Source organism: Trabulsiella guamensis ATCC 49490 (assembly GCF_000734965.1).
GTDB lineage: Bacteria > Pseudomonadota > Gammaproteobacteria > Enterobacterales > Enterobacteriaceae > Trabulsiella > Trabulsiella guamensis.
Genome location: NZ_JMTB01000094.1, coordinates 1 through 57,671 on the forward strand (window position 1 = coordinate 1; position 57,671 = coordinate 57,671).

At 54.7% G+C, this 57,671-nt stretch carries 48 protein-coding genes (1 of these 48 running past the window's edge); 19 read left to right on the forward strand and 29 right to left on the reverse strand.

The window, feature by feature from the left end:
• Positions 1-19: 19 nt before the first annotated feature.
• The 12 genes from trpS to GTGU_RS15275 all read right to left on the reverse strand — a co-directional run bounded on the left by trpS (position 20) and on the right by GTGU_RS15275 (position 9,973).
• Positions 20-1,024 (reverse strand): tryptophan--tRNA ligase, encoded by a 1,005-nt coding sequence (trpS, locus tag GTGU_RS15220; RefSeq protein ID WP_038158727.1) that lies wholly within the window; start codon positions 1,022-1,024, stop codon positions 20-22.
• Positions 1,017-1,778 (reverse strand): phosphoglycolate phosphatase, encoded by a 762-nt coding sequence (gene gph, locus GTGU_RS15225; protein ID WP_038158728.1) that lies wholly within the window; start codon positions 1,776-1,778, stop codon positions 1,017-1,019. The genes trpS and gph overlap by 8 nt, the downstream gene beginning before the upstream one ends.
• Complete coding sequence (gene rpe, locus GTGU_RS15230; protein ID WP_038158731.1) at positions 1,771-2,448, reverse strand: ribulose-phosphate 3-epimerase; 678 nt, start codon at positions 2,446-2,448, stop codon at positions 1,771-1,773. The genes gph and rpe overlap by 8 nt, the downstream gene beginning before the upstream one ends.
• Positions 2,449-2,486: 38 nt before the next feature.
• On the reverse strand, positions 2,487-3,323 hold the full coding sequence (dam, locus tag GTGU_RS15235; RefSeq protein ID WP_038158733.1) for an adenine-specific DNA-methyltransferase: 837 nt from the start codon (positions 3,321-3,323) through the stop codon (positions 2,487-2,489).
• An 82-nt stretch (positions 3,324-3,405) separates the two neighbouring features.
• Positions 3,406-4,668, reverse strand: a complete 1,263-nt coding sequence (gene damX, locus GTGU_RS15240; protein ID WP_038158734.1) for a cell division protein DamX — start codon at positions 4,666-4,668, stop codon at positions 3,406-3,408.
• A 61-nt stretch (positions 4,669-4,729) separates the two neighbouring features.
• Complete coding sequence (aroB, locus tag GTGU_RS15245; RefSeq protein ID WP_038158737.1) at positions 4,730-5,824, reverse strand: 3-dehydroquinate synthase; 1,095 nt, start codon at positions 5,822-5,824, stop codon at positions 4,730-4,732.
• A gap of 54 nt (positions 5,825-5,878) precedes the next feature.
• On the reverse strand, positions 5,879-6,400 hold the full coding sequence (gene aroK / locus GTGU_RS15250) for a shikimate kinase AroK (RefSeq protein ID WP_038158739.1): 522 nt from the start codon (positions 6,398-6,400) through the stop codon (positions 5,879-5,881).
• Positions 6,401-6,692: 292 nt separating this feature from the next.
• Positions 6,693-7,925 carry a DNA uptake porin HofQ gene (hofQ, locus tag GTGU_RS15255; RefSeq protein ID WP_051857366.1) on the reverse strand — a complete coding sequence of 411 codons (1,233 nt, stop codon included), beginning with the start codon at positions 7,923-7,925 and terminating at the stop codon, positions 6,693-6,695.
• Positions 7,843-8,244: a HofP DNA utilization family protein gene (locus GTGU_RS15260; protein ID WP_038158744.1), complete on the reverse strand. Its 402-nt coding sequence runs from the start codon at positions 8,242-8,244 to the stop codon at positions 7,843-7,845. Before GTGU_RS15260 ends, hofQ begins: the two co-directional genes overlap by 83 nt.
• A complete protein-coding gene (locus GTGU_RS15265) occupies positions 8,234-8,671 on the reverse strand; it encodes a HofO family protein (RefSeq protein ID WP_051857367.1) in 438 nt (145 codons plus the stop codon). The genes GTGU_RS15260 and GTGU_RS15265 overlap by 11 nt, the downstream gene beginning before the upstream one ends.
• A complete protein-coding gene (locus tag GTGU_RS15270) occupies positions 8,655-9,191 on the reverse strand; it encodes a PilN domain-containing protein (protein ID WP_051857368.1) in 537 nt (178 codons plus the stop codon). Before GTGU_RS15270 ends, GTGU_RS15265 begins: the two co-directional genes overlap by 17 nt.
• Positions 9,185-9,973: a type IV pilus biogenesis protein PilM gene (locus tag GTGU_RS15275; RefSeq protein WP_038158747.1), complete on the reverse strand. Its 789-nt coding sequence runs from the start codon at positions 9,971-9,973 to the stop codon at positions 9,185-9,187. The genes GTGU_RS15270 and GTGU_RS15275 overlap by 7 nt, the downstream gene beginning before the upstream one ends.
• A 117-nt stretch (positions 9,974-10,090) precedes the next feature.
• On the opposite strand from GTGU_RS15275, the gene mrcA reads away from it, so the two are divergent.
• Positions 10,091-12,643, forward strand: a complete 2,553-nt coding sequence (gene mrcA / locus GTGU_RS15280) for a peptidoglycan glycosyltransferase/peptidoglycan DD-transpeptidase MrcA (RefSeq protein WP_038158750.1) — start codon at positions 10,091-10,093, stop codon at positions 12,641-12,643.
• 39 nt (positions 12,644-12,682) lie between these two features.
• Here mrcA and nudE read toward each other — a convergent pair whose 3' ends face one another.
• Complete coding sequence (gene nudE, locus GTGU_RS15285) at positions 12,683-13,243, reverse strand: ADP compounds hydrolase NudE (protein WP_038158754.1); 561 nt, start codon at positions 13,241-13,243, stop codon at positions 12,683-12,685.
• A gap of 320 nt (positions 13,244-13,563) precedes the next feature.
• Between nudE and GTGU_RS15290 the strand changes: the two genes are divergently transcribed.
• The 5 genes from GTGU_RS15290 to pckA all read left to right on the forward strand — a co-directional run bounded on the left by GTGU_RS15290 (position 13,564) and on the right by pckA (position 19,742).
• Entirely contained in the window at positions 13,564-15,693 is a 2,130-nt protein-coding gene (locus GTGU_RS15290) for an intracellular growth attenuator family protein (RefSeq protein WP_038158758.1), read from the forward strand.
• A 60-nt stretch (positions 15,694-15,753) separates the two neighbouring features.
• Positions 15,754-16,431, forward strand: coding sequence for a GMP/IMP nucleotidase (gene yrfG, locus GTGU_RS15295; protein WP_038158763.1), 678 nt, complete (start codon positions 15,754-15,756; stop codon positions 16,429-16,431).
• Between the two features lie 2 nt (positions 16,432-16,433).
• Positions 16,434-16,835: a ribosome-associated heat shock protein Hsp15 gene (hslR, locus tag GTGU_RS15300; protein WP_038158766.1), complete on the forward strand. Its 402-nt coding sequence runs from the start codon at positions 16,434-16,436 to the stop codon at positions 16,833-16,835.
• 24 nt (positions 16,836-16,859) lie between these two features.
• On the forward strand, positions 16,860-17,738 hold the full coding sequence (hslO, locus tag GTGU_RS15305) for an Hsp33 family molecular chaperone HslO (protein WP_038158768.1): 879 nt from the start codon (positions 16,860-16,862) through the stop codon (positions 17,736-17,738).
• A gap of 384 nt (positions 17,739-18,122) precedes the next feature.
• Positions 18,123-19,742, forward strand: coding sequence for a phosphoenolpyruvate carboxykinase (ATP) (pckA, locus tag GTGU_RS15310; RefSeq protein WP_038158772.1), 1,620 nt, complete (start codon positions 18,123-18,125; stop codon positions 19,740-19,742).
• Between the two features lie 78 nt (positions 19,743-19,820).
• Here pckA and envZ read toward each other — a convergent pair whose 3' ends face one another.
• Both envZ and ompR read right to left on the reverse strand, forming a co-directional pair.
• Complete coding sequence (gene envZ, locus GTGU_RS15315) at positions 19,821-21,173, reverse strand: two-component system sensor histidine kinase EnvZ (protein ID WP_038158775.1); 1,353 nt, start codon at positions 21,171-21,173, stop codon at positions 19,821-19,823.
• Positions 21,170-21,889 (reverse strand): osmolarity response regulator transcription factor OmpR, encoded by a 720-nt coding sequence (gene ompR / locus GTGU_RS15320; protein ID WP_001157751.1) that lies wholly within the window; start codon positions 21,887-21,889, stop codon positions 21,170-21,172. The genes envZ and ompR overlap by 4 nt, the downstream gene beginning before the upstream one ends.
• A gap of 226 nt (positions 21,890-22,115) precedes the next feature.
• On the opposite strand from ompR, the gene greB reads away from it, so the two are divergent.
• The 5 genes from greB (at position 22,116) to feoC (ending at position 28,184) form a co-directional block, all read left to right on the forward strand.
• On the forward strand, positions 22,116-22,589 hold the full coding sequence (greB, locus tag GTGU_RS15325; RefSeq protein WP_038158785.1) for a transcription elongation factor GreB: 474 nt from the start codon (positions 22,116-22,118) through the stop codon (positions 22,587-22,589).
• Positions 22,590-22,676: 87 nt separating this feature from the next.
• Entirely contained in the window at positions 22,677-25,010 is a 2,334-nt protein-coding gene (locus tag GTGU_RS15330) for a Tex family protein (protein WP_038158788.1), read from the forward strand.
• A gap of 352 nt (positions 25,011-25,362) precedes the next feature.
• Positions 25,363-25,590 carry a ferrous iron transporter A gene (gene feoA / locus GTGU_RS15335; RefSeq protein WP_038158791.1) on the forward strand — a complete coding sequence of 76 codons (228 nt, stop codon included), beginning with the start codon at positions 25,363-25,365 and terminating at the stop codon, positions 25,588-25,590.
• Between the two features lie 29 nt (positions 25,591-25,619).
• Positions 25,620-27,938: a Fe(2+) transporter permease subunit FeoB gene (gene feoB / locus GTGU_RS15340; protein ID WP_038158794.1), complete on the forward strand. Its 2,319-nt coding sequence runs from the start codon at positions 25,620-25,622 to the stop codon at positions 27,936-27,938.
• Between the two features lie 9 nt (positions 27,939-27,947).
• A complete protein-coding gene (gene feoC / locus GTGU_RS15345; protein ID WP_038158797.1) occupies positions 27,948-28,184 on the forward strand; it encodes a [Fe-S]-dependent transcriptional repressor FeoC in 237 nt (78 codons plus the stop codon).
• Between the two features lie 35 nt (positions 28,185-28,219).
• Here feoC and GTGU_RS15350 read toward each other — a convergent pair whose 3' ends face one another.
• Positions 28,220-28,501 (reverse strand): YdgH/BhsA/McbA-like domain containing protein, encoded by a 282-nt coding sequence (locus tag GTGU_RS15350; protein ID WP_038158800.1) that lies wholly within the window; start codon positions 28,499-28,501, stop codon positions 28,220-28,222.
• A 135-nt stretch (positions 28,502-28,636) separates the two neighbouring features.
• The gene (bioH, locus tag GTGU_RS15355) at positions 28,637-29,410 is read right to left on the reverse strand and encodes a pimeloyl-ACP methyl ester esterase BioH (RefSeq protein ID WP_038158803.1); all 774 of its coding nucleotides are present in this window, start codon (positions 29,408-29,410) and stop codon (positions 28,637-28,639) included.
• A 37-nt stretch (positions 29,411-29,447) separates the two neighbouring features.
• On the opposite strand from bioH, the gene gntX reads away from it, so the two are divergent.
• The 3 genes from gntX to gntT all read left to right on the forward strand — a co-directional run bounded on the left by gntX (position 29,448) and on the right by gntT (position 32,387).
• Positions 29,448-30,122: a DNA utilization protein GntX gene (gntX, locus tag GTGU_RS15360; RefSeq protein ID WP_072012002.1), complete on the forward strand. Its 675-nt coding sequence runs from the start codon at positions 29,448-29,450 to the stop codon at positions 30,120-30,122.
• A 58-nt stretch (positions 30,123-30,180) separates the two neighbouring features.
• Positions 30,181-30,756, forward strand: coding sequence for a Fe-S biogenesis protein NfuA (gene nfuA / locus GTGU_RS15365; protein WP_038158809.1), 576 nt, complete (start codon positions 30,181-30,183; stop codon positions 30,754-30,756).
• 314 nt (positions 30,757-31,070) lie between these two features.
• The gene (gene gntT, locus GTGU_RS15370) at positions 31,071-32,387 is read left to right on the forward strand and encodes a gluconate transporter (RefSeq protein WP_038158812.1); all 1,317 of its coding nucleotides are present in this window, start codon (positions 31,071-31,073) and stop codon (positions 32,385-32,387) included.
• A 44-nt stretch (positions 32,388-32,431) separates the two neighbouring features.
• Here the strand turns inward: gntT and malQ are convergent, their stop codons facing one another.
• Together malQ and malP are read right to left on the reverse strand one after the other, a co-directional pair.
• On the reverse strand, positions 32,432-34,513 hold the full coding sequence (gene malQ / locus GTGU_RS15375; protein ID WP_038158815.1) for a 4-alpha-glucanotransferase: 2,082 nt from the start codon (positions 34,511-34,513) through the stop codon (positions 32,432-32,434).
• Between the two features lie 10 nt (positions 34,514-34,523).
• Entirely contained in the window at positions 34,524-36,914 is a 2,391-nt protein-coding gene (malP, locus tag GTGU_RS15380) for a maltodextrin phosphorylase (RefSeq protein ID WP_038158817.1), read from the reverse strand.
• A gap of 307 nt (positions 36,915-37,221) precedes the next feature.
• On the opposite strand from malP, the gene GTGU_RS15385 reads away from it, so the two are divergent.
• The 4 genes from GTGU_RS15385 (at position 37,222) to malT (ending at position 42,066) form a co-directional block, all read left to right on the forward strand.
• Positions 37,222-37,701 carry an Hcp family type VI secretion system effector gene (locus tag GTGU_RS15385; protein ID WP_038158819.1) on the forward strand — a complete coding sequence of 160 codons (480 nt, stop codon included), beginning with the start codon at positions 37,222-37,224 and terminating at the stop codon, positions 37,699-37,701.
• Positions 37,702-37,744: 43 nt separating this feature from the next.
• The gene (locus GTGU_RS15390) at positions 37,745-38,563 is read left to right on the forward strand and encodes a hypothetical protein (RefSeq protein ID WP_211252873.1); all 819 of its coding nucleotides are present in this window, start codon (positions 37,745-37,747) and stop codon (positions 38,561-38,563) included.
• Positions 38,564-38,681: 118 nt separating this feature from the next.
• Positions 38,682-38,996: a DUF1240 domain-containing protein gene (locus GTGU_RS27065; RefSeq protein WP_425427477.1), complete on the forward strand. Its 315-nt coding sequence runs from the start codon at positions 38,682-38,684 to the stop codon at positions 38,994-38,996.
• Between the two features lie 364 nt (positions 38,997-39,360).
• On the forward strand, positions 39,361-42,066 hold the full coding sequence (malT, locus tag GTGU_RS15400; RefSeq protein ID WP_038158823.1) for an HTH-type transcriptional regulator MalT: 2,706 nt from the start codon (positions 39,361-39,363) through the stop codon (positions 42,064-42,066).
• A gap of 30 nt (positions 42,067-42,096) precedes the next feature.
• Here the strand turns inward: malT and GTGU_RS25800 are convergent, their stop codons facing one another.
• Genes GTGU_RS25800 through glpE form a run of 3 tightly spaced genes read right to left on the reverse strand, consistent with a single transcriptional unit; the run spans position 42,097 to position 44,075 of the window.
• A complete protein-coding gene (locus GTGU_RS25800; RefSeq protein WP_038158826.1) occupies positions 42,097-42,855 on the reverse strand; it encodes a DeoR/GlpR family transcriptional regulator in 759 nt (252 codons plus the stop codon).
• 18 nt (positions 42,856-42,873) lie between these two features.
• Complete coding sequence (glpG, locus tag GTGU_RS25805) at positions 42,874-43,704, reverse strand: rhomboid family intramembrane serine protease GlpG (RefSeq protein WP_038158890.1); 831 nt, start codon at positions 43,702-43,704, stop codon at positions 42,874-42,876.
• A gap of 44 nt (positions 43,705-43,748) precedes the next feature.
• Complete coding sequence (gene glpE, locus GTGU_RS15415; RefSeq protein ID WP_038158829.1) at positions 43,749-44,075, reverse strand: thiosulfate sulfurtransferase GlpE; 327 nt, start codon at positions 44,073-44,075, stop codon at positions 43,749-43,751.
• A 193-nt stretch (positions 44,076-44,268) separates the two neighbouring features.
• On the opposite strand from glpE, the gene glpD reads away from it, so the two are divergent.
• A complete protein-coding gene (glpD, locus tag GTGU_RS15420; RefSeq protein WP_038158831.1) occupies positions 44,269-45,777 on the forward strand; it encodes a glycerol-3-phosphate dehydrogenase in 1,509 nt (502 codons plus the stop codon).
• A 39-nt stretch (positions 45,778-45,816) separates the two neighbouring features.
• On the opposite strand, the gene glgP is transcribed toward glpD, so the two are convergent.
• From glgP to gntU, 7 genes are all read right to left on the reverse strand, one after another.
• Positions 45,817-48,264: a glycogen phosphorylase gene (gene glgP / locus GTGU_RS15425; protein ID WP_038158834.1), complete on the reverse strand. Its 2,448-nt coding sequence runs from the start codon at positions 48,262-48,264 to the stop codon at positions 45,817-45,819.
• A gap of 17 nt (positions 48,265-48,281) precedes the next feature.
• Positions 48,282-49,715, reverse strand: coding sequence for a glycogen synthase GlgA (glgA, locus tag GTGU_RS15430; protein WP_038158837.1), 1,434 nt, complete (start codon positions 49,713-49,715; stop codon positions 48,282-48,284).
• The gene (glgC, locus tag GTGU_RS15435; RefSeq protein WP_038158840.1) at positions 49,715-51,010 is read right to left on the reverse strand and encodes a glucose-1-phosphate adenylyltransferase; all 1,296 of its coding nucleotides are present in this window, start codon (positions 51,008-51,010) and stop codon (positions 49,715-49,717) included. Before glgC ends, glgA begins: the two co-directional genes overlap by 1 nt.
• Before the next feature lie 81 nt (positions 51,011-51,091).
• Positions 51,092-53,074 (reverse strand): glycogen debranching protein GlgX, encoded by a 1,983-nt coding sequence (glgX, locus tag GTGU_RS15440; RefSeq protein WP_038158843.1) that lies wholly within the window; start codon positions 53,072-53,074, stop codon positions 51,092-51,094.
• The gene (glgB, locus tag GTGU_RS15445; RefSeq protein ID WP_038158846.1) at positions 53,071-55,257 is read right to left on the reverse strand and encodes a 1,4-alpha-glucan branching enzyme; all 2,187 of its coding nucleotides are present in this window, start codon (positions 55,255-55,257) and stop codon (positions 53,071-53,073) included. Before glgB ends, glgX begins: the two co-directional genes overlap by 4 nt.
• Positions 55,258-55,511: 254 nt before the next feature.
• Positions 55,512-56,618, reverse strand: coding sequence for an aspartate-semialdehyde dehydrogenase (gene asd, locus GTGU_RS15450; RefSeq protein WP_038158849.1), 1,107 nt, complete (start codon positions 56,616-56,618; stop codon positions 55,512-55,514).
• 224 nt (positions 56,619-56,842) lie between these two features.
• A protein-coding gene (gene gntU / locus GTGU_RS15455; RefSeq protein ID WP_038158853.1) for a gluconate transporter crosses the window boundary here: on the reverse strand, positions 56,843-57,671 show its 3' portion. 512 nt of this gene lie beyond the right edge of the window; the window shows 829 of its 1,341 coding nt (coding positions 513-1,341); its start codon lies off the right edge, out of view — the gene reads right to left on this strand; it ends in the stop codon at positions 56,843-56,845.

Consider the following 57,671-nt stretch of genomic DNA (forward strand, 5'->3'; position numbering starts at 1 on the left):
TTTATTGTCATATGATGACTTACGGATGCGCAACAAAACCAATCGCGTCGTAGACGGCTTTCAGCGTCACAGACGCCCGCGCGCGCGCTTTTTCCGCTCCCGCTTTCATTACTTGTTGCAGGAAGGCTTCATCGTTACGGTAGCGGTGATAACGCTCCTGCAGCTCGCTCAGCATACCGGCAACGGCATCGGCCACTTCGGTTTTGAGGTGACCATACATTTTGCCTTCGAAATGCTGCTCCAGCTCAGGAATGCTCTTGCCGGTGGCGGCAGAGAGGATATCCAGCAGGTTCGACACCCCGGCTTTGTTTGGCACATCGTAACGCACTACCGGCGGCTCGTCAGAGTCGGTCACCGCGCGTTTGATTTTCTTCACGACAGATTTCGGATCTTCCAGCAGACCGATCACGTTGTTGCGGTTATCGTCTGACTTGGACATCTTTTTAGTCGGTTCCAGCAGCGACATTACACGCGCGCCGGATTTCGGAATAAACGGCTCAGGCACTTTGAAGATATCGCCGTAGATGGCATTAAAGCGCTGGGCAACGTCACGGCTCAATTCCAGATGCTGTTTCTGATCTTCGCCCACCGGCACCTGATTGGTCTGATACAGCAGAATATCTGCCGCCATCAGTACCGGGTAATCAAACAGACCGGCGTTGATGTTCTCAGCGTAACGGGCTGATTTATCCTTAAACTGCGTCATGCGGCTCAGCTCACCGAAATAGGTGTAGCAGTTCAGCGCCCAGCTCAGCTGTGCATGTTCCGGCACATGTGACTGCACGAAAATCGTGCTTTTTTCCGGGTCAATGCCACAGGCCAGATACAGCGCGAGGGTATCCAGCGTCGCTTTACGCAACTGCTGCGGATCCTGACGCACGGTAATGGCGTGCTGGTCAACGATGCAGTAAATACAGTGATAGTCGTCCTGCATGTTCACCCACTGACGCAGCGCACCCATGTAGTTGCCAATGGTCAATTCACCTGAGGGCTGTGCGCCACTAAAAACAACGGGCTTAGTCATTTTTCAATTCCTGAAGTTCACTGTACGGAAGCCCGAATGCGGGCAGTAGTTCATCGAAACGATCGAAAATCACATCGGGTTCGCTGAGTGCGATCGATTCGCCATAGTTGTAGCCGTAGGTCAGTCCGACACAACGGCAACCGGCGGCTTTTGCCGCAAGAATATCATTGCGGGAATCGCCGACAAAAAGCAACGTTTGCGGCGCAAGACCTAAACGTTCAGCGACCAGCAACAGCGGTTCGGGATGTGGTTTCTTGTTCTGCACATCGTCGCCACCAATGATGACGTCAAAGAGATGCGCAATACCCAGCGCGTCGAGGATCGGCGCGACAAACGGCGTCGGCTTATTGGTCACCAGCGCCAGCGGCAGACCGTGGGCATGCAACGCGCCGAGCGTTTCAGCCACCGCAGGGAACAAGAAACTGCCCGCTTCGGCATGCTCGGCATAGTAGCGATCAAACAGCTTACGCAAAATACGAATTTGCTCTTCGGCCGGAATATCGCTGTCATCCACCGACGGTTTACCCATCGCGGCACGCAGCGTCGCGCGCTCCTGACGCGCCCAGGTCAGCGCGCGCTGCATGAGAACGTCCGCACCATTGCCGATCCAGGTGATGACACGTTCTTCGCCTGCGACCGGCAGCTCAAGCGCATACAGCGCGCTGTCAACGGCGGCGGTAAGCCCCGGCGCGCTGTCAACCAGCGTCCCGTCGAGATCAAACGCAACGCCTTTTATCAACTGCATATCAATCATGACGTACCTTTGCCAGTTCACTACGCATGTCGTCGACCACTTTTTTGTAGTCTGGCTGATCGAAAATAGCGGAACCGGCAACAAACATATCAGCGCCTGCCGCCGCGATTTCCGCGATATTGCTTACCTTAACACCGCCGTCCACTTCGAGACGAATATCATAACCTGATTGATCGATGCGACGACGCACTTCACGCAGCTTTTCCAGCGTATGCGGAATGAACGACTGACCGCCGAAGCCCGGGTTGACGGACATCAGCAGTATGACGTCAAGCTTGTCCATAACATGGTCGAGATAGGTCAGCGGCGTAGCCGGGTTAAATACCAGTCCCGCTTTACAACCATTCTCTTTAATCAGTTGCAGGGAGCGATCAACATGCTCGGAGGCTTCCGGATGAAAAGTAATGATATTGGCGCCAGCCGCCGCGAAATCAGGAATGATGCGATCGACCGGTTTTACCATCAGATGCACATCTACTGGCGCGGTGATGCCATATTTACGCAGCGATTTCAGCACCATCGGGCCAATGGTCAGATTCGGAACATAGTGGTTATCCATAACGTCGAAATGGACGACATCCGCACCGGCAGCCAGCGCTTTCGCCGTGTCTTCACCCAGGCGGGCAAAATCAGCCGACAGAATTGAGGGGGCAATCAAATACTGTTTCATCCGCATCTCCTTGGGCGCCGGGCGGACCGGCGCATGCATTATTTTTTAGCGGTCGATACGTTGCCTGGGCGGTACAGCGCCAGCAGTTCGTCCACCTTTTTACGTGTGCCGCCATTACTGCTGATACTGCGTCGCACCTTCACGACGTGCAGTTTGGCCAGCTGATACCATTCGCGCGTCAGCGCCGTATCATGGTTAGAAATCAGCACCGGAATATGATTATTCACCAGTCCTTCGGCGAGCTGCGCCAGATGCGCCTGCTGTTCCAGACTAAAGCTGTTCGTATGATACGCCGTAAAGTTGGCGGTCGCAGAAAGCGGCGCATACGGCGGATCACAATAAACGACGGTTTTGTTGTCGGCGCGCGCCAGGCTGTCAGCGTAGGACTCGCAATAGAAGTACGCATTCTGTGCCTTTTGCGCGAAATGATACAACTCAGCTTCCGGGAAGTAGGGTTTTTTATAACGGCCAAACGGCACGTTGAATTCACCCTTCAGGTTGTAACGGCACAAGCCATTGTAACCATGCCGGTTCAGATACAAAAACAGCACCGCGCGTCGCAGCGGATCCTGGCACTGGTTGAACTCATCACGAAACTGATAGTACACCTCGGAGGTATTGGTCACAGGCGTGAACATTTCACGCGCGGCCGTGACATACGTCTCCGTTTGCGTCTTAACAATGTTATAGAGGCTGATCAGATCGCTGTTGATATCCGCGAGGATATAACGAGAAAAATCAGTGTTGAGAAACACCGATCCGGCGCCAACAAAAGGCTCGATCAGGCACTCACCTTTCGGCAAATGCTTTTTGATATCGTCGAGCAGGGGGTATTTCCCCCCTGCCCATTTCAAAAAAGCGCGATTTTTTTTCATGCTGTCTGGCTACTTACACACATTCTCCGGCTGTGGAGAAGAGCTCCGACAGCATCCTGCGCTCCGGGCTTTTGCCCTTGCATTACTTCAGATCGGCCTGGACCTGGCGCAGCGGTTTTGCCCACGGATTTTTTGCCTGTACATCGGCAGGCAACGTGGCAACCGCGCGTTTCGCGTCATCTTTCGAAGCGTATACCCCGCTGACCAGCACATACCACGGCTGACCATTACGTGTCGTCTCGTAGACAACGTAATTTTTCAGGTTTTCTTTCTTCGCCCAACCATTCAGGTTGTTGTAGTTAGACGAACTGCTGAGCTGCAGCGTGTAATGACTTGACGGGGCTGACTTCAGCGAACCCACATCGCCTGCTGTTTTGCCGCCAGAGGTCGCAGCCGGCGCAGTGGTGGCTGTCGCGGCAGGTTTTGCCTGCGCGGTCGCCGCTGGTGTGCTGGCCGGGGTACTGGTCGGTTTTGGCTGCGCGACCGGTTTCGGCGCGCTGGTGGTGGTTTTCGCGGTCGCCTGCGGTTTCGTTTGCGGCTTCGCTTCAATCACTGCTTGTTTGCGTTCCGGGCGGGCAGGCGTCGTCTGGCGTGGTGCTGTTTCAGTCGTTGCTGTCTGGCGCGGCGTCGTGCCTGTCGTACCCGTAGCACCATTACGCACTGGCGCAACGGTTGCCGGTTCAGTCGGTAACGTGGAACCGACCACCGCGTTGTCAATCTGGCCCTGCTGTTGCGTCAGCGCACTGTTCAAATCGCCCTGGACTTCCACGCGCTGTTGGCCTTCCGGCGCAGTGTTTACCTGACCCTGGGTCGGCGTAGAGGAAATCGGCGGTACGGAGACGTCCTGCGGCGCATTATTTGCCGTCTGGCCACCAGCGGTGTCGCCGGGCGCAGGCTGAGCGCCATTTGCCTGGTCTGTCGCCGTGCTGCCGGAGAGATCGATACTGCGCTCAGTAGACGCGGTTTGTTCATTTGAGGATGGGGTGGATGGCGCCTGCAGCGCAGAGCCGATGCCGATAATAAGCAACAGCAGAACCAGAATCCCCAGACCCATCATGATGTACTGGCGGGAGGCCGGTTTACTGGCAGTGGCTTTTTTACGTTTACGTGGGCGGCGCTCAACCGGAGCGTCCTGCTCTTCATACTCGTCGTCAGATTCATAATACGTTTCTTCCTCTTCACGTGCCCGACGGGCATGCGTCGGACGACGATCATCCGTATCAAAGTCCACATCATCAAAATTGATCTGTGGCTCGTTGTCGCGGTCGGAAGACTGACGAGAACGACCAGCGCGACGATCGCTGGGATCGGGCTTCAGCTCGTCTTCTGGTTTGAATTCATCCATTTAACACCCCACTAAAAGGCGTGTGCCTGAGACTCTTGCACATCACCTGAAACTGACTTTTTTATTTGAGCTCCTGCTGAGTATCAGCAATCGCGTCCAGAACCACTTCGTGCGACACTCCGCCGCGTACTTCACTTTTCCCTATTTCCAGCGGCAGCACTAAACGCAGCTCACCCGCCAGTACTTTCTTATCGCGCATCATGTGAGGCAAATACGCCTGAGCAGACATCTCCCGCGGCCCCGTTACCGGAAGCCCTGCCCGCCTGAGCAACGCAATGATACGCTGCGTATCCTGAGCATTAAACTGCCCAAGACGTTCTGAAGCATGCGCCGCCATCACCATCCCGGCAGCCACGGCTTCGCCATGCAGCCAGTTGCCATACCCCATTTCGGCTTCAATCGCGTGACCAAACGTATGCCCAAGATTCAGTAAAGCACGTAAGCCGGTTTCGCGCTCGTCTGCTGCGACAACTTCGGCTTTCAGCTCACAACAACGGCGGATACAGTACGCCATTGCTTTTTCATCCAGCGCCATCAGCGCATCAATATTTTGTTCCAGCCAGTAAAAAAAGTCGCCATCAAGAATGATGCCGTACTTAATGACTTCAGCAAGCCCGGAGGAGAGTTCGCGCGCTGGCAACGTTTTCAGGCAGTTCAGATCCACCACCACAGAGGCGGGTTGCCAGAAAGCACCAATCATATTTTTGCCGAGCGGATGGTTAACGGCTGTTTTGCCGCCAACGGAGGAATCAACCTGCGACAGCAATGTGGTCGGCACCTGAATAAAGCGCACGCCGCGTTGATAGCTGGCTGCGGCGAAACCGGTAAGATCACCCACCACACCACCACCAAGCGCCACCAGTGTGGTGTCACGACCATGGGGTTTTTGCAGGAGAGCAGTAAAGACCTGATCCAGTACGGTCAGGCTTTTGTACTGCTCGCCATCAGGAAGGATAACGCTGTCGACCTTCACGCCTGCCTTTTCAAGCACCGTGCGGAGCGTATTCAAATAAAGCGGCGCCAGCGTTTCATTGGTGACCAGCATGACCTGGTCGCCGGATTTCAGTGGCAAGAACGATGCTGGTTCATCGAACAAACCAGCCGCGATGGTGATCGGGTAACTACGTTCTCCGAGCGTGACAGTGAGCCTCTCCATAACGCGCATCCACCTTATTTGCTTATTTTTCGCTGGCGTTTTCTTGTGCCAGAATCAGTTACTTTCCAGCATTTGAACGATTTGGTTAGCAACGACTTTCGCGCTCTGATCGTCAGTACGGATCGTCACGTCAGCAATCTCTTCGTACAGAGGATTACGTTCGTCGGCCAGCGCTTCAAGCACCTCACGCGGCGGCGTTTCCACCTGCAGTAAAGGACGTTTTTTGTCGCGTTGTGTACGCGCCAGTTGCTTTTCGATAGTGGTTTCCAGGTAGACGACCACGCCACGCGCGGAGAGACGATTACGGGTTTCGCGGGATTTTACAGAGCCGCCGCCAGTGGCCAGCACAATACCCTGTTTTTCCGTGAGTTCGTTGATGATCTTTTCTTCACGATCGCGGAAACCTTCTTCGCCTTCTACATCGAAGACCCAGCCTACATCTGCACCAGTGCGTTTCTCAATCTCTTGATCAGAATCGTAAAATTCCATGTTGAGTTGTTGAGCTAACTGGCGCCCAATAGTGCTTTTGCCGGCACCCATAGGCCCAACCAGAAAGATATTGCGTTTCTCTGCCATTTTTTCGGTACTACTAAGACTATTCGTTAATGGTAAACCCACGTCGCTTACATCCTGCGCTGTGGGACATGAACTGAAACCTCATATGCGATAGTGCGAGAGTCAGACTAAAAATTATCTCAATACTCCGGCGGGTTTGGCAACAGTTAAAGATCGCCGGGCTACGGGCTGGCCCACTTCAGGGATGGGCTCGCCACTGACGCTCAAAATCGGTACCCCTTGTATGCTAAATCCATCCGTACGTCAAACACCTGAAACGTGTTCAGCGTAAAAAAGCCGTCTGGCTTGCTGCTTAGTGAACAGAAACAATACGCGGGGTGATGAATACCACCAGCTCGCGTCGTTCATTATCTTTTCCGTCGTGACGAAAGAGCTGCCCAAGCCAGGGAATGTCGCCGAGTAGCGGAATACTGTCGCGGGCGGATTTGTTCTTTTGCGAAAATATTCCACCCAATGCCAGCGTTTCGCCACTTTTGACTTCCACTTGCGTTTCAATTTCCTGCTTATCAATCGCCAGTACTTCGCCATCCGCCTGCTGAAGAACCTGACCCGGCATATTTTCGCTAATGCGTAACTTTAGTCGCACACGGTTGTTCTGCAACACTGCTGGCGTGACTTCCATGCCCAGCACCGCCTCTTTGAATTCCACCGACGTGGCACCGCTCTCGCCGCTGGACACCTGATAGGGAATTTCACTGCCTTGTTTAATACTGGCGGGCTGCAGGTGTGAGGCCAGTAAACGCGGGCTGGCGATGATATCCACTTTCTGCTTTTGCTCCAGCGCAGAGAGTTCCAGCTCAAGCAATCGCCCGTTAATATGGCCGATATTGAATCCCACACGCGTGGGCGCGTCAGCAACGGACAGATCACTACCCAGAGTCGTTAACTTTCCATTGCCCACGGCACCTTCGGCTTCTGCCAGACTCCACTTCACACCCAGCTCCTGCAGACTCTTTTCATTGATAGTGACGATATGCGCCGCCAGTTCGACCTGCCCCACGGGCAGATCCATCTCTTTCGCCCAGTCCATTAGTGCACGGGCATGACTTTTGTCGTCGCGGACAACCAACCGGTTCATACGTTTGTCTACCGTCAGATTCCCACGTGGCGAGAGCAGTTTCTCCCCCGCTTTCGCCAGTTCTGTGGCATCAGCATATTCAAGCGGGATACTCTGCCCTACCAGTGGCGTGGCGAGTTGTTGCCTGGCGGTTTCCGCCTCCCGCTGTGCCTGCTTCTCTTTCAGCCACGACTGCGAGTGTACAGAGAGAACGCGCCCCTCCTGCGACAACACCAGACCGGCGCTGTTCACGACCGTTTGCAGTGCCTGCTTCCAGGGAATGTTTATCAGGTGCAGTGAAACCGCCCCGCTGACCTCAGGCCCTACCACCAGATTACGCTGTTCCAGTGCCGCAAGGCTTTGCAGTACCTGAGCGACAGGAACCTCATCCACCACCAGCGAGACGTTCTTTTCGGCCAGAGCTAACGGTGCCAGCAGGCAGAGCCACAGGCTTATCCATGCTTTCATTTTTTTCTCCTTCCTTGATCCAGGTCCAGCGCGCCGGGTCGCACCCTTCGCCAGTATCAATGGTCATATCTGCTTCGGTGATCGCTACCAGATGCCAGCCGGTCACGAACGACATACCCGGCTCCACCCGAAGCCATTTTCCTTCGCTGTCTTTAATCAGACCGATGCGGCGATGCGCATGACTGATGCTGCCCCGGTAATGCCACTGCGCCAGTTGGGACGTATGACAGAGGTCAACTGGCGGCGCGAACGGGTCGCGCATCCCCATTAGCGCAGGCAGCAGCGCGATCAGCAGCCAGGAGGAAGCTTTACTCGCCATGTATCACCTCCAGTTGCAGCGTTAATTGCAGCCTGCCGTTAACGGGGTGAAGACTGAACGCGACGACCTGCATATTGCGTTCAGCGAGACGCGGGAATAGCGATGGGACATCTACCCATTGCGTATCCAGTACCATTTCTCCGCCCGTTTCCGTCGGCTGCCAGCGCAACAGTCGCGTGCCATCACGCTGAAAATCCAGCGGTGAAAAAGAAACCGCTGCAGACGGGGTTTTCTGATGTTGCCCCACCTGCATTTGTAGCGCCCGCAACGTTTGCCACTGGCGGTGCGGGGTAGCGGTATTCAGCGTGCCCCCTGACCTCGGCAGGCAATAACCGCCGATGATGGTCAATAAAAGAACCACACCCAGCCAGAAACCGCAGCGAGTGAATGGTGTTGCATCGCACCAGCGTTCAGGGAGTTGCCGCATTAACGCTCTCCAGTCGCAGGGTAAATTGCCAGCGCCCCTGTGCATCCCGCTCGGTTTTTCCGGCCTTCGCGGGTTTCAGATCCGGCAGCTCCCGCAACGCCTCGTTAAGCGCGGCAAGTGCCGGAAAAGCGGAGGCATACCCGTTCAGCGTCAATGCATTGTTTTGCCACAACAGTTCTGTCAGCCAGGCTTGCTCAGGAAAACGTGTCGCGATCACTTGCAGTCGTGGTTGCCACGCCTGCGTCATGGCACGCCGTGCCTGCCACTGCAGGCGGGCCTCTGCCTGTTGTAGCGTTTGCCGTAGCGGTGTTTCGCGCTGCGCCAGCGCCTGCTGTAGCTCACGGTTGGACGTTGAATAAAGTTCGGCAATGTGATGAGTATTCTCCAGCGTCATTCGGGTCAGCAGCCAGGCAAGGGTGATGACGAAGAAAGTGCCGGAAAATACCCACGTCCAGAACCGTAGACAGCGCTGTTGCCGACGCTCACGCCAGGGGAGAAAATTCACCTGATGCATCACCATGCGTAGACTCCCAGCGCCAGCGCGATGGCAACGGCGAAGGCGTCGCTGTCGGGCGGCAACGGCGGCTGGCGTTTGATGATGATGCTCCATGGATCAAAATGCGGTTCCGTAGCAGGCTGCGCGGTGCACAGTGTCAGTGGCTGTTGTACGTGCGAACGCAGCTCGCTGATTGTTACCGCCTGTGAAAACTCCGTTGCCCCCCAGCGGTTATTCGTCGCCCACAGCCAGGCGTCGGCGTCACGCCAGACCACGCCCTGTTCAGGTTGAGCCAGATAAGGAAGGAAATGGTGCAGCGCGCTGGCATCCGGCGTAATAGCGACCGCCTGCAGATTGAGTTTCTGCGCCATCTGTTGCAGCGCGACGACTTCACGCTGCTGCGCTACCGTCACCCGATATTCGCGCGGTGAGTCATCGGGGGCATAATCAAAGCAGAGCGCCGCCGCATCCATTTCCATCCGCTTCGCCATATGGCTCGCCACCCACTGGGTGGAGTCCCGTTCACGAAGCGTCATTGCCGGCCGCGGGATAGTTTTTTGCAGCGTTCTGCTGGCAGGAAACGCCAGCGCCACCTGATGCTGAAGCGGCAGTTCGCGCCGCCAGGAACGCAGTACTTTAACCATGCAGTCGGACTGGATAACAATGCCCCGTTCTGCCGCACTGGCAGGTAACGGAATCGACCACCAGCGGCGCAACGACCAGCCCACACGCTCGCGCTGCACCGCCACAATCACGATTCGCTCATGCTGAATATGCAAACCCACCTGCCAGCACCTGAAGGCCATATTTGCGATCTCCTTATCCGCCGTCACCTTAACGGCTATCAATGCATCAGGCTTGCCTTTATACTACCGCGCGTTTGCTTATAAACTGCCCAAGTGAAACTTAATGGGAATTCTCCGGTGAAGTTCGTAAAGTATTTATTGATCCTTGCAGTCTGTTGCATTCTGCTGGGAGCAGGCTCGATCTACGGCCTCTACAAATATATAGAGCCGCAACTCCCTGATGTTGCGACGCTCAAAGACGTGCGTCTGCAAATTCCAATGCAGGTCTACAGCGCGGACGGTGAGCTGATTGCCCAATATGGCGAGAAGCGACGTATTCCGGTCACGCTGAGTGAAATGCCACCACAACTGGTAAGAGCGTTTATCGCCACCGAAGACAGCCGCTTCTATGAGCATCACGGCGTCGATCCGGTGGGGATTTTCCGTGCCGCCAGCGTCGCGTTGTTCTCGGGGCACGCCTCACAAGGGGCAAGTACCATCACCCAGCAGCTGGCGCGTAACTTCTTCTTAAGCCCTGAAAAAACGCTGATGCGTAAAATTAAGGAAGTGTTCCTGGCCGTCCGCATTGAGCAGTTGCTGAATAAAGATGAGATCCTCGAACTCTACCTGAATAAGATCTATCTGGGTTATCGCGCGTATGGTGTTGGCGCGGCGGCGCAGGTCTATTTTGGCAAATCTGTTGCACAGCTGAACCTCAGCGAAATGGCGATGATTGCCGGTTTGCCAAAAGCGCCGTCGACCTTTAACCCGCTCTATTCCATGGAGCGTGCCACCGCTCGCCGCAACGTCGTGCTGTCACGCATGCTAAGCGAAGGCTACATCACGCAGACCCAATACGATCAGGCCATCCGCGAGCCTATCGACGCCAGCTATCACACGCCGGAAATTGCCTTTTCTGCACCCTACCTGACAGAAATGGTGCGTCAGGAGATGGTCGGACGTTATGGCGAACTGGCTTATGAAGATGGCTATCGCATTTACACCACCATCACCCGCAAGACGCAGCTCGCCGCTCAGGATGCGCTGCGCAAGAACGTGATGGACTACGACATGCGCCACGGCTATCGCGGCCCGTCAAACGTGTTGTGGAAAGTGGGCGAAGCTGCATGGGACAGCAAGCGCATTACTGACTCGCTGAAGAGTCTGCCAATCTACGGGCCGCTCGTTCCTGCGGTGGTAACGGCGGCGAATCCCCAGGAAGCCACGGCGATGATGGCCGACGGCACCTCGATTTCATTACGTATGGAAGGTATCCGCTGGGCACGTCCCTATCGTTCGGATACTCTGCAGGGCACCACGCCGCGTAAAGTGACAGACGCCGTGCAGACAGGCCAGCAGATTTGGGTGCGCCGTGTCGATGACAGCTGGTGGCTGGCACAGGTGCCAGACGTCAACTCTGCGCTGGTCTCCATTAATCCGCAAAACGGCGCGATTATCGCGCTGGTGGGTGGTTTCGACTTCAACCAGAGTAAGTTTAACCGCGCCACCCAGGCGCTGCGTCAGGTAGGCTCAAACATCAAGCCGTTCCTCTATACCGCGGCGATGGATAAAGGGCTGACGCTGGCGAGTATTCTCAACGATGTGCCGATTTCCCGCTGGGATGCCGGGGCTGGTTCTGACTGGCGACCGAAAAACTCGCCCGCGGAATATGCCGGTCCCATTCGTCTGCGCCAGGGGCTGGGACAGTCGAAAAACGTGGTGATGGTCCGCGCGATGCGCGCAATGGGCGTTGATTATGCTGCCGAATATTTGCAACGCTTCGGCTTCCCGGCGCAGAACATCGTGCATACCGAATCGCTGGCGCTGGGTTCCGCGTCGTTTACGCCGCTGCAGGTCGCACGCGGCTATTCGGTGATGGCGAATGGCGGGTTCCTGGTGGATCCCTATTTTATTGCCAAAATCGAGAACGATCAGGGCGGTGTGATTTTCGAGGCGAAACCGAAAATCGCCTGTGCCGAGTGCAATCTGCCAGTGATTTACGGCGATACCGCGAAATCTGACGTGCTGGAAAACAAAGACGTTGAAGACGTCGCCACCTCGCAGGAGCCGCAAAACTCAACAGTGCCAATGCCGCAGCTTGAGCAGGCAAACCAGGCGCTGGTGGCGCAGAGCGGCGGGCAGGAATATGCCCCACACGTCATCAGCACACCGCTCGCATTCCTGATTAAAAGCGCGCTGAATACCAACATCTTTGGCGAGCCCGGCTGGCAGGGCACCGGCTGGCGCGCTGGCCGCGATCTGCAACGCCACGATATCGGCGGCAAGACGGGTACCACCAACAGCTCTAAAGATGCCTGGTTCTCCGGTTACGGCCCGGATGTCGTCACGTCGGTATGGATTGGCTTTGACGATCACCGTCGCGATCTGGGGCGCACCACTGCTTCCGGAGCAATCAAAGATCAGATCTCCGGTTATGAAGGCGGTGCCAAGAGTGCTCAACCAGCCTGGGATGATTTCATGAAAGTCGTGCTGGAAGGTGTGCCGGAACAACCGCTGACCCCGCCGCCGGGTGTGGTGACAATCAACATTGATCGCTATACCGGCCAGCTGGCCAGCGGCGGCAACAGCCGTGCGGAATACTTTATCGAGGGAACGCAGCCGACTCATCAGGCGGTGCGTGAAGTGGGGACCACCATTATCGATAACGGTGAAACCCACGAACTGTTCTGATTAAAAAAGGCGCCGCTGGCGCCTTTTTTCTTACCCTGTTTACAACCGCCCCTGCGCTTTCAGCCATTCCCGGACGAGGAACAGCGCGCTGACGTTGCGGGCTTCGTTGAAATCAGGCTCCTCCAGCAACTCCATCACATTCGCCAGCGGCCAGCGGACCTGCGGCAGTGGCTCGGGTTCATCGCCTGGCAACGATTCCGGGTAGAGGTTTTCTGCCACCACGATATTCATTTTGCTGGAGAAATAAGACGGCGCCATACTCAGCTTCTTCAGAAACGTCAGATCCTGCGCACCAAAGCCCACCTCTTCTTTCAGTTCACGATTCGCCGCTTCGAAAACGGTTTCGCCTGGATCGATCAACCCTTTTGAAAACCCCAGTTCGTAGGATTCAGTTCCGACTGCATACTCACGGATCAGGATCAGGTGGTCATCAACAATCGGCACGATCATTACCGCTTCCCGGCTCGACGGACGCATACGTTCATAAACGCGACGCACACCATTGCTGAACTCCAGATCCACACTTTCGACGTTAAAAAGACGCGAGCGTGCAACGGTTTCGACATTGAGGATAGTGGGCTTCTGTAATGATTTGCTCATTGTGATGGGTCTTTGCAGTGATGACAGGCATCATTGTGCGACAGGCTGCACGGTTTCGGCAATCCAAATTGCCGTTTATTTACATTTTCGCAACCTATTTTATCAATCCCTAATTACACACAAAAGTCAAGAGGTTGAAATCGAATTGAGAATTTGCTGATATTCCCCAAGGGATTGCTCTGGTAAGCTCGCGAATTGCGATTAAGTGCAATTAACCTTTCAAGATCTACGCGATACGTGCCGATAGCTACCTACGGGCTCACGTTAACTGTAACTATGCAACCAACGAAACCTGTAAGAATAAGTAAGATAGGAAACGCATGGGCACCTTTTTAATCTTCTTCGTTGTATTACTGGCCTGCGGTCTGGTGGCGGGATGGTTTTTCCTGCATCGGCCACAACGTCGCCGCTTACCCTGGCTGCACGCGTTTACCGGCGCGGCCTCGCGTAAGCTGACCGAAGAAGAACGCACCGCGGTTGAAAATTACCTCGATGGATTGAGCCGCGTTCAGCAGGTTCCGGCATCGGGTGCCAGCGTCGCGCCGGTAGCGATGACCCTTAACGCACAGAGCGGCACGGTCTATTCCGTCACGCAGTCCATTACCCGCTACGGTATCACCACCGACGATCCCAACAAATGGCGCTACTTTCTCGACGCCGTTGAAGTTCATCTGCCCCCGTTCTGGGAGCAGTACATCAATGATGAAAACAATGTTGAACTGATTTATACCGACTCGCTGCCGCTGGTTATTTCTCTCAATGGTCATACGCTGGCCGACTACCGTCATGAAGCCCACAAATATGCACTGGAGAAAACCTCGTCTACGCAGGCTTCGATTCGTGGTGAAGAGAGCGAACAAATTGAGCTGCTGAATATTCGCCAGGAAACCCGCGAAGAACACGCTCTCAGCCGCCCGGACGGGTTGCGCGAAGCGGTGTTAATTGTCGGCGCGTTTCTGCTCGCCTATTTTTGCCTGCTGGCACCAGACGTGTTCGTTCCATGGCTACTCGGCGGCGCTATTCTGCTCTTGCTGGCAGGGCTATGGGGACTGTTTGCTCCTCCGGCGAAAACCACGCTGCGCGAAATCCACTGTCTGCGCGGTACGCCGAAACGCTGGGGACTGTTTGGCGAAAACAATCAGGAGCAGCTCAATAACATTTCGCTGGGCATTATTGATCTGATCTATCCCCGTCACTGGCAGCCGTGGATTGTGAACGACCTCGGGCAGCAAACCGACATTGATATTTACCTCGACCGAAATGTGGTGCGTCAGGGGCGCTTTTTATCACTGCATGATGAAGTGCGCAATTTCCCCTTACAGCACTGGCTGCGCAGCGCGGTCATTGCGGGCGGCGCGCTGTTAGTGGTGGTGATGCTGTGGGTCAGCGTTCCTCTCAATATGCCGTTTAAGTTCACGCTGTCATGGCTGAAAGGCGCGCAGACGATTGAAGCCACCACCGTGAACCAACTGGAGGATTCCGGTCTGCGCGTTGGCGATACACTGCGCATTCGCGGCACCGGGATGTGTAATATCCATTCGCCAGGCAGCTGGACCGCGCAGGAAAACTCGCCGTTCATGCCGTTTGATTGCTCGCAGATCATCTGGAACGACGCGCCGCCGCTGCCGCTGCCGGAATCTGAAACCGTCACCAAAGCCACAGCTCTGGTGCAGGCAGTGAACCGTCAGTTGCATCCGTCGCCGGATGACAGCTCGCGCGTCAGTCCGGCACTGCGCTCCGCCATTCAAAAGTCAGGAATGGTACTGCTGGATGACTTCGCGGATATCGTTCTGAAAACGCAGGATCTCTGTTCCGGTGGCGATGAGTGCGTGCGCCTTAAAACAGCACTGGTGAACCTCGGTAATACCAAAGACTGGGAAGCGCTGACCCGTCGCGCCAGCTCCGGCAAGCTGGACGGGGTGAATGTTCTGCTCCGCCCGGTCAGCGCCGAATCGCTGGATAGTCTGGTCATTTCCTCCACCGCGCCGTTTGTGATGCGTGAAACCGCACGCGCGGCGCAGGCATTGAACAGCCCGGCCCCTGGCGGATTCCTCATCAGTAGCGATGAAGGCAGCGATCTGGTCTCTCAACCCTATCCGTCTGTCACACTTTATGATTATCCCGCCCACGAGCAGTGGGGCGAATTCCAGCGGCTGGCGCAAATGCTGATGCATACGCCATTCAAAGCAGAAGGGATTGTCACCAATCTTTATACCGACGCCAACGGCACCCGCCACGTGAACTTACACCGCATCCCAGACAGCGCTGCGCTGTGGCGTTACATCGGTACTACACTTCTGATGCTGGCGATGCTCGCTTGTGCTGTCTACAGCGGTATTCAGGCCATCCGCCGGTATCAGCGTCACCGCACGCGCCTGGAAGAGATCCATAAATATTACGAGAGCTGCCACAATCCGGTTCTCCTCCCTTCTCAGGAAGCACACGACTAGCACCAGAGCGCGGCAGGTTATGATACCCTGTCGCGCACTGCTTCTCGCTGGAGTTTCACCATGCATTTTGACATCGCCTGGCAGGAGGTTGATACCGTCCTGTTAGATATGGACGGCACACTGCTCGACCTCGCGTTTGACAATCATTTCTGGCAAAAACTGGTGCCTGAAACTTATGGCGCCCTGCATGGCATCAGCGCGGATGAAGCCCAGGCGGTGATCCGCAAGGAATATCACGCCGTTCAGCATACGCTAAACTGGTACTGTCTGGATTACTGGAGCGAGCGGCTCGGTCTGGACATTTGTGCGATGACTACCGCCCAGGGGCCGCAAGCGGTGCTGCGCGACGACACCGAGCCGTTTCTTGATGCGCTGAAAGCCAGCGGCAAACGCCGTATTTTGCTGACCAACGCGCATCCGCACAATCTGGCGGTGAAACTGGAGCATACGGGGCTTGCATCGCACCTTGATTTATTACTTTCCACCCACACATTTGGTTATCCGAAAGAGGATCAGCGGTTGTGGCAGGCGGTAGCGGAAGAGACTGGACTTTCTGCGCATAAAACGCTGTTTATCGATGACAGTGAACCCATTCTGGATGCGGCTGCCCGGTTTGGCATTCGTTATTGTCTGGGCGTGACGAACCCCGATTCCGGGCTGGCGGAAAAACAGTATCTGCGCCACCCGGGGCTGAATGATTACCGTCGGCTGATCCCCTCACTCACTGAAAAGGAGTGACCATGAAAGAGAAACCCACTGAGGCTGTCAGGCTCGACAAGTGGCTCTGGGCCGCCCGCTTTTACAAAACGCGCGCGCTGGCCAGGGAAATGGTGGATGGCGGCAAAGTGCACTACAACGGCCAGCGAAGCAAGCCGAGCAAAGTGGTGGAACTCAATGCCGTGCTGACGCTACGCCAGGGCAATGACGAACGCACTGTGGTGATTAAGGGCATTACTGAGCAACGACGCCCCGCAAGCGAAGCGGTCACGTTGTATGAAGAGACACCTGAAAGCATCGAAAAGCGCGAGAAAATGGCGCAGGCGCGGAAGTTGAACGCGCTGACGATGCCGCATCCCGACAGGCGACCGGACAAAAAAGAGCGGCGCGACCTGATGAGATTTAAGCATGGTGAGAATGAATAATTGTCACCCGTAAGAGAGAAAATTATGACGCAACACGATCAACTACACCGCTATCTGTTTGAAAATTATGCCGTACGCGGTGAACTGGTGACAGTCTCTGAAACACTGGATCAGATCCTCGCCAACCACAATTACCCGCAGCCGGTGAAAAACGTGCTGTCTGAGCTGCTGGTTGCCACCAGTCTGCTGACCGCTACGCTGAAATTTGCCGGTGATATTACCGTTCAGTTGCAGGGTGATGGCCCGATGACGCTGGCGGTGATCAACGGCGACAATAATCAGCAGCTGCGCGGTGTGGCTCGCGTCCAGGGCGATATCCCGGAAGATGCGTCACTGAAAACGCTGGTAGGTAATGGTTATCTGGTGATCACCATCTCCCCGGACGAAGGCGAACGCTATCAGGGTGTCGTCGGTCTGGAAGGCGAGACGCTGGCGGAATGCCTGGAAGATTACTTCCTGCGCTCTGAGCAGTTGCCAACGCGCCTGATCATTCGTACCGGGGAACATGACGGCAAACCGGCAGCAGGCGGCATGCTGCTTCAGGTGATGCCAGCGCAGAATGCGCAGGCGGCAGATTTCGAACATCTGGTGGCGCTGACCGACACCATCAAAGCCGAAGAACTTTTCTCGCTGCCTGCGAACGACGTGCTGTGGCGCCTGTATCACGAAGAAGAAGTGACGGTCTACGATCCGCAGGGCGTGGAATTCAAATGCACCTGCTCACGCGAACGTTGTGCTGACGCGCTGAAGACGCTGCCGGAGGAAGAAATTAACAGCATCCTGGCGGACGAAGGCGAGATCGACATGCATTGTGATTACTGCGGTAACCACTATGTTTTTAACGCCATGGACATCGCAGAAATTCGGAATAACTCCGCGCCGGCAGATCCACAAATACATTGATCGCCGAAACCCTGGCATACTCTCCTTCTCTTACCGATGTAGAGAAGGAGATTCTCGTTTTTTTTGCCAGAATCCCATGCTATTGCCGCGACGTGAATCGATTCTCATTGAAAGTCTTTCGTTAATTTCTTTCATGAATGCGATTACCTTCACATTAATTTAGATAATTACACCAATTTTTAACCAATTAAGAACATTTCCCCCAATTAAATAGCGATTCCTGCCATAATGCGTAACCCTTGTGAAAGGAGTTACAGGGTTTTTCGTCAAAAAAACCAGATAAAGTCTGGGGGCCGGATGCGCAAATCTATGAGCCTGGTCGCGGTCAAAAACCCTCTACAACCCTACAATCATTGGCAGTAATATTGGCTAAGGAGCAGTGAAATGCGCGTTAAAGGTTTAACCCCGCAGGATCTCAAGGCTTATGGAATCAACGACGTTCATGATATCGTTTACAACCCCGACTACGATACGTTGTATCAGGAAGAGCTCAATCCCAACCTGGAAGGTTACGAGCGTGGAGTGTTAACGAATCTTGGTGCTATCGCCGTCGACACGGGTATTTTTACCGGCCGTTCGCCGAAAGATAAGTATATTGTTCGTGATGAAACCACCCGCGATACCGTCTGGTGGTCCGATAAAGGCAAAGGAAAAAACGACAACAAACCGCTCTCCCCGGAAACGTGGAAGCACCTGAAAGGTCTGGTCACTCATCAGCTTTCCGGTAAGCGTTTGTTCGTGGTTGATGCTTATTGTGGTGCGAATGAAGACACCCGTCTTTCTGTTCGCTTTATCACTGAAGTAGCCTGGCAGGCTCACTTCGTGAAGAACATGTTCATCCGCCCCACTGATGACGATCTGGCGACGTTCAAGCCTGACTTTATCGTCATGAACGGTGCAAAATGCACCAACCCGCAGTGGAAAGAGCAGGGCCTCAATTCTGAAAACTTCGTTGCCTTCAACCTGACTGAGCGCATTCAGCTCATCGGGGGAACCTGGTATGGCGGCGAAATGAAGAAAGGCATGTTCTCTATTATGAACTACCTGCTGCCGCTGAAGGGCATTGCCTCCATGCACTGCTCTGCCAACGTGGGCGAAAAAGGTGACGTTGCTGTCTTCTTCGGCCTGTCCGGCACCGGCAAAACCACGCTTTCCACCGATCCGAAACGCCGTCTGATTGGCGATGACGAACACGGCTGGGATGACGACGGGGTCTTCAACTTTGAGGGCGGTTGCTACGCCAAAACCATTCGTCTTTCCGAAGAGGCTGAGCCTGACATTTTCCACGCTATTCGTCGCGATGCGCTGCTGGAAAACGTCACCGTTCTCGCGGATGGCACTATCGATTTTGACGATGCATCCAAAACCGAAAACACCCGTGTCTCGTACCCGATTTACCACATTGAAAACATCGTCAAGCCAGTGTCAAAAGCGGGTCACGCTACCAAAGTGATCTTCCTGACGGCTGATGCGTTCGGCGTACTGCCGCCGGTCTCTCGTCTGACTGACGACCAGACCCAGTACCATTTCCTCTCAGGCTTTACCGCCAAACTGGCGGGTACTGAGCGTGGTGTGACTGAGCCGACACCAACCTTCTCTGCCTGCTTCGGCGCCGCGTTCCTGTCGCTGCACCCGACGCAATACGCAGAAGTGCTGGTGAAACGCATGAAGGCATCTGGTGCGAAAGCATATCTGGTGAACACCGGCTGGAACGGGACTGGCAAACGTATCTCCATTAAAGATACGCGCGCGATTATCGATGCGATTCTGGACGGTTCTCTCGACAACGCAGAAACCTTCACGCTGCCAATGTTTGACCTGCAGATCCCAACCGAGCTGCCGGGCGTGGATACTCATATCCTCGATCCGCGCAACACCTACGGTTCACCGGAGCAGTGGCAGGAAAAAGCAAACACACTGGCGGCGCTGTTTATCGAGAACTTCGAGAAATATACCGATACCCCAGCAGGCGAAGCACTGGTCAGTGCCGGACCGAAGCTGTAAGTCATACGTCGGGTGGTGGTGACGCTGCCCGACGCTGAAAGAAAAAGCCGGGTTTGCGTTATCGCCACCCGGTTTTTTTTAGCTCTCTTTTGATGAGCCCGCCGCTCTGGTCACCGGAATGGGTAACCAGGCGCGAATCAACAAGCCTCCCCGCGCGCTGGAGCCGATTTCCAGCATTCCGTTGTGGTTGTCAATGATGCGCTGGACGATGGCCAGGCCGAGACCGGTGCCGCTGGTGCTTCGTGCGCTGTCACCGCGGACAAACGGCTGGAACAAATGCTTGCGTTGTTCTGGCTTAATGCCCGGGCCGTCATCTTCCACCTGGAACCACGCGCGATTCAGCTCGCTCCCGCTGCTGACTTTGATCCAGCCGTTGCCATAGCGTGCCGCATTCACCACCATATTGGCGACCGCTCGTTTGACAGAGAGGGGATGCATGCGCACCGGGATCTCCCCGGCCTGCATTTCGGTTTCAATTTCGCGCTCATAACCACTTTCGGCGGCGACCACTTCACCGAGCACGGCGTTGAGATCCGCAAGCTCCATCGGCATCTCCTGGCCGGTACGCAGATAGTCGATGAACTGCTCAATGATCGCGTTGCACTCTTCGATATCTTTGTTGATGGATTCCGCGAGGTAACCATCCTGCTCGCCCATCATTTCTGTCGCCAGACGGATGCGCGTCAGCGGCGTACGTAAGTCGTGGCTGACCCCGGCCATTAGCAGCGTACGGTCGTCCGCAAGCTGTTTCACACCAGCCGCCATGTGGTTAAAGGCCCGGGTAACAGAACGCACTTCCGAAGCACCATACTCGCGCAGCGGCGGTGGAATAATTCCGCGCCCCACCTGCAATGCCGCATGTTCGAGATCAACCAGGGGTCGGTTCTGTATTCGGATAAACAGCCAGGCGCCGCCTATCGCCAGTAACATGATCGCCAGCGTGTAGCGGAACAGCGGCGAGAAATCCCCCTGATGGATTTCGGTGAGCGGTACGCGCACCCAGATATTTGGCGAAAGCCAGGTTTTCAGCCACACCACCGGCGAGCTCTTGTTAACCTCAACGCGTACTTCCGTCGGGCCGCCCAGTTGCTGCGCCATCTGCTGGCTTAAAAACTCATAGTGTTGCGCCCAGCGCAGGCCTGCGTCTTCTGCCGCTTCATCGGAATAAAGGGAGATGCCCAGCTCGCGATAGATCTCCCGCCGAAAAGCAGGCGGCACCACCAGCTGCGTGCCGTCCTCCAGTTGCAGTTTATCGGTCATTAGCATACGGACTTCGTACGCCAGGACCTTATTAAACTGCTGAAGGCTCGGCAGAATGGCAAAGTTCAGCACCACAAGGTAGGTCGTCACGAGGCTGACAAACAGCAGCGTGACGATCAGTAACAGCGTGCGGGCAAATGAACTTCGCGGCGAGAAGCGCATTCGCCTCATGCTTTAGAACCGTCCGGCACGAAGACGTAGCCCAGACCCCAGACGGTCTGAATATAGCGTGGATGTGCCGGATCTTCTTCCACCATGCGGCGCAGACGCGAGATTTGCACATCAATGGAACGTTCCATTGCCGAGTATTCACGGCCGCGTGCCAGGTTCATCAGCTTATCGCGGGAGAGCGGTTCGCGCGGGTGGCTCACCAGCGCTTTCAGTACCGCAAATTCACCACTGGTCAGCGGCATCGGCTCGTCTTCCCGGAACATTTCGCGGGTACCGAGGTTGAGCTTAAATTTACCAAATGCGATCACTGCCTCTTCCTGCGACGGCGCGCCAGGCAACTCGTTGGCCTGACGACGCAGCACCGCGCGGATACGCGCCAGCAATTCACGCGGGTTAAACGGTTTTGGAATGTAATCGTCAGCGCCGATTTCCAGCCCGACAATGCGATCCACTTCTTCCCCTTTCGCCGTCACCATGATAATCGGCATCGGGTTGCTCTGGCTGCGAAGACGACGGCAGATAGAGAGGCCATCTTCTCCAGGCAGCATTAAATCCAGTACCATCAGGTGAAAGGACTCACGCGTCAGCAAACGGTCCATCTGTTCGGCGTTAGCGACGCTACGAACCTGGAAGCCTTGCTCGGTAAGATAACGCTCAAGCAGCGCGCGCAGGCGCATGTCATCATCCACTACAAGAATCTTATAATTCTCTTGCATCGTTCTTACTCCCAAAGGTTCGCTAGTCTTAAAGACTGTATTCTAAAAAAGTGCGCGTCCACGACCAGTTAATTCTGGTATAAATTCTAGTCGAAATTGTTACAAAGCATATTTAACAGTAGCTTAACTGCATATTCCATCACATAAATCATTATTAATACTGTCAGTTATGCTTTGTGATACGTTAAATGCGCCACATAAGCATGAACGTCTGTAAGGCAAGAGTATGAAAACGCCCCTGATTACCCGCGAAGGGTACGAAAAACTAAAGAAAGAGCTGGATTACCTCTGGCGTGAAGAGCGCCCCGAAGTCACCAAAAAGGTGACGTGGGCTGCAAGCCTCGGCGATCGCAGTGAAAATGCGGATTATCAGTACAACAAAAAGCGTCTGCGTGAAATTGACCGCCGGGTGCGGTATCTGACCAAATGCCTGGAAAACCTGAAAATCGTTGACTATTCCCCACAACAGGAAGGCAAAGTGTTCTTTGGCGCCTGGGTGGAAATCGAGAATGACGATGGCGACCGGAAGCGTTTTCGCATCGTCGGTTACGATGAAATATTTGGACAAAAGGACTACATCTCCATCGATTCGCCGATGGCGCGCGCGTTGCTGAAAAAAGAGGTGGGTGATCTGGCGGTGGTCAATACACCCGCCGGAGAAGCCAGCTGGTACGTGAACGAGATCGAGTACGTAAAATAGTCCGAGAGCGCCCTCCTCGACTGGCATTTTACCGTGTCAGTCCGTATAACTATCCCCTGATTTTTTATTGCTACAGATGACAAAGCCATGATGAATGATTCGCTCTGCCGCATTATTGCGGGTGAACTTCAGGCCAGAGACGAGCAGGTAGAAGCTGCCGTTCGCCTGCTTGATGAAGGGAATACCGTGCCGTTTATTGCACGTTATCGTAAGGAAGTCACCGGCGGTCTGGATGACACGCAACTGCGCCAGCTGGAGACCCGTCTTGGTTACCTGCGTGAACTGGAAGAACGCCGCCAGGCTATTCTTAAATCGATTGATGAGCAGGGGAAACTGACGCCGGAACTGGCGGGCGCCATCAATGGCACGCTCAGCAAGACCGAACTTGAAGATCTCTACCTGCCGTACAAACCGAAGCGCCGCACGCGCGGGCAAATCGCCATTGAAGCGGGTCTTGAGCCGCTGGCTGATCTGCTGTGGAACGAGCCGTCGCATGATCCTGAAACCGAGGCGGCGAAATACCTGAACGCCGACAACGGCATTGCAGACACCAAAGCGGCACTGGATGGCGCGCGCTATATCCTGATGGAACGATTTGCCGAAGACGCGGCGTTGCTGGCGAAAGTGCGCGACTATCTATGGAAAAACGCCCATCTGGTATCAACCGTGGTCAGTGGGAAAGAAGAAGAAGGCGCGAAATTCCGCGACTACTTTGATCATCACGAACCCATTTCAACCGTGCCATCTCACCGTGCGCTGGCGATGTTCCGCGGGCGCAATGAAGGCATCCTGCAACTCTCTCTCAACGCAGATCCGCAATTCGACGAGCCGCCGAAAGAGAGCTATTGCGAACAGATCATCATCAACCATCTGGATCTGCGCCTGAACAACGCCCCGGCAGACAGCTGGCGCAAAGGCGTGGTGAGCTGGACGTGGCGCATCAAAGTGCTGATGCATCTGGAAACCGAGCTGATGGGGACGGTCCGCGAGCATGCGGAAGATGAAGCGATCAACGTTTTCGCCCGCAACCTGCATGATCTGCTGATGACTGCGCCAGCCGGGCTGCGCGCCACCATGGGCCTTGACCCCGGCCTGCGTACCGGCGTAAAAGTCGCCGTAGTGGATGGCACCGGCAAGTTGGTTGCCACCGACACCATTTATCCGCACACCGGTCAGGCAGCGAAAGCGGCAGTGGTGATTGCGACATTGTGTGAAAAACACAACGTTGAACTGGTGGCGATCGGCAACGGTACCGCGTCCCGCGAAACAGAACGTTTTTACCTCGACGTTCAGCAACAGTTCCCGAAAGTGAAAGGGCAAAAGGTAATCGTCAGCGAAGCGGGCGCATCGGTCTATTCGGCGTCAGAACTGGCGGCGCTGGAGTTCCCGGATCTCGACGTGTCGCTGCGTGGCGCGGTCTCGATTGCCCGTCGTTTGCAGGATCCGCTTGCCGAGCTGGTGAAAATCGATCCGAAATCTATCGGCGTTGGTCAGTACCAGCACGACGTCAGCCAGTCACAACTGGCGCGTAAACTGGATGCGGTGGTCGAAGACTGCGTGAACGCCGTGGGGGTTGATCTCAACACCGCATCCGTGCCACTGCTGACCCGCGTGGCAGGCTTAACCCGCATGATGGCGCAAAACATCGTCGCCTGGCGTGATGAAAACGGCCAGTTCCAGAACCGTCAGCAACTGCTGAAAGTCAGCCGTCTGGGGCCGAAAGCGTTTGAGCAGTGCGCAGGCTTCCTGCGTATTAACCACGGCGATAACCCGCTGGATGCCTCAACCGTTCACCCGGAAGCCTATCCGGTGGTGGAGCGCATTCTTGCTGCCACCCAGCAGGCGCTAAATGATCTGATGGGCAACAGCGATGCGCTGCGTAACATCAAGGCGGTGGATTTCACCGACGACCGCTTTGGTCTGCCGACAGTCACCGACATCATCAAAGAACTGGAAAAACCGGGTCGCGACCCACGTCCTGAGTTCAAAACCGCGAAATTTGCCGACGGCGTGGAAACTATGAACGACCTGCTGCCGGGCATGGTGCTGGAAGGCGCGGTCACTAACGTCACCAACTTTGGTGCGTTTGTCGACATCGGCGTTCACCAGGATGGTCTGGTGCATATCTCCTCGCTTTCTGACAAGTTTGTCGAAGATCCGCATACCGTCGTCAAAGCGGGCGATATCGTGAAGGTGAAAGTGCTGGAAGTCGACCTGGCGCGTAAGCGTATTGCACTGACCATGCGTCTTGATGAGCAGCCGGGCGACAGCAACGCACGTCGCGGCGGTGGTAACACCTCGCGCGATCAGGGCAACCGCCCGGCGGCACGGCCTGCAAAACCACGCGGTCGCGATGCTCAGCCTGCCGGTAACAGCGCAATGATGGATGCGCTGGCCGCCGCGATGGGTAAAAAGAAATAACGAAAATATAATCAGGCCCTCTAAGTTATAAGAGGGCTAATTATTTTCAAAGGTAATGAAAACGGTAATAAATTCCTGGTTTCCTTTCTCAGTTATATTTTTCACCTCGTTAACATTCGCAATATAATTTAAACAATGCGCAATTGTGGTAAAGATTGAGCGACATCAAACTTAGCGTTAATTATTCCCCTTTAGCCCATTCTGTTACATTTTATCGATTGAAGATAAAAATCATTCTCATTATTATTGTGTTGATGACAAAATGACCTCCCCGGTCAGCTAATCTCCAGCGTCGTGCACCTTTTAGCGGCAGGAAGCACAAGTATTGGTTTGTGAATATTAAGTAGGCTCTATGCGATACATCCCAGACAGTGCGTGGAAAATTACCGGTTTCTCCCGTGATATCAGCCCGGCTTATCGTCAGAAATTGCTCTCACTCGGTATGTTGCCCGGTTCTTCTTTTAATGTGGTTCGCGTCGCGCCATTAGGCGATCCCATTCATATCGAAACGCGCCGCGTTAATTTAGTTTTACGTAAGAAAGATTTAGCTTTCCTCGAAGTGGAAGCGGTTTCCCGTTAAATCGGGTTGTAAAAATAACGAGTTCGCGAATGAATAAACTCACGATTGGCTTAATTGGTAACCCGAATTCGGGTAAAACCACCCTGTTTAATCAGTTAACCGGTGCGCGCCAGCGCGTGGGCAACTGGGCCGGCGTCACCGTCGAACGTAAAGAAGGCTCCTTCTCCACCACTGACCACCAGGTCACGCTGGTTGACCTGCCGGGCACCTATTCGCTGACGACCATCTCTTCACAGACCTCACTCGACGAGCAGATCGCCTGCCATTACATTCTGAGCGGCGATGCTGACCTGCTGATCAACGTCGTCGACGCCTCGAATCTCGAACGCAACCTTTACCTGACACTGCAACTGCTCGAACTCGGCATTCCGTGCGTTGTGGCGCTGAACATGCTTGATATCGCGGAAAAGCAAAAAGTTCGCATTGATGTGGATGCACTCTCCGCGCGTCTTGGCTGCCCCGTAGTACCGCTGGTCTCCACTCGTGGCCGCGGTATTGATGCACTGAAAATGGCCATCGACCGCCACCATGGCAATACGGATATGGAGCTGGTGCATTATGCCGAGCCGTTGATGCGCGAAGCCAACAAGCTGGCGCTCGAGATGGCCGCTGACATGCCGGAAAAACAGCGCCACTGGCTGGCGCTGCAAATGCTGGAAGGCGACATCTACAGCCGGGTGTATGCCGGTGATGCGGCTGAGAAGCTCCCCATCGCCCTCGCCCATCTGCAGGGCTCAATGGACGATCCGGCGTTGCACATCGCCGATGCGCGTTATCAGACCATCGCCGCGATATGCGACAGCGTGAGCAACACACTGACCGCCGAGCCGAGTCGCTTCACCGCCGCCGTCGATAAAATCGTGCTTAATCGCTTCCTCGGTCTGCCGGTTTTCCTGTTCGTTATGTACCTGATGTTCCTGCTTGCCATCAACATCGGCGGCGCGCTGCAACCGCTTTTTGACGTGGGCTCTGTGGCGATATTTATTCACGGTATTCAATGGATCGGCGCCACCCTGCATTTCCCGGAATGGCTGACCATTTTCCTGGCGCAAGGACTGGGCGGCGGTATCAATACTGTGCTGCCGCTGGTACCGCAGATTGGCATGATGTATCTGTTCCTCTCTTTCCTTGAGGATTCCGGTTACATGGCGCGAGCGGCGTTCGTGATGGACCGCCTGATGCAGTCGTTAGGGCTGCCCGGTAAATCGTTCGTGCCGCTGATTGTCGGCTTCGGTTGTAACGTACCATCAGTGATGGGGGCACGTACGCTTGATGCACCACGTGAGCGTTTGATGACCATCATGATGGCGCCGTTTATGTCCTGTGGTGCGCGACTGGCGATTTTCGCCGTCTTCGCGGCAGCCTTCTTTGGGCAGCAGGGTGCGCTGGTGGTATTCTCGTTGTACGTGCTGGGGATTGTCATGGCGATCCTCACCGGGCTGATGCTGAAACACACCATTATGCGTGGTGAAGCTTCGCCGTTCGTGATGGAGTTGCCGGTGTATCACGTGCCGCATCTGAAAAGTCTGGTCATTCAGACCTGGCAGCGTCTGAAAGGCTTCGTGGTACGCGCCGGTAAAGTCATTGTCGTGGTCAGTATTTTCCTCAGTGCGCTCAATAGTTTTACGCTGAGCGGTCAAGCGGCAGACAACATCAATGACTCCGCCCTCGCGTCCGTCAGCCGGGTGATCACGCCTCTGTTTAAGCCGATTGGCGTGCATGAAGACAACTGGCAGGCCACTGTAGGTCTGTTCACCGGCGCCATGGCAAAAGAAGTGGTCGTGGGGACGCTGAACACCCTCTATACCGCCGAAAACATTCAGGAAGAAGAATTTAACCCTGCCGAATTTAACCTGTTCGACGAGCTGGGCGGCGCCGTTGGCGAGACCTGGCAGAGTCTGAAAGATACCTTCAGTCTGAGCGTGCTGGCCAACCCTATTGAAGCCAGCAAAGGCGACGGCGAAATGGCGACCGGGGCAATGGGTGTGATGAGCAGTAAGTTTGGCAACGCAGCTGCGGCTTACAGCTACCTGATTTTCGTTCTGCTTTACATCCCGTGCATTTCGGTGATGGGGGCCATCGCGCGTGAATCAAGCCGCGGCTGGATGGGCTTTTCCATTCTGTGGGGACTGAACATCGCGTACTCGCTGTCGACGCTATTTTATCAGGTGAGCAGTTTCAGCCAGCACCCACAGTACAGTCTGGTCTGCATTCTGGCAGTGATCCTGTTTAATATTCTGGTGCTTGGTGGCCTGCGCCGCGCACGCAGCCGGGTGGACATCAATCTGCTCGCGACCCGCAAGACGGTAGCGTCCTGCTGTGAAAGCCCGGCGGGCGACTGCCACTAAGGAGAATCAATGGCATCGTTAATTGACGTTCGTGACATGCTGGCGTTACAGGGGCGGATGGAAGCCTCACAGCTCAGCGACCGCCTGCATACGTCGCGGGCGATGATCGATGCGATGCTGGGCCGACTGGAAGCGATGGGCAAAGCTCAGCGCATTCAGGAAGCGCCTGACGGGTGTTTAACGGGGAGTTGTAAAAGCTGCCCGGAAGGGAAAGCCTGCCTGCGGGAATGGTGGGCACTGCGCTAGCGAAAATGCGGGTCTCAGGACCCGCGTTTTTTTGCTTACTTATAAACGTCTGCCGTGGCGCGAACGTTTTTCTCACCTTTGTCTGCTGAAGTTACCACAAAATATTTGCCGCCCAGCTCATCCGCTTTCTGAGACAGCTCTTTGCGTGCGTCCATCGGTGCCGTGGTATCTGACGTGGAGATCGTGCCGACCTTAGTCAGATTCTCAGACGCGATAGTTTCTTTTGCTTTGTCTTTTTCTAATTCCTGTGCCGCGAAAGCGCCAAAGGAAAGCGAGCCAATAACCAGAGATGCAACAATACCTGAAATCAGTTTCATAGATTTTTACTCTCCATACGGTTTGTTATTTTTGTGCCGCTGTCCTGCTATCACCCAACGGGTCATCTCAGCGTCATGTCAGCGTCATGAAGAGTATTAGTGCGATGTGAAAGATTTTCCAGGTCGCATTGTCATTCAGGCAACATTTTGTTTTAAATTAAGTAACACCTGGCAGAATTCCTCCGGGTGCGAAATAAACGGCGCATGGGCTGCCCTGGCGAAAATATAAGACTGACTTCCCGGCCACGCCGCATCCAGCAGCGGTACAATTTTGCGTGGCACCAGCCCGTCCAGCCGACCATAAAGCCGCAGAAACGGCAGTGACAGTGCGGCGAGTGGTTCGCGTAAATCGACCGTTTTCAGGATCTCCAGACCACCGTCCAGCACCGCTTCTGACGGCATTGGCAGCGAAAGCACCGCGCTTTTCAGTTTTCGCGCATCCTGACGTGCGCTTTCGGTGCCCATTGTTTGCAGCGCGAGAAAACGCTCAACGGTACGCTGGAAGTCGTCCCTCAGTTGCTGCTGAAAACCGCTCAGCACGTCCGGTTTGATTCCCGGCCAGTCGCCTTCTGCGCGGAAACAGGGCGACGACGCTACCGTCACCAGTGCCTGCACGCGTTCCGGATGCGTTAACGCCACCTGGCTTGCGACTAGCCCACCCAGACTCCAGCCGAGCCACAGCGCCTTTTCCGGGGCCCTGGCGAGTACCTGTTGCGCCATCGCGTCGAGTGACATCGCGCCTGTATTCTGACTGCGCCCAAAACCAGGCAAATCCACAAGATGGAGGGTGAAATGCGTGCTCAGTTCCGGGGTAATGCAATCCCAGACCTGAGCATTCAGCCCCCATCCGTGCAGCAGCACAAGATGACAATTTCCTTCGCCTTTAGTTTGCCACCAGATGTCGTTCATCAGTTACTGTTCCCACTTCACAACTACGAGGTGGACTATGCTAACAGCCCACAGCTTATGCTGGCTATGCCAAATGCCGCTCGCCCTGGCGCACTGGGGGATCTGCTCGCGCTGCACCCGTGCGCTGTCCTGCTCGCTGCCGTTATGCCCGCTATGCGGGCTGCCAGCGGCAAACGCGATTTTGCCCTGCGGGCGCTGTCTGCAAAAAGCACCGCCGTGGCAACGGCTGATTGCAGTGAATGATTATGCGCCGCCGCTGAGCCGCCTGATCCACCGACTTAAATTCAGCGGCAGAGCGGAGCTCGCCGTCGCGCTGGCGCGACTGCTCCTGCTGCGCATACGCCAGCAGGGTCTGAAGACGGCACCCGACCTGATGATGAGCGTCCCGCTCTGGCAGCGTCGACAGTGGCGGCGCGGATTTAATCAGAGCGATCTGCTCTGCCAGCCGCTGTCGCGCTGGCTGCAATGCCGCTGGCAGGCGAATGCCCTGCGTCGCCAGCGCGCCACGCCGGTGCAGCATCATCTTTCAGCACGATTACGGAAACAAAATCTGAAAAATGCCTTCCGGCTTGAATTCGCCGTCAACGGGCTCCATATCGCTCTGGTAGACGATGTCGTCACGACCGGCAGCACTGTTGCTGAGATTTCCCGCCTGCTTTTGCGAAACGGCGCAGCGAGTGTTGAGGTATGGTGCCTGTGTCGCACCTTGTAGACCCCTGCTAAGGGGGGTATTATACCCTGGTAAATTAGTCAACTATTAGGCCAACGCTATGATCCGTATTTCCGATGCTGCCCAGGCGCACTTTGCTAAATTGCTGGCAAATCAGGAAGAAGGGACACAAATCCGCGTATTTGTGATTAATCCCGGCACTCCTAACGCTGAATGCGGCGTATCTTACTGCCCGCCGGATGCGGTGGAAGCAACTGACACTGCCATTAAATTCGAACAGCTGACCGCGTATGTCGATGAACTGAGCGCTCCCTACCTGGAAGATGCGGAGATCGACTTTGTAACCGATCAGCTGGGTTCCCAACTGACACTGAAAGCGCCAAACGCCAAAATGCGTAAAGTGGCTGACGACGCCCCGCTGATGGAGCGCGTCGAATATCTGCTGCAATCGCAAATCAACCCGCAGCTCGCCGGGCACGGTGGTCGTGTGACGCTGATGGAAATCACCGACGAAGGCTATGCCATCCTGCAGTTTGGCGGCGGCTGTAACGGCTGCTCCATGGTCGACGTCACCCTGAAAGAAGGGATCGAAAAGCAACTGCTGAACGAATTCCCGGAACTGAAAGGCGTTCGCGATCTGACCGAACACCAGCGCGGCGAGCACTCTTACTATTAAGTTTTCCCTATGTTTTGCCCGGTGGCGTGATGTTACCGGGCAACTTCCCGCTTGCCTGCCTTTGCTTAATCTCCTGTCATAATATGACCTGCTTCGCATAATTCACATTTTGATCGCTTGGGTAATTCTCAACAGGTGGATGTTACCCGTATCATTCGCCTCAAGCGCTGCTGAAAGAAAAATAGCCAACTATCCTTTTCGGGTGGAACGAAATCTGAAGCAGCGCCAGAAGAACTCTGTTTCTCGGTGGGACAATTGGATATTGTCATTGAAACAACGACGTTACCCATAACAAATTAAAGGTCAGGTAAATCATGCCATTAGTCATCGTTGCTATCGGTGTTGTCTTGTTATTACTGCTGATGATCCGCTTCAAGCTGAACGGGTTCATCGCACTGGTACTGGTGGCCCTCGCCGTCGGTTTAATGCAGGGCATGCCGCTGGATAAAGTGATCGGCTCCATCAAGGCCGGTGTCGGCGGAACGCTCGGCAGTCTTGCACTGATCATGGGCTTCGGCGCTATGCTCGGTAAGCTGCTGGCGGACTGCGGCGGCGCTCAGCGTATCGCCACCACGCTAATTGATAAATTCGGTAAAAAACACATTCAGTGGGCCGTGGTATTAACCGGTTTTACCGTTGGTTTCGCGTTGTTCTATGAAGTCGGCTTCGTGCTGATGCTGCCGCTGGTGTTTACCATCGCCGCCTCTGCCCGTATCCCTCTGCTGTACGTCGGTGTGCCAATGGCCGCAGCGCTCTCCGTCACGCACGGCTTCCTGCCGCCGCACCCGGGTCCGACCGCTATCGCGACGATTTTCCACGCGGATATGGGTAAGACCCTGCTGTACGGTACGCTGCTGGCGATCCCGACTGTCGTCCTGGCAGGTCCGGTGTATGCGCGTTTCCTGAAAGGCATCGATAAGCCGATTCCGGAAGGTCTCCACAACCCGAAAACTTTCCGTGAAGACGAAATGCCGAGCTTCGGCGTGAGCGTCTGGACTTCGCTGGTGCCTGTCGTGCTGATGGCGTTGCGTGCGGTTGCGGAAATGCTCCTGCCAAAAGGCCATGCGATTCTGCCGTATGCAGAATTCTTCGGCGACCCGGTGATGGCGACCATGATCGCGGTGCTGATTGCGGTCTTTACCTTTGGTCTGAATCGTGGCCGTTCGATGGAAGACATCAACGACACATTGGGCGCATCCATTAAAATCATCGCCATGATGCTGTTGATCATCGGCGGCGGCGGTGCCTTTAAGCAGGTGCTGGTCGATAGCGGCGTGGACAAATACATCGCCTCTATCATGAACGAAACCAATGTGTCTCCGATCCTGATGGCGTGGTCTATTGCTGCGGTCCTGCGTATCGCGCTGGGCTCTGCGACCGTTGCAGCGATCACCGCGGGGGGTATCGCAGCGCCACTGATTGCCTCTACTGGCGTCAGCCCGGAGCTGATGGTGATTGCAGTAGGTTCCGGTAGTGTGATCTTCTCTCACGTGAACGATCCGGGATTCTGGCTGTTCAAAGAGTATTTCAACCTGACTATCGGCGAAACCATCAAGTCGTGGTCGATGCTGGAAACGATTATTTCCGTCTGCGGCCTGGTAGGGTGTCTGCTGCTGGGAATGGTAGTTTAATAGTAAAAAGGCCGGGCGGCGCTTACGCCTGCCCGGCCTGTTCGTTATTTCTTACTGGCCGCCTTGCGGCGTTTATCCAGATCCTTAATCAGCCTGTTCACTCTCATATCAGCAAACATCGTTTCCAGCGTCGCGGACAATTTGCGTCGCCAGTTGCGGTACTGATAGCTGGTGCCGGGAATATTGACCGGCTCTGCCATGTCCAGCCAGTCTTCCGGCTGTAATCCCAGTAGTGCACTGTTGCTGTCGGCGATATAACGCTGCATAGCACGATTGAGTGTCGGCGTCATCGCCATCATTGACGCGTTATGTCCGGCGCGTTTCGGCAAACACCCGTACTTATGCAACGCATCCAGCATGGCCTGTTTCGCCTTACCGCGGTCCAGATACAGGCCGTTCAGGATCACCTCGTCAGGATAGAGGCCAAGCGTGTTGCCGAGTGTCAAATCACCGCTTTCCCAGTAACCGCGCAGCGTCGGCAGATCATGCGTTGTCGCCACCGCCATCGACTGTTCCGGATACGCCTTCGGCGCGCGGAAGCCCTTCTGATAGTCATTTTCGAAGTAGAGTACTTTGTAGGAGTAAACGCCGCTTTTACGCAGCTTACCGACAATCTCCACCGGCACCGTACCGAGATCTTCGCCGATCACCATACACTGGTGACGCTTGCTCTCCAGCGCCAGAATTGACAGCAAATCGTCGACCGGATAATGCACATACGCACCAAAGTCCGCCGTCTCGCCGTAGGGGATCCACCACAGACGCAACACCGACATTACGTGATCGATGCGCAACGCGCCGCAGTTTTGCATATTCGCCCGCAGCAGCTCGATAAACGGTTCATAGGCTCGCGCGACAATGACGTGGGGATCCATCGGCGGCAGTCCCCAGTTTTGCCCCAGCGGGCCGAGGATATCCGGTGGCGCGCCCACCGAGGCCTTCAGACAGTAAAGTTCGCGGTCGCACCAGGTTTCCGCGCCCCCTTCCGCCACGCCAACGGCCAGATCGCGATACAGCCCGATGGGCATGTCGTGACGCTGGCATTCAGCCCAGCAGGCAGCGAACTGCGTATAAGCCAGCCACTGCAGCCAGAGATAAAAATCGATGTCATTCGCATGCTGCTGGCAGAAAATTTTCACCTGCGGACTGTCAATATCCCGCAACGTTTCCGGCCATACAGGCCAGCCCCAGCGCAATGAATCTTCTTTCGCCTGCTGCTCATGCAGCGCGTCGTACGCCGCCTGCCAGTACAGGCTTTCCCCTTCGCGCCCAACAAACAGGCGAAAATCCGCCATTTGTTCGTCGTCGCGCGTGGAGAAGTGTTCCCACGCCATGCGCAACGCCGTCATTTTCAGCGCCGTCACAGCGGTGTAGTCCACCCATTCCGACTCACAGGCGGCTTTCCGCATCTTTTGCGTCGCCGGGCGTTTCCACCAGACCTGTGCGGCTTTGCTGAGATGAAAGTCCTCGACCGCATTAACGTCGATGTAAATCACGTTCAGCCAGCGGCGGGAAGAGGGGCTGTAAGGGCTGGCGCTTTCCGGGTTTGCCGGATAGAGCGCATGAATTGGATTGAGGCCAATAAACGACCCGCCCCGGCGAGCTATTTCCGGCAGCATCGCTTTCAGATCGCCGAAATCACCAATACCCCAGTTTTGCTCAGAGCGCAGAGCATAAAGCTGTACGCATGCCCCCCACAGTTTTTTCCCCTCCTTCAGCGGCTGCGGTTCGTAACAGCGCGCAGGAGCGATGATGATGCGGCAGTGCCAGCGACTATCGTCCTGGAGCAGCGTCAGCGTGTGGTAGCCTTCCGGCAGACGACCCGGCAGCGTCAGGGTTTTTCCGGCTACCGCAAGTCCCTGATACTGTTTTCCGGATTCAGTGGTCAGCAGCCAGTCGAACTCCCCTTTCCCTTCAACAATCAGCTCTGCTTTTTTGCCGAAAGTAAAGACTTTCACATTCGGCACAGGGGTGACCGCCACGACCGTGGCGGGAGTATGATGCATTGCATCAAGCAGGCGCTGCTTGGTGTCAGCGCCGATTGACTGCGGTTTACCATGCGCATTGATATAGCTGGGGCTGATGCCCGCCGCCAGCGCGGCTTTATCAAGGCGTTTACTCTCCATAGGCCTGTCCTTAGCGTTTTGCCTGCCAGATACGTTGCTGATAATCGCGAATCGAACGGTCGGAGCTGAACATGCCGCAGCGTGCGGTATTCAGGATCGCCGCACGGGTCCAGGCTTCCTGGTCGCGGTAGAGTTCATCGACCTGGCGCTGCGCTTTCACATAGGCATCAAAGTCTGCCAGAACAAGATACGGATCATGCCCCTGTTTACCGAGACTGTGCAGCATCTGATCAAACGCGTGCTTGTCGCCGCCGCTGTACTTACCGCTTTCCAGCTCTTTGAGTACGGCATCAAGCAGCTTGTCTTTCTTACGCCATTTCAGCGGATCATACCCTTTGGCCTTCAGCGCTTTGACCTCTTCCACCGTGTGGCCGAAGATAAAAATATTCTCCTCACCCACCACTTCGGCGATTTCGACGTTCGCGCCATCCAGCGTGCCGACCGTCAGCGCACCATTCAGCGCCAGCTTCATGTTGCCGGTGCCGGAGGCCTCTTTGCCCGCCGTGGAAATCTGCTCAGAGACATCCGCCGCCGGAATCAGCATTTCCGCGGCCGATACGCAGTAATCCGGCAGGAACACCACTTTCAGCTTATCGCCCATCTGCGGATCGTGATTGATCACATCCGCAACTTTATTGATCGCAAAGATGATGTTCTTCGCCAGGTAATAGCCCGGTGCTGCTTTCGCACCAAACAGGAACACGCGCGGCACACGGTCGGCCTTCGGGTTCTCGCGGATCTCTTTGTACAGCGCCAGGATATGCAACAGATTCAGGTGCTGGCGTTTGTATTCGTGCAGGCGTTTGATTTGAATATCAAAGATGGCCTGCGGATTGATGTCGATACCGGTACGCGCTTTCACGAAGTCAGCGAGACGCACTTTGTTGGCCTGCTTAATCTCGCGGTACTGTTTGCGGAATCTCGCGTCGTCTGCGTGTTTTTCCAGCGCAATCAGTGTGTCGAGATCGTTCGCCCACTCTTTTTTCAATGTCTTATCGAGCAGCGCCGCCAGCGCCGGGTTGCACTGTTTGATCCATCGGCGCGGCGTAATGCCATTGGTGACGTTGTGGAACTTATTCGGCCACAGCTGGTGATATTCCGGGAACAGATCTTTCACCACCAGATCAGAGTGCAATGCCGCCACGCCGTTGACGGCAAAGCCGCTCACCACGCACATATTCGCCATCCGGACTTGCTTGTCGTGCACAACAGCCAGTTTCGCCCATACCGCCTTATCATCAGGCCAGGTTTTCTCCACCAGTTTCTTAAAGCGGGTGTTGATCTCCGTGATGATCTGCATGTGGCGCGGCAGCAGCGCCTTCACCAGCTTCTCATCCCAGGTTTCCAGCGCTTCCGGCATCAGGGTGTGGTTGGTATACGCAAAAGTTTTGCTGGTGATCGCCCAGGCGTCATCCCAGCTCATCTGATGTTCATCGAGCAGAACACGCAGCAGTTCCGGAATGGCAATCGTCGGGTGCGTGTCGTTCAGTTGAATGACTTCAAACGCCGGCAATTGCGCCAGCTTGCGTCCCGCCAGATGATGACGGCGCAGGATATCCGCAACCGAGCAGGCGCACTGGAAATACTGCTGCATCAGGCGCAGCTTTTTCCCTGCCTGATGGTTGTCGTTCGGATAGAGGACTTTAGTCAGTTTTTCCGCGTCGATACCCTGCTTTTCAGCACGCAGGAAATCGCCGTCGTTGAATTTCGTCAGGTCAAATGGATGGGCGTGTGTCGCCTGCCACAGGCGCAGCGGCTGTGCGACGCCATTGCGGTAACCCAGCACCGGCAGATCCCAGGCTTCACCCACGAGGGTAAACTCCGGCTCCCAGCGCCCTTTAATCACTTTACCGCCGATACCAACCTGCACATCAAGCTGCGCATTGTGGCGGAACCACGGGTAACTGCCACGATGCCAGTCGTCCGGTGCTTCCTTCTGCTGCCCGTCATCAAACGACTGACGAAAAAGACCATACTGATAGTTCAGGCCATAGCCCGTCGCCGACTGGCCGACCGTCGCCATAGAATCCAGGAAACAGGCCGCAAGACGCCCCAGGCCGCCATTACCCAGCGCCGGATCAGTCTCTTCTTCAAGCAGATCGCTCAGTTTGATGTCAAAGGCGCTCAGCTCGTCACTGACTTCCTGATACCAGCCGAGATTGAGCAGGTTGTTGCCCGTCAGACGACCGATGAGGAATTCCATGGAGATGTAGTTAACGTGGCGCTGCCCTTTCACCGGCTTCGCCACAGGTTGCGCCGCCAGCATTTCAGCCAGCGCGGCGCTCACGGCCTGCCACCACTGATGCTGCGTCATGTCGCTGGCGGCCTGTAAACCAAAATGCTGCCACTGACGCGTCAGTGCAGCCTGAAATTGCGTTTTATTGAACGAAGGCTGAGACATAAATGAATCCGGGTCCTTGTAAGATACATTAGCGTTAGTGTGCCTGGCCTACTCGGTAACGTCCTCATCCTGGCAGGGATTAGGCAGGGAGGAGTAGCAGGGATGAGCAAAAAGTGTGATCGTAACCACTATAAAGTTAGCCGCTGGCGTTGTCTCTGCCACGTATTGCTGCAGTGATTCACATCTGGTCGGCATTATCGCGCTCGTCATACGAAACAAAATATTGAAACGGGAAATAAACGGGAGCACACTTAACTGTCTGTTTCAAATATATATATTTCACATGAATAAGTCATAAGGAAATAACATGGCACATTTATCATGGATGACGCTAAAAGGCACATCCCAGGGACTTATTTCGGCAAATTGCGGTTCCCGGAATTCTATTGGTAATAAGTCGCAGACAAACCATTTTGATCAAATAATGGTTTACGGGCTTAATCACCGAACAACGCGCGAGCAAAATGTTACGCATCATGAAGTACAAATCATTAAACCTATTGATCGCTCATCTCCCTTACTTAACAAAGCGATAAACGACAACGAAGCTCTCGAATGCGAAATTGAACTTTATCGGGTAAACCCGATGGGGTTACAGGAGGCTTATTACAAAATAAAATTATTCAAAGCTCATATATCTGACATTTCCACTATCGTCCCACACAATATTATTGAAAGTGGAAACGAAGCACAGGAACGCATTTCTTTAGTGTATGAATCAATAAGCTGGGAACACTGCATGGCCAGTACCAGCGCCTACAGTTTGTGGGATGAGCGCGTCTTTTAATCAGCAAAATAATAAAATTCGTCATTTCACACAAGGGGGAAATATGTCCTTCCGCGACCCATCTTTTGACGTTAAAACATGGCCTTCAATGAATCCATTACAACGTGATATGGCTTTCATGAATGGAAATTTTATTACCCAAAGCCACGCCATTATGTTGCTCACATTCGAAGAGGCAGAGCAAGTGGTGGACGATCTCCTCGGCGGAGTGGATAAGTTTTTTTCTTATAAAGCAGCACCGGGGAATATCAAAGACGGACTCGATGCCTTTCGCAATCTGTCAAAGCTCACGACATGGTACAACCCCGCGCAGGAGTTAGTGTTCAATTTTAAAGCGCTAAAAATCAGAGCGATTGAATACAAGGTTGGTGGAAAGTCATACATAAAAATCACCGGGCACGCTGGCCTCAGACGTATTCTTACCGGAACGCGTTATGGCGCCAGTCATCCACAAATGCTGGAAATGGCCATTGGCCAACGCGGTATGTCCTACAGCATTATCAATGGCACAAAATATTGTATCTATTTTTCGCTTGCCTGGCGGGCTGTGGAATTGATCTTTAAATCAGATTACTACCTGGTGGATTTTCTGGTGGATATTACCATGGACACAGCGAAGATTCTGGTATCGAGCGTGGTAATTGGGATAGCAGGTGGGTTTCTCACGTTTATAAGCTCTCCTGTTATTGTGACGATATCAGCCATCGTATTTCTTGGTTTGATACTTAACGCCACCTTAAACATAATCGACGATAATTTTCACTTATCATCAACTTTAAAGATGAAAATAAAAGAATATTATTTTTTACATGGGATTAATATAATTAATAACAACGCATCATCATTACCATATTTATTCTAAGTATAAGGAAAATACATTGCGTAAACTACATGCCTTTGCCGCATTACTTATCCAAATTGCAGTTCTTTATCTTCTTCTGTTCGGATTCATTATGCGTGACTTCATTTCACTGTGGAAAATGGGTAATGTTATCTCTTATAGTAAAACTTGTATAATGATAAGCTCAATACCCTTATTTCTTTATTGCTTATTCTTTACGTGTCTTTTTCTTTTTCAAAAAAATTTCCCCCAGCGCGGGCATAAATTTATGAATAATAATTACGTCCTCCTAATCACGCTCAGCTCAATCCCCATTGGGTTTATCGGAAATATTATCGTTCCTTTTATCCTGATGGCAAATTCCTACACTAACTGTCCTCAGGAGAATCTTAGTAAATATTACGTAAAAGATGTCGCAATGTGTGAAAAAATAAAGCGCAGTGACTTATTTTGAAATACCAACGCGGAGATCCTATACGTATCGCTTGATCAACGAAAGGATGGCATGCATCTGTCAAAACCTTCCACTTTGGTAAGCACTTGCTACAAACCGGGTTGCGCCCGGCATGCAATTTTTAATGCCAAATGTAAATAATCACACCTTTGAAATACGTCACGAAACCAGTAGCCACGCGCACTGGCACCGGTTTCTGTAACCTGTTTCAGTAATGTGTGGAATTTGTGACAGAGTGCAAATTAAGTTAATCCAATTCCCGACATAACTTGCAATATATTCTCTTATCGCCGACTTTATAACTATTAATTACGAGGCGTAAAAAAAATCCTTTCCGTTTATTGGCCACAGTGAAGTGCTAACTATGTTGATTCCGTCTAAATTAAGTCGTCCGGTTCGTCTTGACCACACCGTGGTGCGGGAACGTTTACTGGCGAAACTTTCCGGCGCGAACAATTATCGTCTTGCGCTGGTCACAAGTCCTGCTGGATATGGAAAAACAACGCTCGTTTCGCAGTGGGCGGCAGGGAAGAACGAACTGGGCTGGTATTCGCTTGATGAGGGCGATAACCAGCAGGAACGCTTTGCCAGCTATCTGATTGCGGCACTACAACAAGCCACCGGTGGGCATTGCCCGGCGAGCGAGATGATGGTGCAAAAGCGCCAGTACGCCAGCCTGACATCACTCTTCGCACAGTTGTTCATTGAACTCGCCGAGTGGGATCGGCCGCTTTATCTGGTGATAGACGATTACCACCTGGTCACCAATCCGGTCATCCATGATGCGATGCGTTTTTTCCTGCGTCATCAGCCTGAAAACATGACGCTGGTAGTGCTGTCGCGCAATTTACCGCAACTGGGCATCGCTAATTTGCGCGTGCGCGATCAGTTGCTGGAGATTGGCAGTCAGCAGCTCGCCTTTACCCATCAGGAAGCGAAGCAGTTTTTCGACTGCCGCCTGACCTCACCCATCGAAGCCGCCGAAACCAGCCGTCTGTGCGATGATGTCGCCGGCTGGGCCACCGCGCTGCAATTGATCGCCCTCTCCGCACGGCAGAGCAACAGCGCTGCGCAGCATTCCGCGCGCCGACTGGCGGGCATTAACGCCAGCCACCTGTCCGATTATCTGGTCGATGAAGTGCTCAATAACGTGGAAGCCGACACGCGTAACTTCCTGTTAAAAAGCGCGGTACTACGCTCAATGAACGATGCTCTGATTGTCCGCGTGACCGGCGTCGACAACGGGCAGATGCGGCTGGAGGAGATCGAACGTCAGGGGCTTTTTTTACAACGGATGGATGATTCCGGGGAATGGTTCAGTTATCACCCGCTGTTTGGCAGTTTCCTGCGTCAGCGATGTCAGTGGGAACTGGCGACAGAATTACCTGAACTGCACCGCGCTGCCGCCGAAAGCTGGATGGCACAAGGCTTCCCGACCGAAGCTATCCACCATGCGTTGGCCGCCGGCGATGCCAATATGCTCCGCGATATCCTGCTCAACCATGCATGGGGATTGTTTAACCATAGCGAACTGGCGTTGCTGGAAGAGTCGCTCGCAGCGCTGCCCTGGGAAAGCCTGCTGGAAAACCCGCGCCTGGTGCTGTTGCAGGCCTGGCTGATGCAGAGCCAGCACCGTTACAGCGAAGTCAACAATCTGCTGGCGCGCGCCGAGCAGGAAATGACCGTCGCGATGGATGTCACCCTGCACGGCGATTTCAACGCGCTGCGGGCGCAGGTCGCCATCAACGATGGTGATCAGGAAGAGGCTGAGCGTCTGGCGATGGTCGCTCTTGAAGAGTTACCCCTCGCCAGCTATTACAGCCGCATTGTCGCCACCTCAGTTCACGGCGAGGTACTGCACTGCAAAGGCGAGCTGAACAAATCACTGGCGGTGATGCAGCAAACTGAACAGATGTCGCGCCGCTATGAAGTCTGGCATTACGCGCTGTGGAGCCTGCTCCAGCAGAGTGAAATTCTGTTTGCCCAGGGCTTTTTGCAGGCGGCGTGGGAATCGCAGGAAAAAGCGTTTCAGTTGATCCGCGAACAGCACCTCGAACAGTTGCCGATGCACGAATTTCTGCTGCGCATTCGATCACAGTTACTGTGGGCCTGGGCGCGTCTTGATGAATCCGAAGCGGCGGCCCGTAACGGGATGGACGTTCTGTCTACCTATCAACCGCAGCAGCAGTTACAGTGTCTGGCGCTGCTCGTGCAATGTTCGCTGGCCCGCGGCGATCTGGACAACGCCCGCAACCACCTCAACCGTCTGGAAAACCTGCTCGGTAACGGCCAGTATCACAGCGACTGGGTGTCCAATGCCGACAAAGTGCGCGTCATTTACTGGCAGATGACAGGCGATAAAAAATCCGCGACACTCTGGCTGCGGCAGACGCCGAAGCCTGAGTTCGCCAATAACCACTTCCTGCAAAGCCAGTGGCGCAATATCGCCCGGGCGCAGATCCTGCTAGGTGACTACGATCCGGCGGAAATGGTACTGGAAGAACTGAACGAGAATGCCCGTTCGCTTCGTCTGATGAGTGATCTGAACCGTAACCTGCTGCTGCTTAACCAGCTTTACTGGCAGGCGGGGCGTAAAGCGGAGGCCCAGAACGCGCTGCTGGAAGCGCTCACCCTCGCTAATCGTACCGGGTTTATCAGCCATTTCGTTATTGAAGGCGAAGCCATGGCGCAGCAACTGCGACAGCTGATTCAGCTCAATACCCTACCGGAACTGGAGCAGCACCGCGCGCAGCGCATTCTGCGTGAGATCAATCAGCATCACCGGCATAAATTTGCTCATTTTGATGAGAACTTCGTTGAACGTCTGCTGAATCATCCGGAAGTACCGGAGCTTATCCGCACCAGCCCGCTGACGCAGCGCGAATGGCAGGTCCTGGGGCTGATCTACTCTGGCTACAGCAACGAGCAGATTGCCGGTGAGCTTGATGTCGCAGCCACCACCATCAAAACGCATATCCGTAATTTGTATCAGAAACTGGGCGTGGCACACCGTCAGGATGCCGTTCAGCACGCACAGCAGTTATTGAAAATGATGGGCTACGGAGTTTAACCCTCTCCCGGACGGGAGAGGGCGAAGGCGTCAACACAGCTCCAGCTGGATGTTGTTATCTACAATCACCTGCATAATGCCGTTGGGCGGCATCGCATCGGTATACACTGCATTCACCATGCTGATGCTGCCCATGTTTACCATCGCATTACGACCAAATTTAGAGTGATCCACCACCAGCATTACGTGGCGCGAGTTCTCGATAATTGCCCGCTTGGTGCGTACTTCGTGATAGTCAAATTCCAGCAGTGAGCCGTCGGTGTCGATGCCGCTGATCCCGAGAATGCCAAAATCCAGACGGAACTGAGAGATAAAATCGAGGGTGGCTTCGCCAATGATGCCACCGTCGCGGCTGCGCAACTCGCCTCCGGCAAGAATGACGCGGAAATCGTCTTTCGCCATCAGCGTATTGGCGACGTTCAGGTTGTTCGTCACCACGCGTAAATCGCTGTGCTCAAGCAACGCATGCGCCACAGCTTCCGGCGTGGTGCCGATGTCAATAAACAGTGTCGCGCCATTGGGGATCTGGCTGGCGACTTTACGGGCAATACGCTCTTTTTCACTGGTCTGGGTGGCCTTACGGTCATGCCAGGAGGTGTTTACCGAGCTGGACGGCAACGCCGCGCCGCCATGGTGGCGCAGAATCATCTTCTGCTCGGCCAGATCATTCAGATCGCGGCGAATGGTCTGCGGGCTGACAGCAAACTGTTCGACAAGCTCTTCGGTACTGACATAACCCTGTTTTTTTACCAGCTCGATTATCGCGTCATGACGTTGTGTCTGCTTCATGGAAATTCCCTGGAAATTTTATGTTCGTTTTCGCACATTCACCGTATCGGCAAATGCCATGGCCAGCCCTACCGCCAGACCCGCGACGTGAGCGCCATTCGCCATCGCCATGCCAAAAAGATCAAACCACCCGGCAACCAGCCAGATTAAGGAGAAGATGATAAGCCCGCGCTGCAGATAAATTCCGCTTTGCGGATCGCGTTCGCCGCGCAGCCAGACGTAACCCATCAGGGCGTAAACCACGCCGGATAACCCGCCAAACCATGGACCGCTGAATTTCTGCTGGATAAACCCGCTCAGCAGCGCACTCACCACCGTAATGACAATCAGTTTGCCGCTACCAAGACGCTTCTCAACCGCTCCGCCAAGATACCACCACCATAGCAGGTTGAAGAGGATATGCAGAACGGAGAAGTGCATGAAAGCGTGAGTAAAGTAACGCCAGAGCTCAAATTTAAGAGAGGGATCAAACGGCCAGGCTAGCCACACCATCACCGTTCTGTCACCCACCGCGTTCATGATAAGAAAAATCGCGATGCACAGGATCATGATGAGCAGTGTAACTGGCCCGGCGTTTCCGCGCAGCGTGGCGAGAAACGGAAAACGGCGATACTGCAGCCCGCTGTTGGTATGCCCGGCCTGCCAGCTGGCGGCGAGATAGCGGGGGTCGGCAGGATTTTCCAGAAACTGAGCCAGTTCACGCTGAACGCGATCGGCCTGACTTTCATCTGCCAGCCAGACATCCGTTTGTGTATGTTGCTGAATAGTCAGAATGATCCCCTGCGTTGCCATGTAATCAACAAACGCCTGGGCAATACGCGGATTGGTAAACGAAGTAATCATCAACATACGGAGGGCCGCTTTTTCCACACAAAGGGGGACAGTATACCGTCTCAGGCGTCGTGCGCTACCTCAGACGGGAAATGTCGGTGCCAGGCATCGAATCCGCCGTCCACGCTGTAGACATGGTCATAGCCTTGTTGCAGTAAGTATTGCGCCGCGCCTTTGCTGCTGTTGCCGTGATAACACATCACCATCACCGGCGTCTCAAAATCATGCTCGCGCATAAACACGCCGAGCGTGTCGTTGGTCAGGTGGAAGGCGCCGGGGGTGTGGCCTAATGCGTAGCTTTGTGGATCACGGATATCCACCAGCACCGCCGCGCCCTGATGCAGTTTCTGATGGGCTTCTTCTACATTAATACATTCAAAGTGATCCATGGTGCTCTCTTCATTTATATGGCAGGTCTATTGATTTTACCGTCAGCTATATCGCAAGACGGCAGAGAAATACTAATTTGTTATACGCATCACTCCAAAATGTTTTTTCGATGTTACCAAAAGCGCGTTTGTTTGCTATGATGAGCGATATCGAACATTTATGAGCTTTAACGAAAGTACGTGAGGGTGCAGCATGGAAACCAAAGATCTGATTGTGATAGGTGGAGGCATTAACGGTGCCGGTATCGCGGTAGACGCCGCCGGGCGTGGTTTATCCGTGCTGATGCTTGAAGCGCAGGATTTAGCTGCCGCGACGTCAAGCGCCAGCTCGAAACTGATCCACGGCGGGCTGCGCTACCTTGAACACTATGAATTTCGTCTGGTCAGCGAAGCGCTGGCTGAACGTGAAGTGCTACTGAAAATGGCGCCGCACATCGCCTTCCCGATGCGTTTTCGTCTGCCTCATCGCCCGCATCTGCGCCCGGCATGGATGATCCGCACCGGCCTCTTTTTATACGATCACCTTGGCAAACGCACCAGTCTGCCCGGTTCTACTGGTTTGCGTTTTGGCGCAGATTCCGTGCTGAAACCGGAAATCGTGCGCGGTTTCGAATATTCTGACTGCTGGGTAGACGACGCCCGTCTGGTGCTGGCCAATGCCCAGATGGTGACGCGCAAAGGTGGCGAAGTAATGACCCGCACCCGCGCGACCGCCGCCAGACGTGAAAACGGAATGTGGATTGTCGAAGCCGAAGACATCGATACGGGCAAGAAATACTGCTGGCAGGCACGTGGTCTGGTTAACGCCACCGGCCCGTGGGTGAAACAGTTCTTTGATGATGGCATGCATCTGCCGTCGCCGTACGGCATTCGTCTGATCAAAGGCAGTCATATTGTAGTGCCACGCGTGCATACGCAAAAACAGGCCTACATTCTGCAGAATGAAGATAAACGTATCGTCTTTGTTATTCCGTGGATGGATGAGTTTTCGATCATTGGTACCACCGACGTTGAATACCACGGCGATCCGAAGCAGGTTGAAATCGACGAAGGCGAAATCAACTATCTGCTGAAAGTCTATAACGCGCACTTTAAGAAACCGCTCACCCGCAACGACATCGTCTGGACCTATTCCGGCGTGCGTCCGCTGTGTGATGACGAGTCTGATTCACCACAGGCGGTGACCCGCGACTACACGCTGGATATTCACGATGAGCAGGGTCAGGCACCGCTGCTGTCAGTGTTTGGCGGTAAGCTGACCACCTACCGAAAACTTGCGGAACACGCGCTGGAAAAACTGACGCCGTACTATCAGGGCATTGGCCCGGCATGGACCAAAACGGCCATACTGCCGGGTGGAGAGATCGGCGGTGATCGTGATGATTACGCCGCCCGGCTGCGCCGCCGCTACCCGTTTATCAGCGAGTCGCTGGCACGCCATTACGCACGCACCTACGGCAGCAATAGTGAATGGGTCTTAGGCGAAGCGAAATCCCTTGAGGATCTGGGTGAGCACTTTGGTCACGAACTGTACGAGGCAGAACTGCGCTACCTGGTTGAACACGAGTGGGTACGCCGTATGGACGATGCACTGTGGCGTCGTACCAAACTCGGCATGTGGCTGAATGCGGAAGAGCAGTCACGCGTCGCCCAATGGCTGGCGCAACACGCGGGAAAGCGTGAGATGCCGCTGGCATCGTAATCAACAGGAAAATGCCCGGCCGTTGCCGGGCATGTTGTTTTACAGTCTGACCGGATCGATATGCCAGATGTTTTCGGCGTACTCCTTGATCGTACGGTCAGAAGAGAAATAGCCCATGTTGGCGATGTTGTGCATCGCTTTGTTGGTCCACTCTTCCGGCTGACGATACAATTCATCCACTTTATCCTGACAATCTACATAGCTGCGATAATCGGCCAGTACCTGATAGTGGTCGCCAAAGTTGATCAACGAATCCAGCAGGTCACGGTAGCGATTCGGATCGTCCGGGCTGAAGACGCCGGTGCCAATCTGCGTCAGCACCTGGTGCAACTCTTCATCCTGCTCGTAGTAGTCACGCGGTTTATAGCCGCTGCGACGCAACGCCTCCACTTCTTCCGCCGTATTACCGAAGATGAAGATGTTATCCGCACCGACATGTTCCAGCATCTCCACGTTCGCGCCATCAAGCGTACCGATGGTCAGCGCGCCGTTAAGACCAAACTTCATGTTGCTGGTGCCTGAGGCTTCCGTACCGGCCAACGAGATCTGCTCAGAGAGATCAGCCGCCGGGATGATCAGCTGCGCCAGGCTCACGCTGTAGTTGGGGATAAACACCACTTTCAGCTTGTCGCCAATCTGTGGATCGTTGTTGATCACCTTCGCCACATCGTTGATAAGATGAATGATGTGCTTCGCCATGTAATACGCCGACGCGGCTTTACCCGCGAAGATGTTCACACGCGGCACCCATTCTGCTGTCGGATCGGCCTTGATGCGGTTATAACGTGTGATGACATGCAACACGTTCATAAGCTGACGTTTATATTCATGGATGCGCTTGATCTGCACATCGAACAACGCCTTCGGGTTAACGACCACGTTCAGTTGCGTAGCAATGTACAGCGCCAGACGCTTTTTATTCTCCAGCTTGGCACGCTGCACCGCCTGATTCACCGCCGGGAAATCAATGTGCTGTTCCAGCTCAACGAGCTGGCTCAAATCCGTACGCCAGGTCTGGCCGATGTTCTCATCCAGTACGTCGGAGAGCGACGGGTTCGCCAGCGCCAGCCAGCGACGCGGCGTGACGCCGTTGGTCACATTGGTGAAGCGCATCGGGAAGATGTTGGCGAAATCGGCAAACAGCGACTGAACCATCAGGTTTGAGTGCAGTTCCGATACGCCGTTGACCTTATGGCTTACCACCACCGCCAGCCATGCCATACGCACGCGGCGACCATTTGACTCATCAATCAACGACGTGCGGCTCAGTAGCGCGGTATCGTTCGGATACTGCTCCTGCAGCGTCTTCATGAAGTAGTCATTGATTTCAAAGATGATTTGCAGATGGCGCGGCAGGATTTTCCCCAGCATATCCAGCGGCCAGGTTTCCAGCGCTTCGCTCATCAGCGTGTGGTTGGTGTAGGAAAAGACCTGACAGGTCACTTCAAAAGCTTCGTCCCAGGTGAACTTATGATCGTCAATCAACAGGCGCATCAGTTCCGGAATCGACAGCACCGGATGGGTGTCGTTCAGGTGGATGGCAATTTTATCCGCCAGATTGTCATAGGTTTTATGCAACTGGTAATGGCGACTCAGGATATCCTGAATGGTGGCGGAGACAAGGAAATACTCCTGACGCAGTCGCAACTCACGCCCCGAATAGGTGGAGTCATCCGGGTAGAGCACGCGCGACACGTTCTCGGAGTGGTTTTTATCTTCCACCGCCGCAAAGTAATCACCCTGGTTGAATTTCCCGAGGTTGATTTCGCTACTGGCTTGCGCGTTCCACAGTCGCAGAGTGTTGGTAGCGTCAGTATCATAACCAGGGATTATCTGGTCATAGGCCACAGCCAGAATCTCTTCGGTTTCAATCCAGTGGGTTTTCTTCCCTTCCTGCTGGATACGACCGCCGAAACGCACCTTGTAACGGGTATTGTGGCGCTTGAATTCCCAGGGGTTACCGTACTCCAGCCAGTAATCCGGAGACTCTTTCTGCCGTCCGTCGACAATGTTCTGACGGAACATACCGTAATCGTAGCGGATCCCATAACCGCGCCCCGGCAAGCCAAGCGTTGCCAGCGAGTCGAGGAAACAGGCAGCCAGTCGACCCAGCCCGCCGTTGCCAAGACCGGGGTCATTCTCTTCATCAATCAGCTCTTCGAGATCGAGCCCCATCTCTTCCAGCGCGTTTTTGACGTCATCATAAATGCCCAACGACAGCATCGCATTGGAGAGCGTACGACCAATCAGGAACTCCATCGACAAATAGTACACCTGGCGGGTTTCCTGGGAGAGCTGAGCGCGGTTGGAACGCAGCCAGCGTTCCACCAGACGATCGCGAACGGCAAACAGCGTGGCGTTCAGCCATTCATGCTTGTTAGCGATCGCCGGATCCTTGCCAATGGTAAACATCAGCTTATAGGCGATAGAGTGCTTCAGCGCTTCAACGCTGAGGGTGGGTGATGCATAGCTAAACGGTGCATTCATAGCAATGATTCCTGTGATTACATCAGGCGCTGGTACAGCTCACGGTACGAGTGAGCAGCGACATGCCAACTAAAGTCCATTCCCATTGCCTGACGTTGGACGTAGCGCCAAAGCGAGGGCCGCGACCACAGTACAAACGCGCGCCGAATCGCCCTCAGCAGTGACCAGGCATTGCTGTCCTCGAAAGCAAAACCACTGGCGACACCGTCGGCCAGGTTTTCCAGCGAGCAGTCAGAAACGGTATCTGCCAGTCCGCCGGTACGACGTACCAGCGGCAGCGTACCGTACTTCAGCCCGTAAAGCTGCGTCAGGCCGCAAGGCTCAAAGCGGCTCGGCACCAGAATCACGTCAGCACCGCCCATGATGCGATGCGAGAACGCTTCGTGATAGCCGATCTGCACGCCCACCTGCCCCGGGTATTCCGCTGCAGCCGCAAGGAAACCTTCTTGCAGCACCGGATCGCCCGCGCCCAGGAGCGCCAGTTGCCCACCCTGCTCAAGCAGGCCCGGCAGCGCTTCCAGTACCAGATCCAGTCCTTTCTGGCTGGTGAGGCGGCTGACGACGGCAAACAACGGCACCTTCTCGTCAACTTTCAGCCCCATGGCGATTTGCAGCTGACGTTTGTTCTCCGCTTTCTCTTCCAGCGTGTCGCGGGAATAACGCGCCGCCAGCAGAAGATCGGTTTCCGGGTTCCAGATAGTGTCGTCCACTCCATTGAGTATGCCGGAAAGGCGCCCCTCAAGGTGTCGCTGACGCAGCAATCCTTCCATCCCATACGCGTACTGCGGTTCGGTGATTTCCCGCGCATAGGTCGGGCTGACCGCCGTAATGTGATCAGCGTAATAGAGCCCCGCCTTCAGAAACGAAATCTGGCCGTTAAACTCCAGCCCGTGCATGTTAAAGAACGCCCATGGCAGCTGGATGTCATTCATGTGGTGCGCATAAAACTGCCCCTGATACGCCAGGTTGTGCACCGTAAACACGGACTTCGCTGGTCGCCCGCGCGCTGCCAGATAAGCCGGGGTGAGCCCGGCGTGCCAGTCATGCGCATGAACAATTTCCGGGCGCCAGAACGGATCCAGCCCGCAGGCCATTTCACAGCCCACCCACCCGAGCAGTGCAAAGCGCACCACGTTATCACTATAGTCGTACTGGTTCGTGTCGTGATAAGGACTTCCAGGGCGATCGTAAAGATGAGGCGCATCAATCAGATAGATGCCGACGCCATTGAAATGCCCGAACAGCAGCGTAACCCGCCCGGCAAACGTATCACGGCGCGTTACCACCTGAGCGTCAGGGATCCCGCGTCGAATATCAGGAAACGCAGGCAGAAGTACGCGAGTATCAATGCCTTCCGCAATCTGAGCCGCCGGTAATGCGCCTAATACGTCAGCCAGTCCGCCAGTTTTCAGCAGCGGGAACAGCTCAGAACAAACATGTAAAACCTGCATTATCGCTCCTGTTTATAGCCCAGGTTGCGCAGCATATCGCGCGTAACCAGCACAATTCCTTCCTCAGAACGGTAGAAGCGATTCGCATCTTCTTCCGCATTCTCACCAATCACCATCCCTTCCGGAATAACACAGGCCCGGTCGATAACACAGCGGCGAAGACGGCACGAACGGCCGACCCACACGTCGGGTAATAAGACTGCCGAATCAATGTTACAGAAGGAATTCACCCGCACACGCGGGAACAGCACTGACTGCACCACCACGGAGCCAGAAATGATGCAACCGCCGGAAACCAGTGAGTTCAGCGTCATGCCGTGACTCCCGGAGCGGTCCTGGACGAATTTCGCCGGCGGCAGGGATTCCATATGAGTACGAATCGGCCAGTTCTGGTCATACATATCCAGTTCTGGCATGACCGACGCCAGGTCGAGGTTCGCTTTCCAGTAGGCTTCCAGCGTACCCACATCGCGCCAGTAAGGCTCTGACGTCTCATCGGACTGCACACAAGAGAGCGGGAACGGATGCGCATACGCATCGCCTGCTTTGGTGATTTTTGGAATGATGTCTTTGCCGAAATCGTGACTGGAATTCTCGTCACGATCATCCTCTTCCAGCAGTTCATAAAGATAATCGGCATCAAAAACGTAGATCCCCATACTGGCGAGCGATTTCGTGTTGTCGCCTGGCATGGTCGGTGGATTTGCCGGTTTTTCGACAAAATCGATAATTTTTTCATGCTCATCGACCGCCATCACACCAAACGCCGTCGCTTCTGCAACCGGCACCGGCATACAGGCTACTGAACAACGTGCGCCTTTTTCGACGTGGTCGATCAGCATGCGTGAATAGTCCTGTTTGTAGATATGGTCGCCGGCGAGGATAACGACATATTCCGCTTTGTAGCGACGGATAATATCGAGGTTCTGCGTGACGGCGTCGGCGGTACCGCGATACCAGTTCTCTCCATGTACACGCTGTTGCGCCGGCAGCAGGTCAACAAATTCATTCATCTCTTCACTGAAAAATGACCAGCCGCGCTGTATATGTTGCACCAGCGAGTGGGACTGATACTGGGTGATGACGCCGATACGGCGAATGCCCGAGTTCAGACAGTTCGATAACGCGAAATCGATAATGCGGAACTTACCACCGAAATGGACCGCCGGTTTCGCGCGCTTCACTGTTAAATCTTTCAGTCGGGTGCCACGCCCGCCTGCGAGGATCAGCGCAACGGATTTAAGGGGCAGTTGACGCGCCAGCATCAACGGATCGTTTTTATCTAGCCTAACCATGATTCACTCCTTTTATTCATGCTCGTTAGAGCTTCGACATGTCATCTCCGGATTACCTGTTTGCAGGTAACCTCAATGATGTCATGCTGTTGACCTCTCAAATACGCACACTCCGTGCGCAGGCCCATGCCAGATAGCCATGGTGACCGGATTATCCTCACCGGCAAAGGGAGGAACGGCATGCCATTCTCCCGAGGGCAAAACAATTTCTGCAACGTCCTGTGTCCCGTTAAGGGTGATGAGCCAACGATCGGAAAGCAGGATTTGCATCCGCTTAACACCGTGTTGCCATGCATCAGCGCTTAACGGCAGCGCATCCTGACCGAGCCACCGCACATTGCCATCTCCCTCCTGCCACCAGGCGTCCCGGATCAATGCCGGTATGCGCTGGCGCAAGTGAATTAACGCGGCGGTGAACGCCATCAGGCCACTGTTCGCCTTTTCCCAGTCGAGCCAGGTTAAGGCGTTGTCCTGACAGTAAGCATTATTGTTGCCATGCTGGCTGTGACCGTGTTCATCACCGGCCAGCAGCATGGGTGTCCCCTGAGAAAGCAGCAACGTTGTCATCAGAGCGTGGACGCTGGCTCGTCGGCGCTCAATCACATCAAAACTGCCACCTAACCCCTCTATACCATGGTTATTGCTGTGGTTATTGTTAGTCCCGTCGCGATTCTCTTCGCCATTCGCTTCATTATGTTTTTCATTGAAGCAAACGCAGTCTCGCAGGGTAAAACCGTCATGCGCGGTGATCAGATTGACTGATGCCGACGGCAGACGGCCATTACGTTTGAACACATCGCTGGAAGCGGCAAAGCGTGTGGCAAATTCGCCCAGCGACAAGTTCTGCTGCAGCCAGAAACGGCGGGCAGCATCGCGGAAATGATCGTTCCATTCCGCAAAGGGTGCCGGGAAATTCCCCACCTGATAACCGCCTGGGCCGATGTCCCAGGGTTCGGCAATCAGTTTGACTTTCGATAACACCTGATCGGTATGGATCGCCGTAAACAACGGCGCATCCTGTCGAAATTCCGGGGTTCGCCCCATCACTGACGCCAGATCAAAACGAAAACCATCAACATGACACTCATCCACCCAAAAGCGCAGACACTGCCGCGCTAACTCCACAACGCCAGGATGGCTGAGATTGAGTGTGTTTCCGCAACCGGTCCAGTTGTGATAATCACCGTCTTCCCTAATCCAATAATAGCTACTGTTATCAATTCCGCGCAGTGAGATGGTCGGACCTTCGAGATCGATTTCCGCGCTGTGGTTGAGAACCACATCAAGGATCACCTCTATTCCTGCGGCATGCAGCGCTTTTACCGCATCGCGAAACTCCGTCAGGGCGGTCTCTGCCGATGCGGCATAACGTGGATTAAGGGCAAATAATGCTAATGGATTGTAGCCCCAGTAGTTGCTGAGTCCCATTCGCTGCAGTCGGGGTTCGTCGGCAAAATGCGCCACTGGCAGCAGCTCCAGCGCGGTGATTCCTAACTGTTTGAGATAGTTAATGAGCACCGGATGACCGAGCGCGCTATAAGTGCCGCGTTGCGCTTCAGGGATTGCCGGGTGCAGCCAGGTCAGCCCCTTTACATGCGCCTCATAGATAACGCTGTTGCCCCACGGCGTGGCAGGAGGCGCATCGTCTTCCCAGTCGTAGCCTAAATCCACCACCACGGAGACAGGTGCCACGCCAGCGCTGTCGCGAGGATCAGGCGCGTCCCAGCCTCCATGCAACACAGGGTTGTCCGGCAGATAGCCCTCAACCCGGTGCGCACAGGGGTCCAACAGCAGCTTCGCAGGATTAAAGCGATGCCCTTTTGCCGGATCCCACGGACCATAAACCCGATAGCCGTAACGCAATCCCGGATGCGCATCCGGCAGATAGCCGTGCCAGATATCACCGCTGCGTGATGTCAGGGGGAGGCGTCGCTCGCTCCCCTTACCATCAAACAGACAAAGCTCTACCCGCTCCGCATGGACGGAAAAGAGGGCGAAATTTACTCCTTTTCCGTCATAGCTTGCGCCCAGCGGCGATGGAGCCCCGGCCATCAGTTTGGTCATTCTCCCTCCCGCACCAGCCAGATGGTCGCAAGCGGCGGCAGCGTAATGCTGAGCGAGTTCGGCCGCCCGTGACTTTCAATCGCCTCACTTTCCACTACCCCGCCGTTACCGGCATTACTGCCGTGGTAGTGCATGGAGTCGGTATTCAGCTCCTCACGCCAGCGGCCCGGCTGGTTAATGCCGAAACGGTAGTTATGACGCGGAACCGGAGTAAAATTGCTGGCGACAATGATTTCATTGCCTTGCTTGTCGCGGCGAACAAAGATCAGCACCGAGCGTTCATGGTCATCTACCACCAGCCATTCGAAGCCGTAGGAATCAAAATCCAGCTCGTGCAGCGCTTTGTGATGACGATAGGTATGGTTCAGATCGCGCACCAGGCGCTGTACGCCGTGATGCCAGTTATCGCCGCCTTCGAGTAGATGCCAGTCGAGGCTGCTGTCATGATTCCACTCGCGGCCCTGAGCAAATTCGTTGCCCATGAAAAGCAGTTTTTTCCCGGGGAAAGCGTACATCCAGCCATAATAAGCACGCAGGTTGGCAAATTTCTGCCATGCGTCGCCCGGCATACGGTCGAGGATTGATCGCTTCCCGTGCACCACTTCGTCGTGTGAGAGCGGCAGCACAAAGTTTTCGGTGTTGTTGTAGAGCATGCCGAAGGTCAGCTTGTCGTGATGATACTGGCGATGTACCGGGTCCAGCTTCATGTAATCAAGCGTGTCGTGCATCCAGCCCAGATTCCACTTGTACCAGAAACCGAGGCCGCCCATTGAAGGCGGACGCGAGACACCGGCGAAATCCGTCGATTCTTCCGCCATGCTCACCGCCCCCGGCACCTGCTCGCCGAGAATACGGTTGGTGTTACGCAGAAACTCAATCGCTTCGAGGTTTTCACGACCGCCGTGCTCGTTGGGGATCCATTCGCCCGCTTTACGGCTGTAGTCGCGGTAGATCATCGATGCCACCGCATCTACGCGCAGCGCGTCAATGCCGAAACGTTCAATCCAGTACAGCGCATTACCCACCAGGTAGTTCGCCACTTCGCGGCGGCCATAGTTGTAAATCAGCGTGTTCCAGTCCTGATGATAACCTTCGCGCGGATCGCTGTGCTCATACAACTCAGTGCCGTCAAACTTCGCCAGCCCGAAATCATCGGACGGGAAATGGCCCGGCACCCAGTCCAGAATCACGTTCAGCCCGGCGGCATGCGCGGCGTTGATGAAATAACGGAAATCATCACGGGTGCCGAAACGGCGGGTCGGCGCGTACAGCCCGGTCGGCTGATAGCCCCAGCTACCGTCAAATGGATGTTCATTCACCGGCAACAGTTCAAGGTGGGTAAAGCCCATCCATTTAACGTAAGGAATCAGTTGATCGGCCAGTTCACGGTAGCTCAGCCAGAAGTTGTTATCAGTGTGGCGACGCCACGAGCCGAGGTGCACTTCGTAAATAGAGATTGGCGCGTCGAAGTCGTTGGCACGTTTGCGCTCCTCGCTCTGCACCACTTTCTCCGGCAGGCCGCAAATCAGCGACGCGGTTTCCGGGCGCATCTGAGCTTCAAAAGCGTAAGGATCCGCTTTAATGCGCAGCTTGCCATGAGCATCGATCATCTCAAATTTGTAGAGCTGCCCATTATGTGCGCCGGGCACAAACAGTTCCCAGATCCCGGATTCACGACGCAGACGCATCGGATGCCGGCGGCCATCCCAGTAGTTGAACTGCCCGACGACGGACACACGGTGTGCATTGGGCGCCCAGACAGAGAAGCGGGTACCAGTAACGCCATCCATGGTATCAGCATGTGCGCCGAGAGTTTCATAAGGGCGCAGGTGCGTGCCTTCCGACAGCAGCCAGGCATCCAGGTCCTGGAGCAACGGGCCAAAACGATAAGGATCGTCAATCAGATTCTGTTGACCGTGCCAGGTGACGGCGAGTTGATAACGAAAAGGGTTTTTCCTGCGAGGTAAGACACCCCAAAAAAAGCCGCGGGAATCGAGGCATTCGAGCTTACCGACTTTGCGTCCGGTTTTGGGTTCAATAACCCAGACATCCGTCGCGTCCGGTAAAAGTGCGCGGACTTCCAGTCCATCGTCAGTACGATGCATGCCAAGAATCGAAAAAGGGTCGGCAAAATGACCGGCAAACAACGCATTGATCACGTCTCTATCGATACGATCAGACATGGTTTTCTATCCTGTTTTTTGAGTGTCACCCTCTTCCACAATTGCGGTGACATTTTTGACCTGAACGGTGCAGCATGTTGACTGTGCATCTTCCCTGCTCCGTCCTACCCTCAGCTAAGGTTGAAATACATTACCTTGCTTAAAGCATAGCCAACGCTTTATATGGCTCCCGAGAAAAAATAAAACATCTGCGCGTCCTCCTTGTATTACGCAAAAAAAGGGGTGTCAGCGCACCCCTAAGTCATTAAAAATTATTACGCCAGCTGTCGCAGCATGCGGCGCAGCGGTTCGGCCGCGCCCCATAGCAGTTGATCGCCAACGGTGAAGGCGGAAAGGTACTCCGGCCCCATGTTCAGCTTGCGCAGACGGCCTACGGGTGTGGTTAAGGTACCGGTCACCGCCGCAGGGGTCAGCTCACGCATGGTGATTTCGCGATCATTTGGTACCACTTTCGCCCACGGATTGTGTGCCGCCAGCATCTCTTCGATAGTCTGTACTGACACATCTTTTTTCAGTTTCAGCGTAAACGCCTGGCTGTGGCAACGCAGCGCGCCGATGCGTACGCACAGGCCATCCACCGGAATGGTGTGCTGCGTACCGAGAATTTTGTTGGTCTCGGCCTGACCTTTCCACTCTTCGCGGCTCTGGCCGTTGTCGAGCTGTTTGTCGATCCATGGGATCAGACTGCCCGCCAACGGTACGCCGAAGTTATCGACCGGCAGCTCGCCACTGCGGGTCAGGCCGGTCACTTTACGTTCGATGTCAAGGATCGCGGACGCCGGGTCTGCCAGCTCATCGGCAACGTAATTGTGCAACTGGCCCATTTGAGTCAGCAGCTCGCGCATATGGCGCACACCACCGCCGGACGCGGCCTGATAGGTCGCCACAGACACCCACTCAATCAGATCCTGTGCGAACAGCCCGCCGAGCGACATCAGCATCAGGCTGACGGTGCAGTTGCCGCCGACAAAGGTTTTGACGCCTTTGTTCAGCGCGTCGGTGATCACGCCCTGGTTAACCGGGTCAAGAATGATAATGGCATCGTCTTTCATGCGCAGCGATGAGGCAGCGTCAATCCAGTACCCCTGCCAGCCGCTGGCACGCAGCTTCGGGAAAATCTCGTTGGTGTAATCGCCGCCCTGGCACGTAACGATAATATCGAGTGCCTTCAGTGCCTCCAGGTTATAAGCATCCTGAAGCTTGCTTCCGACCTCTTTACCAAAACCGGGCGCATCCTGCCCATGCTGCGAGGTGGAGAAAAAAACCGGGCGGATGGCGTCGAAGTCGTGCTCTTCAACCATGCGTTGCATGAGAACAGAGCCGACCATACCGCGCCAGCCGATGAAACCAACATTTTTCATAGCGTTTTTCCTGCAGAGGTGTGTGCTGTTGTATGTGTGCGTTATATCGTTGAACTGCGACACCTATCACATTACAAAATGCTACCAAAGTCGCAAGTGAAAATAATCAATGATCCCCTCAGTATCAGAAATTTTGCCGATAATAAGGCACGCTTTTTGATGAAGATGCGGGAAAAGAGGAAGGCAGTGCCCGGCAATGAGATAGCCACCGGGCAGAAGAAAAGTTAACTTAACAGCGAGAAGGCTATCATGCCGACAATTGCGCCTGTGGTACCGAGAATGGTTTCCATCAACGTCCAGGTTTTCAGCGTCTGTGCTTCGGTCGCACCGGTAAATTTACCGTACAACCAGAAACCCGCGTCGTTGACATGGCTGACCACAATGGAGCCGCCCGCGATACAGACAGAGAGTGCCGCCATCTGCGCGCCGCTGTAATGTAACGGTTCGATAACCGGCATCACCAGCCCCACGGCTGTCAGACAAGCCACCGTAGCCGAGCCCTGAATAATGCGCACTGCGGCCGCCAGCACAAAGCAGGTAATGGCTATCGGCAGGCCCATGCCGGTCAGCGCTTCTCCGAGCGCCGGGCCTACGCCGGAATCCACCAGCACCTGTTTGAACACGCCGCCCGCGCCGATGACCAGCAAAATAATACCTGCCGGTTGCAGCGCATGCCCACAGATTTCCATCACTTTGTCTTTCGGCATTCCCTGACGCATCGCCAGACCGTATATGGCGACCAGACAGGCGACCAGAATCGCGCTAAATGGATGGCCGACAAACTCAAACCACTGGTATGCCGTCGAACCCGGCTCAACAAAGCGCGCCGCGATGGTTTTCAGCCCCACCAGCACCAGCGGCAGCAGGATCAACGCGAGGCTGAAGCCGAAGGAGGGCATTTTCCCCTCACCGAGATGTGGTTCGGTGATGTCATCAGGAATGTGCAGTTCGACGTAGCGACCAATGAAATTACCAAACAGCGGACCGGCAATGATCATCCCCGGAATAGCTGCACACAGGCCGATGAGGATCATCCAGCCAAAATCCGCGTGC

What these genes read in the sequence shown, in the direction of transcription:
- glpD (WP_038158831.1), top strand. Translation starts at nt 44,269, where the DNA reads ATGGAAACCAAAGATCTGATTGTGATAGGTGGAGGCATTAACGGTGCC.
- gntX (WP_072012002.1), top strand. Translation starts at nt 29,448, where the DNA reads ATGCTAACAGCCCACAGCTTATGCTGGCTATGCCAAATGCCGCTCGCC.
- gph (WP_038158728.1), bottom strand. Translation starts at nt 1,778, where the DNA reads ATGATTGATATGCAGTTGATAAAAGGCGTTGCGTTTGATCTCGACGGG.
- GTGU_RS15385 (WP_038158819.1), top strand. Translation starts at nt 37,222, where the DNA reads ATGGCACATTTATCATGGATGACGCTAAAAGGCACATCCCAGGGACTT.
- hslO (WP_038158768.1), top strand. Translation starts at nt 16,860, where the DNA reads ATGACGCAACACGATCAACTACACCGCTATCTGTTTGAAAATTATGCC.
- bioH (WP_038158803.1), bottom strand. Translation starts at nt 29,410, where the DNA reads ATGAACGACATCTGGTGGCAAACTAAAGGCGAAGGAAATTGTCATCTT.
- malP (WP_038158817.1), bottom strand. Translation starts at nt 36,914, where the DNA reads ATGTCTCAGCCTTCGTTCAATAAAACGCAATTTCAGGCTGCACTGACG.
- greB (WP_038158785.1), top strand. Translation starts at nt 22,116, where the DNA reads ATGAAAACGCCCCTGATTACCCGCGAAGGGTACGAAAAACTAAAGAAA.
- GTGU_RS27065 (WP_425427477.1), top strand. Translation starts at nt 38,682, where the DNA reads ATGGGTAATGTTATCTCTTATAGTAAAACTTGTATAATGATAAGCTCA.
- glgC (WP_038158840.1), bottom strand. Translation starts at nt 51,010, where the DNA reads ATGGTTAGGCTAGATAAAAACGATCCGTTGATGCTGGCGCGTCAACTG.
- pckA (WP_038158772.1), top strand. Translation starts at nt 18,123, where the DNA reads ATGCGCGTTAAAGGTTTAACCCCGCAGGATCTCAAGGCTTATGGAATC.
- hofQ (WP_051857366.1), bottom strand. Translation starts at nt 7,925, where the DNA reads ATGAAAGCATGGATAAGCCTGTGGCTCTGCCTGCTGGCACCGTTAGCT.
- gntT (WP_038158812.1), top strand. Translation starts at nt 31,071, where the DNA reads ATGCCATTAGTCATCGTTGCTATCGGTGTTGTCTTGTTATTACTGCTG.
- feoA (WP_038158791.1), top strand. Translation starts at nt 25,363, where the DNA reads ATGCGATACATCCCAGACAGTGCGTGGAAAATTACCGGTTTCTCCCGT.
- aroB (WP_038158737.1), bottom strand. Translation starts at nt 5,824, where the DNA reads ATGGAGAGGCTCACTGTCACGCTCGGAGAACGTAGTTACCCGATCACC.
- nfuA (WP_038158809.1), top strand. Translation starts at nt 30,181, where the DNA reads ATGATCCGTATTTCCGATGCTGCCCAGGCGCACTTTGCTAAATTGCTG.
- GTGU_RS15390 (WP_211252873.1), top strand. Translation starts at nt 37,745, where the DNA reads ATGTCCTTCCGCGACCCATCTTTTGACGTTAAAACATGGCCTTCAATG.
- glgA (WP_038158837.1), bottom strand. Translation starts at nt 49,715, where the DNA reads ATGCAGGTTTTACATGTTTGTTCTGAGCTGTTCCCGCTGCTGAAAACT.
- feoB (WP_038158794.1), top strand. Translation starts at nt 25,620, where the DNA reads ATGAATAAACTCACGATTGGCTTAATTGGTAACCCGAATTCGGGTAAA.
- GTGU_RS15265 (WP_051857367.1), bottom strand. Translation starts at nt 8,671, where the DNA reads ATGCGGCAACTCCCTGAACGCTGGTGCGATGCAACACCATTCACTCGC.
- glpE (WP_038158829.1), bottom strand. Translation starts at nt 44,075, where the DNA reads ATGGATCACTTTGAATGTATTAATGTAGAAGAAGCCCATCAGAAACTG.
- malQ (WP_038158815.1), bottom strand. Translation starts at nt 34,513, where the DNA reads ATGGAGAGTAAACGCCTTGATAAAGCCGCGCTGGCGGCGGGCATCAGC.
- GTGU_RS25800 (WP_038158826.1), bottom strand. Translation starts at nt 42,855, where the DNA reads ATGAAGCAGACACAACGTCATGACGCGATAATCGAGCTGGTAAAAAAA.
- yrfG (WP_038158763.1), top strand. Translation starts at nt 15,754, where the DNA reads ATGCATTTTGACATCGCCTGGCAGGAGGTTGATACCGTCCTGTTAGAT.
- damX (WP_038158734.1), bottom strand. Translation starts at nt 4,668, where the DNA reads ATGGATGAATTCAAACCAGAAGACGAGCTGAAGCCCGATCCCAGCGAT.
- glgX (WP_038158843.1), bottom strand. Translation starts at nt 53,074, where the DNA reads ATGACCAAACTGATGGCCGGGGCTCCATCGCCGCTGGGCGCAAGCTAT.
- dam (WP_038158733.1), bottom strand. Translation starts at nt 3,323, where the DNA reads ATGAAAAAAAATCGCGCTTTTTTGAAATGGGCAGGGGGGAAATACCCC.
- GTGU_RS15270 (WP_051857368.1), bottom strand. Translation starts at nt 9,191, where the DNA reads ATGGTGATGCATCAGGTGAATTTTCTCCCCTGGCGTGAGCGTCGGCAA.
- malT (WP_038158823.1), top strand. Translation starts at nt 39,361, where the DNA reads ATGTTGATTCCGTCTAAATTAAGTCGTCCGGTTCGTCTTGACCACACC.
- GTGU_RS15275 (WP_038158747.1), bottom strand. Translation starts at nt 9,973, where the DNA reads ATGGCCTTCAGGTGCTGGCAGGTGGGTTTGCATATTCAGCATGAGCGA.
- glgB (WP_038158846.1), bottom strand. Translation starts at nt 55,257, where the DNA reads ATGTCTGATCGTATCGATAGAGACGTGATCAATGCGTTGTTTGCCGGT.
- glgP (WP_038158834.1), bottom strand. Translation starts at nt 48,264, where the DNA reads ATGAATGCACCGTTTAGCTATGCATCACCCACCCTCAGCGTTGAAGCG.
- nudE (WP_038158754.1), bottom strand. Translation starts at nt 13,243, where the DNA reads ATGAGCAAATCATTACAGAAGCCCACTATCCTCAATGTCGAAACCGTT.
- envZ (WP_038158775.1), bottom strand. Translation starts at nt 21,173, where the DNA reads ATGAGGCGAATGCGCTTCTCGCCGCGAAGTTCATTTGCCCGCACGCTG.
- GTGU_RS15290 (WP_038158758.1), top strand. Translation starts at nt 13,564, where the DNA reads ATGGGCACCTTTTTAATCTTCTTCGTTGTATTACTGGCCTGCGGTCTG.
- GTGU_RS15350 (WP_038158800.1), bottom strand. Translation starts at nt 28,501, where the DNA reads ATGAAACTGATTTCAGGTATTGTTGCATCTCTGGTTATTGGCTCGCTT.
- glpG (WP_038158890.1), bottom strand. Translation starts at nt 43,704, where the DNA reads ATGTTGATGATTACTTCGTTTACCAATCCGCGTATTGCCCAGGCGTTT.
- rpe (WP_038158731.1), bottom strand. Translation starts at nt 2,448, where the DNA reads ATGAAACAGTATTTGATTGCCCCCTCAATTCTGTCGGCTGATTTTGCC.
- aroK (WP_038158739.1), bottom strand. Translation starts at nt 6,400, where the DNA reads ATGGCAGAGAAACGCAATATCTTTCTGGTTGGGCCTATGGGTGCCGGC.
- asd (WP_038158849.1), bottom strand. Translation starts at nt 56,618, where the DNA reads ATGAAAAATGTTGGTTTCATCGGCTGGCGCGGTATGGTCGGCTCTGTT.
- hslR (WP_038158766.1), top strand. Translation starts at nt 16,434, where the DNA reads ATGAAAGAGAAACCCACTGAGGCTGTCAGGCTCGACAAGTGGCTCTGG.
- GTGU_RS15260 (WP_038158744.1), bottom strand. Translation starts at nt 8,244, where the DNA reads ATGGCGAGTAAAGCTTCCTCCTGGCTGCTGATCGCGCTGCTGCCTGCG.
- trpS (WP_038158727.1), bottom strand. Translation starts at nt 1,024, where the DNA reads ATGACTAAGCCCGTTGTTTTTAGTGGCGCACAGCCCTCAGGTGAATTG.
- ompR (WP_001157751.1), bottom strand. Translation starts at nt 21,889, where the DNA reads ATGCAAGAGAATTATAAGATTCTTGTAGTGGATGATGACATGCGCCTG.
- GTGU_RS15330 (WP_038158788.1), top strand. Translation starts at nt 22,677, where the DNA reads ATGATGAATGATTCGCTCTGCCGCATTATTGCGGGTGAACTTCAGGCC.
- feoC (WP_038158797.1), top strand. Translation starts at nt 27,948, where the DNA reads ATGGCATCGTTAATTGACGTTCGTGACATGCTGGCGTTACAGGGGCGG.